This is a genomic window from Enemella evansiae (assembly GCF_004362375.1).
In the GTDB taxonomy this organism is placed as follows: Bacteria; Actinomycetota; Actinomycetes; order Propionibacteriales; family Propionibacteriaceae; genus Enemella; species Enemella evansiae.
Window position 1 is genome coordinate 167,288 of record NZ_SNXA01000010.1, and the last position, 57,671, is coordinate 224,958.

General features: G+C 69.9%; 37 protein-coding genes, 1 pseudogene and 1 other annotated feature (2 of these 39 running past the window's edge). Of the genes and pseudogenes, 16 read left to right on the forward strand and 22 right to left on the reverse strand.

The annotated features are described in order from the left end of the window. Together C8D81_RS12265 and C8D81_RS12270 are read left to right on the forward strand one after the other, a co-directional pair. On the forward strand, window positions 1-132 hold the 3' portion of the coding sequence (locus C8D81_RS12265; RefSeq protein ID WP_133626302.1) for a Dabb family protein. It extends 177 nt beyond the left edge of the window; only the last 132 of its 309 coding nucleotides appear in the window; its start codon lies beyond the left edge, outside the window; the stop codon is at window positions 130-132. A gap of 2 nt (window positions 133-134) precedes the next feature. Further along, complete coding sequence (locus C8D81_RS12270; RefSeq protein WP_133626146.1) at window positions 135-1,505, forward strand: MFS transporter; 1,371 nt, start codon at window positions 135-137, stop codon at window positions 1,503-1,505. Between the two features lie 75 nt (window positions 1,506-1,580). On the opposite strand, the gene C8D81_RS12275 is transcribed toward C8D81_RS12270, so the two are convergent. After that, window positions 1,581-2,222 carry a LysE family translocator gene (locus tag C8D81_RS12275; RefSeq protein WP_094404386.1) on the reverse strand — a complete coding sequence of 214 codons (642 nt, stop codon included), beginning with the start codon at window positions 2,220-2,222 and terminating at the stop codon, window positions 1,581-1,583. A gap of 41 nt (window positions 2,223-2,263) precedes the next feature. Then, the gene (locus C8D81_RS21865; protein ID WP_133626147.1) at window positions 2,264-2,899 is read right to left on the reverse strand and encodes a TetR/AcrR family transcriptional regulator; all 636 of its coding nucleotides are present in this window, start codon (window positions 2,897-2,899) and stop codon (window positions 2,264-2,266) included. Window positions 2,900-3,041: 142 nt separating this feature from the next. On the opposite strand from C8D81_RS21865, the gene C8D81_RS12285 reads away from it, so the two are divergent. After that, window positions 3,042-5,810, forward strand: coding sequence for an MMPL family transporter (locus C8D81_RS12285; RefSeq protein ID WP_094404388.1), 2,769 nt, complete (start codon window positions 3,042-3,044; stop codon window positions 5,808-5,810). Continuing rightward, a complete protein-coding gene (locus C8D81_RS12290; RefSeq protein ID WP_133626148.1) occupies window positions 5,810-8,770 on the forward strand; it encodes a YhgE/Pip domain-containing protein in 2,961 nt (986 codons plus the stop codon). Before C8D81_RS12285 ends, C8D81_RS12290 begins: the two co-directional genes overlap by 1 nt. Before the next feature lie 341 nt (window positions 8,771-9,111). Here C8D81_RS12290 and C8D81_RS12295 read toward each other — a convergent pair whose 3' ends face one another. Beyond that, window positions 9,112-10,503 (reverse strand): DUF2079 domain-containing protein, encoded by a 1,392-nt coding sequence (locus C8D81_RS12295; RefSeq protein ID WP_133626149.1) that lies wholly within the window; start codon window positions 10,501-10,503, stop codon window positions 9,112-9,114. Between the two features lie 165 nt (window positions 10,504-10,668). On the opposite strand from C8D81_RS12295, the gene C8D81_RS12300 reads away from it, so the two are divergent. Both C8D81_RS12300 and C8D81_RS12305 read left to right on the forward strand, forming a co-directional pair. Beyond that, the gene (locus tag C8D81_RS12300; RefSeq protein WP_133626150.1) at window positions 10,669-12,543 is read left to right on the forward strand and encodes an alpha/beta fold hydrolase; all 1,875 of its coding nucleotides are present in this window, start codon (window positions 10,669-10,671) and stop codon (window positions 12,541-12,543) included. Window positions 12,544-12,560: 17 nt separating this feature from the next. Continuing rightward, the gene (locus C8D81_RS12305; protein ID WP_133626151.1) at window positions 12,561-12,935 is read left to right on the forward strand and encodes a hypothetical protein; all 375 of its coding nucleotides are present in this window, start codon (window positions 12,561-12,563) and stop codon (window positions 12,933-12,935) included. On the opposite strand, the gene C8D81_RS12310 is transcribed toward C8D81_RS12305, so the two are convergent. From C8D81_RS12310 to C8D81_RS20960, 5 genes and pseudogenes are all read right to left on the reverse strand, one after another. Next, complete coding sequence (locus tag C8D81_RS12310) at window positions 12,929-13,702, reverse strand: ABC transporter ATP-binding protein (protein WP_133626152.1); 774 nt, start codon at window positions 13,700-13,702, stop codon at window positions 12,929-12,931. The genes C8D81_RS12305 and C8D81_RS12310 overlap by 7 nt on opposite strands. Next, window positions 13,699-14,028 carry an iron chelate uptake ABC transporter family permease subunit gene (locus C8D81_RS22005; RefSeq protein ID WP_456151929.1) on the reverse strand — a complete coding sequence of 110 codons (330 nt, stop codon included), beginning with the start codon at window positions 14,026-14,028 and terminating at the stop codon, window positions 13,699-13,701. The genes C8D81_RS12310 and C8D81_RS22005 overlap by 4 nt, the downstream gene beginning before the upstream one ends. After that, window positions 13,920-14,663 (reverse strand): annotated as a pseudogene (locus C8D81_RS12315) (FecCD family ABC transporter permease); the annotation flags it as partial. The pseudogene C8D81_RS12315 and the gene C8D81_RS22005, both read right to left, overlap by 109 nt. A 92-nt stretch (window positions 14,664-14,755) precedes the next feature. Then, the gene (locus tag C8D81_RS12320; RefSeq protein WP_208109256.1) at window positions 14,756-15,799 is read right to left on the reverse strand and encodes an ABC transporter substrate-binding protein; all 1,044 of its coding nucleotides are present in this window, start codon (window positions 15,797-15,799) and stop codon (window positions 14,756-14,758) included. A 454-nt stretch (window positions 15,800-16,253) separates the two neighbouring features. After that, complete coding sequence (locus C8D81_RS20960; protein ID WP_166646779.1) at window positions 16,254-16,661, reverse strand: hypothetical protein; 408 nt, start codon at window positions 16,659-16,661, stop codon at window positions 16,254-16,256. Here C8D81_RS20960 and C8D81_RS12330 point away from each other — a divergent pair. From C8D81_RS12330 to C8D81_RS12360, 7 genes are all read left to right on the forward strand, one after another. Then, window positions 16,590-17,827 (forward strand): IS3 family transposase gene (locus C8D81_RS12330; RefSeq protein ID WP_407644073.1). Its coding sequence is split into 2 segments (ribosomal slippage): window positions 16,590-16,869 and window positions 16,869-17,827, totalling 1,239 coding nucleotides; the frame shifts between segments, so codons are not numbered across the junction. The two genes, C8D81_RS20960 and C8D81_RS12330, sit on opposite strands and share 72 nt — an antisense overlap. Beyond that, window positions 16,862-16,986 (forward strand) — a sequence feature (AL1L pseudoknot). Its footprint overlaps the gene before it by 125 nt. 150 nt (window positions 17,828-17,977) lie before the next feature. Continuing rightward, on the forward strand, window positions 17,978-19,144 hold the full coding sequence (locus tag C8D81_RS12335; RefSeq protein WP_094404396.1) for a glutathione-independent formaldehyde dehydrogenase: 1,167 nt from the start codon (window positions 17,978-17,980) through the stop codon (window positions 19,142-19,144). A 1-nt stretch (window position 19,145) separates the two neighbouring features. Next, on the forward strand, window positions 19,146-19,715 hold the full coding sequence (locus C8D81_RS12340) for a type 1 glutamine amidotransferase domain-containing protein (RefSeq protein WP_094404397.1): 570 nt from the start codon (window positions 19,146-19,148) through the stop codon (window positions 19,713-19,715). Continuing rightward, entirely contained in the window at window positions 19,712-20,014 is a 303-nt protein-coding gene (locus C8D81_RS12345) for a putative quinol monooxygenase (RefSeq protein WP_094404398.1), read from the forward strand. Before C8D81_RS12340 ends, C8D81_RS12345 begins: the two co-directional genes overlap by 4 nt. Window positions 20,015-20,156: 142 nt before the next feature. Next, entirely contained in the window at window positions 20,157-21,287 is a 1,131-nt protein-coding gene (locus tag C8D81_RS12350) for an NAD(P)/FAD-dependent oxidoreductase (RefSeq protein WP_179257975.1), read from the forward strand. Window positions 21,288-21,861: 574 nt separating this feature from the next. Beyond that, entirely contained in the window at window positions 21,862-22,815 is a 954-nt protein-coding gene (locus tag C8D81_RS12355) for an IS481 family transposase (RefSeq protein WP_133626304.1), read from the forward strand. A gap of 36 nt (window positions 22,816-22,851) precedes the next feature. Next, window positions 22,852-23,670: a tyrosine-protein phosphatase gene (locus tag C8D81_RS12360; RefSeq protein WP_094404401.1), complete on the forward strand. Its 819-nt coding sequence runs from the start codon at window positions 22,852-22,854 to the stop codon at window positions 23,668-23,670. 177 nt (window positions 23,671-23,847) lie between these two features. Here C8D81_RS12360 and C8D81_RS12365 read toward each other — a convergent pair whose 3' ends face one another. After that, window positions 23,848-24,915 carry an alanine racemase gene (locus C8D81_RS12365; protein ID WP_229237958.1) on the reverse strand — a complete coding sequence of 356 codons (1,068 nt, stop codon included), beginning with the start codon at window positions 24,913-24,915 and terminating at the stop codon, window positions 23,848-23,850. A 247-nt stretch (window positions 24,916-25,162) separates the two neighbouring features. On the opposite strand from C8D81_RS12365, the gene C8D81_RS12370 reads away from it, so the two are divergent. Continuing rightward, the gene (locus C8D81_RS12370; RefSeq protein ID WP_133626155.1) at window positions 25,163-41,002 is read left to right on the forward strand and encodes a DUF7507 domain-containing protein; all 15,840 of its coding nucleotides are present in this window, start codon (window positions 25,163-25,165) and stop codon (window positions 41,000-41,002) included. A 123-nt stretch (window positions 41,003-41,125) separates the two neighbouring features. On the opposite strand, the gene C8D81_RS12375 is transcribed toward C8D81_RS12370, so the two are convergent. The 13 genes from C8D81_RS12375 to C8D81_RS12435 form a co-directional block, all read right to left on the reverse strand. Beyond that, window positions 41,126-41,686 (reverse strand): dienelactone hydrolase family protein, encoded by a 561-nt coding sequence (locus tag C8D81_RS12375; protein WP_133626156.1) that lies wholly within the window; start codon window positions 41,684-41,686, stop codon window positions 41,126-41,128. Then, window positions 41,683-42,933, reverse strand: coding sequence for a lipid II:glycine glycyltransferase FemX (locus tag C8D81_RS12380; RefSeq protein ID WP_133626157.1), 1,251 nt, complete (start codon window positions 42,931-42,933; stop codon window positions 41,683-41,685). Before C8D81_RS12380 ends, C8D81_RS12375 begins: the two co-directional genes overlap by 4 nt. Window positions 42,934-43,059: 126 nt before the next feature. Further along, on the reverse strand, window positions 43,060-44,286 hold the full coding sequence (locus C8D81_RS12385; RefSeq protein WP_166646796.1) for a PrsW family intramembrane metalloprotease: 1,227 nt from the start codon (window positions 44,284-44,286) through the stop codon (window positions 43,060-43,062). A gap of 143 nt (window positions 44,287-44,429) precedes the next feature. Further along, entirely contained in the window at window positions 44,430-45,176 is a 747-nt protein-coding gene (locus C8D81_RS12390) for a PIN domain-containing protein (RefSeq protein WP_094404406.1), read from the reverse strand. Between the two features lie 149 nt (window positions 45,177-45,325). Continuing rightward, window positions 45,326-46,021 (reverse strand): response regulator, encoded by a 696-nt coding sequence (locus tag C8D81_RS12395; protein WP_094404407.1) that lies wholly within the window; start codon window positions 46,019-46,021, stop codon window positions 45,326-45,328. After that, on the reverse strand, window positions 46,018-48,591 hold the full coding sequence (locus C8D81_RS12400) for a DUF4118 domain-containing protein (RefSeq protein WP_229119574.1): 2,574 nt from the start codon (window positions 48,589-48,591) through the stop codon (window positions 46,018-46,020). The genes C8D81_RS12395 and C8D81_RS12400 overlap by 4 nt, the downstream gene beginning before the upstream one ends. 16 nt (window positions 48,592-48,607) lie before the next feature. Further along, window positions 48,608-49,201, reverse strand: a complete 594-nt coding sequence (gene kdpC / locus C8D81_RS12405) for a potassium-transporting ATPase subunit KdpC (protein WP_094431262.1) — start codon at window positions 49,199-49,201, stop codon at window positions 48,608-48,610. A gap of 27 nt (window positions 49,202-49,228) precedes the next feature. Beyond that, window positions 49,229-51,334 (reverse strand): potassium-transporting ATPase subunit KdpB, encoded by a 2,106-nt coding sequence (gene kdpB / locus C8D81_RS12410; protein ID WP_179251281.1) that lies wholly within the window; start codon window positions 51,332-51,334, stop codon window positions 49,229-49,231. A 5-nt stretch (window positions 51,335-51,339) separates the two neighbouring features. Then, window positions 51,340-53,001 carry a potassium-transporting ATPase subunit KdpA gene (gene kdpA / locus C8D81_RS12415; protein WP_094431260.1) on the reverse strand — a complete coding sequence of 554 codons (1,662 nt, stop codon included), beginning with the start codon at window positions 52,999-53,001 and terminating at the stop codon, window positions 51,340-51,342. After that, window positions 53,001-53,093, reverse strand: a complete 93-nt coding sequence (gene kdpF / locus C8D81_RS12420) for a K(+)-transporting ATPase subunit F (protein WP_208109258.1) — start codon at window positions 53,091-53,093, stop codon at window positions 53,001-53,003. The genes kdpA and kdpF overlap by 1 nt, the downstream gene beginning before the upstream one ends. A 363-nt stretch (window positions 53,094-53,456) precedes the next feature. After that, entirely contained in the window at window positions 53,457-53,933 is a 477-nt protein-coding gene (locus C8D81_RS12425) for a hypothetical protein (protein WP_133626158.1), read from the reverse strand. After that, window positions 53,930-54,862: a DUF5996 family protein gene (locus tag C8D81_RS12430; protein WP_094404413.1), complete on the reverse strand. Its 933-nt coding sequence runs from the start codon at window positions 54,860-54,862 to the stop codon at window positions 53,930-53,932. Before C8D81_RS12430 ends, C8D81_RS12425 begins: the two co-directional genes overlap by 4 nt. Before the next feature lie 59 nt (window positions 54,863-54,921). After that, window positions 54,922-55,902, reverse strand: coding sequence for a LacI family DNA-binding transcriptional regulator (locus tag C8D81_RS12435; protein ID WP_208109259.1), 981 nt, complete (start codon window positions 55,900-55,902; stop codon window positions 54,922-54,924). Window positions 55,903-56,101: 199 nt separating this feature from the next. Here C8D81_RS12435 and C8D81_RS12440 point away from each other — a divergent pair, with 199 nt between their 5' ends. Further along, entirely contained in the window at window positions 56,102-57,037 is a 936-nt protein-coding gene (locus C8D81_RS12440; RefSeq protein ID WP_208109260.1) for a dihydrodipicolinate synthase family protein, read from the forward strand. Between the two features lie 49 nt (window positions 57,038-57,086). Further along, a protein-coding gene (locus C8D81_RS12445) for an Nramp family divalent metal transporter (protein ID WP_179257960.1) crosses the window boundary here: on the forward strand, window positions 57,087-57,671 show its beginning. 714 nt of this gene lie beyond the right edge of the window; 585 of the gene's 1,299 nt are visible here — the first part of the coding sequence; the start codon lies at window positions 57,087-57,089; its stop codon lies beyond the right edge, outside the window.

The following is a 57,671-nucleotide window of genomic DNA, read 5'->3' on the forward strand; positions in this document are numbered from 1 at the left end:
GGTCGGTTCACCGGCGCCGAGGCCTTCAAGCGTTACTGGGAGCATCCGGCCCATGCGCGGTTCATGGGCGTGTTGGACGAACTGTGCGAGGACCGGTTCGCGATCGACTACGAGTCCGAACCGGGCGACTGACGATGGTTGCGCAGCCGTCGGCCGGAAACGCCCTGCAGGAACGGATCGAGCGGTCCCCGATGAACGGGTACCAGTGGATGATCGTCGGGCTGTGCCTGCTGCTGAATGCCCAGGACGGTTACGACGTCTCCGCTGTGGCGTACGCCTCCAGCGGGATCGCCGCCGAGTTCGGCCTGACCGGCACCCAGCTCGGGGTGGTGATCAGCACCGGGTTGATCGGCATCGTGGTCGGCTCGTTCCTGCTCTCCCCGTTGGCCGATCGGATCGGCCGCAAGCCCACCGTGCTCGTCGGGCTGGCGCTGACGGCGGTCGGGATGGCCGGCGGTGCGCTCGCGCAATCGGTGACCCAGTTGACATTCTGGCGCCTGGTGACCGGTATCGGGGTGGGTGGGGTGACCGCCTGCATCAACGTGATCGCCAGCGAGTATTCGAATCCGCGGATGCGTGGGCTGGGCATCGGTCTCTACACCGCCGGTTTCGGGGTGGGGGCCACGCTCGGTGGGGTCGGTGCCGCGGCGCTGCTGAACGGTGTCGGTTGGCGCGGGATCTTCGTCGTCGGGGCGATCAACTCGATCGTGGTGATGGTGGTGATCGCGGCCCTGCTGCCCGAATCGGCCGCTCATCTGATCTCGGCCCGGCCGCGGAATGCGCTGGCCCGGTTGAACCGGATCGCGGCCCGGCTCGGGCAACCCGCACTGGTGGAACTCCCGGTCCGTGCTGCCGAGCGGCAGGCCGGGCTCGGCCGGCAGATCGCCGAGATCTTCGGGCCGGTGCTGCGGGCGCGCTCGCTGCTGTTGTGGGCGGGGTTCTTCACCGCCATGTTCGCGTTCTATCTGCTCACCGGTTGGACACCGCGGCTGGTGGTGCTGGCCGGCGGCACCCCGTCGCACAGCGCGGTGGTCGGTCTGGTGCTGTCCATCGGTGGTGCGATCGGGGCCGTCGCCTTCGGCGCGATCGCGGTACGGACGGGGGTGGAGCGGTTGGTGGTCGGTTACGCGCTGGGCGGGGTGCTGGCGTTCGTCGGGCTCGGTGCCAGCGTGGGTCTGCTGCCGGCCGGCCTGGTCGTGGCATTCCTGGCCGGGTTGCTCTGCAACGGTGCGATCGTCGGGCTGTTCACGCTGGCACCGGGGCTCTATCCCGCCGAGATCCGGGCCACCGGGGTCGGCTGGGCGAACGGGGTCGGCCGCACCGGCTCGATCCTCGCGCCGCTGACCGTCGGCGTGCTCGTGGATGCGGGCTGGACGGTGTTCGCGGTGTACGCCTTCGCCGCGGTCTTCCTGCTGGGGTTGGCGATCGTCGCGGCGGCGTACCGGAGGGTGGATCGCCTGGCGGGCCGCACTCCGGCACCCCAGCTGCGATCCATCGAATCCTGAGTGCACTCCGCGCTCCCTGGAGGGGGAGGCGGTTGCACCCAGGGTTCGATGGATCGCGGTTCGCCGCGGGTCGGCTCAGCGCTGTACCGCGAGCTTGCCGGCCAGGCCGATCATCGCCACGCCGCCACCGGCCTGCAGGGCCTGCAGCCGGCGTGGGCGGCGCTGGAACCAGTTGCGCAGGGTGCCGGCGGCGCACACCCAGACGGTCTCGATCAGCATCTGCGCCAGGGCGCCGGCCAAGCCGATGATCAGCATCTGCAGCGCCGGATTGCCCAGCACCGGGTCGACGAACTGGGGCAGGATCGCCATCAGCGAGGCGATGCTCTTCGGGTTCGCGACGCCCACCAGGAAGCCCTGGCGGACCGCGGTCGCCCGCCGTGCCGGCGTCTCACCCGGTGTCGTCTCCAGCAGCTGAGCGCCTGCGGCGTGGGCCGAGCGGATCGACTGGATTCCCAACCACAGCAGGTAACCCGCGCCGGCGTACTTCACGATCAGGAACAGCTTCGCCGAGGTGGCCACGATCGCCCCGAGCCCGGTGAGCACCAAGGTCAGCAGCACCAGCCCACCGAGCGCGTTGCCGAGCACGATCCACATCGCCGACCGCCGACCCCGGGTGATCGCCCGGCTGGTCTCCAACAGCACCGACGGGCCGGGGATGGCCGACAACAGGGCGGAGAGCAGCAGGAAGCCACCGACCAGGGCAGGGTTCACGAGCATGCGGTCACGCTACGCCGCAGAGCGGCCGTTCGACCGGTGGTTCAGTCAGTGGCGACCGGGCGGACCAGGTTGCGCATCAGCGCCTTGAGGTCATCGGTGCCGGCGGTGGGGGTGGTTCGGCCGAGCAGTTTGTCGAAGTTGGCGGCATCGTGCACGGCATGCAGCAGGCCGATCGCCTGCCTGGCCGGAACGCTGAGGCGTACCCCACGACGCTGGAGGCCCTCCTCGATCAGGTTCGCGAAGAGTCCGCCCATCTCCTCCTCGAGCTGGTTGAACATCGCGGCGAACTCCGGGTTGCGGGCGGCGTGCAGGCGCAGCTCGAGCTGCAGCAGTTGGGCATTGCGATCGCTCGGCTGGATCGCGACGAAGGTGTCCATCGGGTCGTCGATCAGCTCGTCCATCGGCCGCTCGTCGGTGTCGAGTACGCGGGCGATCGCCTCCTCGGCGGCGAGCAGGTGCTGTTGCCCGAGATCACGCATCAGTGCCGCGCAGAGATCTTCCTTGGACTCGAAGTTGCTGTAGAAGGCGCCCCGGGTGAAGCCCGCGAGCTCGGAGATCTCCTCGACGCTGGCCGCGTTCACCCCGCGGTCGGCGAACACCTCGACGGCCGCGTCCATCAGCCTGCGGCGGGTCTGGGCGCGGCGGGCGCTGACCCTGGGTTCGTCGGTGGTGGTCATCTCTCCTGCAATCTCTTGGGGCCGATCCGACCGTATCTCGCGAGGGGACCGGCCATAACTCCTGACGAAGTCGGATTTGCGTACACTACTGTATCGGATACAGTCCTGTATCGCATACACATCTGTATCGAAAGGTGTCGGGGTGTCCTCCTTCCTCTACGGTCTGGGCCACGCGTGCTTCCGGTTGCGGCGGCGCGTGCTGGTCGGCTGGCTGGCGGCGCTGGTGGTGCTGGTCGGGCTCGGCGGCGCCACGATGGGCAAGTTCTCCGACCAGTTCGACATCCCGGGCGCCCCGGCGGCCGAGGCGCTGACCCAGCTCCGGCAGACCTTCCCCGAGGTGGCCGGTGTCCGCGCCACGGTGCTGGTGATCGCCCCACCCGGCGACACCGTCGACAATCCGCAGGTGCGCCAGGGCATCGAGCGCGGAATCGACGTGCTCACACAGAATTCAAACCTGGTGGACAACGCCACCTCACCCTTCGACGAGTTCATCAAGGGGATGGTGAACCCCGACCGCAGCGCCGCGATGATCAACGTCTCGCTGAAGCGCACCGACGCCAGCGAGATCACCGACGCCGAACGCGAACACCTGCAGGAGCAGGCGGCCGAGATCCAGCAGCTGATGCCACCGGGCAGCACCGTCGCGATGGGCGGCGAGGCGTTCTCGATCGAGGTGCCGAAGCTCTCCGCGGTGGAGGCCGTCGGCGTCGGCCTGGCGCTGATCGTGCTGATCCTCACCTTCGGCAGCGTGGTCGCCGGGTTCGTACCGATCGCGACCGCGCTGATCGGCGTACTCGTCTCGATGGCGCCGATGCTGTTCGCGACCCGCTTCACCTCACTCAGCAGCACCACCCCGATGCTCGCGCTGATGCTCGGCCTGGCCGTCGGCATCGACTATGCGCTGTTCATCATCTCCCGGCACCGCGACCAGCTCGGCCGCGGCATGCCGGTCGAGGAGTCCGCGGCCCGCTCGGTCGCCACCGCCGGCTCGGCGGTCGTCTTCGCCGGACTGACCGTGGTGATCGCGCTCGTCGGGCTGACCCTGTCCGGGATCCCGTTCCTCGGCGCGATGGGCATCTTCGCCGCGATCACCGTCGCCTTCCAGGTGCTGGTCGCGCTCACCCTGGTACCGGCCTTCCTCGGCTTCCTCGGTGAACGGCTGCGGCCCCGGCACGCCCGCGGCGAGATCGACCACGAGGCGTTGGCCGCCCGGCAGCAGCGCGGCATCTGGGCCCGCTGGGTACGCCTGGTCACCCGCGCCCCGATCGTCACCATCGTGCTCGTGCTGGTCGCGCTCGGCGCACTGTCCGTTCCGGCCAAGGACATGCGGCTGTCCCTGCCGAACTCCGGTCAGCACGCGGCGACCGCCCCGGACCGGATCACCTACGATCTGATCGAGCAGAAGTTCGGACCCGGCTACAACGGCCCGCTGATCGTCACCGCCGACATCATCCAGTCCACCGACCCGCTCGGCCTGGTCGACGACCTGAAGCGCGAGATCGAGCAGCTGCCCGGCGTCGCCTCGGTACCGGTGGCCACCCCGAATCCGAACGCCGACACCGCATTCATCCAGGTGATCCCGACCGGCGGGCCGACCGATGAGTCCACCAAACAGCTCGTGCAGACCCTGCGCGACAACCAGGACCAGTGGCAGCAGCGCTACGGCACCGAGACCGCGGTCACCGGTATCACCGCCATCCAGATCGACATCACCGACCGGTTGGCCGCCGCGCTGCTCCCCTTCGGCATCTTCGTCGTCGGCTTCTCGCTGATCCTGCTGACCATGGTGTTCCGCTCGATCGCGGTCCCGATCAAGGCCACCATCGGCTATCTGCTCTCGGTCGGCGTCGCCTTCGGTGCCACCGCGATGGTGTTCAGCTACGGTTGGGGCAAGGACCTGATCAATCTCGAGAAGCCGATGCCGGTGATCTCGTTCTATCCGATCCTGCTGATGGGCATCCTGTTCGGGCTCGCGATGGACTACGAGGTCTTCCTGGTCTCCCGGATGCGCGAGGACTACGTCCACGGCGATCCCCGCAATCCCAACCGGGCAAGGCATGCCATCGAAACCGGCTTCATCGGCTCGGCCAAGGTGGTGACCGCCGCCGCGGTCATCATGTTCGCGGTCTTCGCCTTCTTCGTACCCAACGGCGAGGGACCGATCAAACCGATCGCCTTCGGCCTCGCGGTCGGCGTCGCGGTGGACGCCTTCATCGTCCGGATGACCCTGGTACCGGCGGTGCTCGCGCTGCTCGGCGATCGCGCGTGGTGGCTGCCGCGCTGGCTGGATCGGCGGCTGCCGTCCTTCGACGTCGAGGGCGAGGCGCTGGAGCACATGCTGGCGCTGCGCGACTGGCCCCATCCCGGCAGCACCGATGTGGTGCGCACCGAGGGTTACGGGGTACGCGACCACCACGGTCCGATCGCCGCACCGGCCGATCTGCATCTGGCGCCCGGGCAGGTGCTGGTGCTGGAGGGCGAACCGGAGGTGCGCACCCCGACGCTGTTCGGCCTGGCCGGCCGGGTCCGGGCGGTCGACGGCCGGATCAAGGTGGCCGGTCTGGTGCTGCCCGAGCAGGCCGGTGGCGTACGCCGCAAGGTCGCCTTCGTCGAGGGCCGGCATGGCACCGTACGAAACGACCTGACCGCCGCCCTGCGGGACCGGCAGGTCGAGCTGATCATCGTCGACGGCGCCGACGCGGTCGGTGACCACGACGAGCGCGCCGCCATCGCCAGCCTGATCGAAGAGGTCGGTGATGGGCAGCGCCGCCCCGGGGTGATCCTCGGGGTCGCCGACATCGACGTCGTCGCCGACCTGGCCCCGCGCGGCTTCGACGCCTTCACCCTGGCCCCACCCGCTGCGGCCGAACCCGCAGAACTCGTTCCCAGCAACGGAAAGCAGGAGCTTTGATGCGTACGCGCACCTTCGATCTGGAACGTGCCGGCACCGATCGTCCGGTTCGCCTGTGGTCCATCATCGGGGTGCTGCTGGTGCCGATCCTGGTGGCGCTCGGTTTCCTCGGCGCCACCTGGAACTCGCAGAGCCGGCTGCACCGCGTCGAGGCCGCGGTCGTGAACAACGACGAGATGGTCGAGGTGAACGGGCAGCCGGTCCCGCTCGGCCGTCAGCTCGCCGCCGGGCTGACCGAGCGCCGCGACGACAACTTCCGCTGGGTGCTGGCCGACCAGGCCGGGGCGAAGGCCGGGCTGGAATCCGGCCGGTATGCCGCGGTGGTGACCATCCCGAAGGAGTTCTCGGCCAACGCCACCTCCTATGCCCGTGACGCCGATCGGGCGCAGCAGGCCCGGATCACGGTGCAGACCTCCACCTCGGCCGGGGTCGCCGATGCCGGGGTCGCCCAGGTGATCGCCGAGACCGCCCGCGGCCAGTTGAACACCACCCTCACCGAGACCTACCTGGACAACGTCTACATCGGTTTCAACCAGTCCGGGGAACAGTTCAAGACCCTCGCCGACGGCACCGCCCGGCTCGCCGATGGTGGCGCCGGGTTGGCCGACGGCCTCGACCAGTCCCGGGACGGCAGCAAGCAGCTCGCCGACGGGCAGCGCTCGCTCGCCGAGGGGGTCGGCCAGACCGGTACCGGGGCCGGGCAGCTCGCCGACGGCCTGGCCGCCGCCCACGCCGGCGGCCAGCAGCTGAAGACCGGCGCCGCCCGTGCGGCCGACGGGGCGGGCCAACTCGCCGCCAACGGCCCGCAGCTCGCCAACGGGGCCAGCCAGCTCGCGACGGGTCTGGAGCAGGCCGGGACCGCCGGCCAGCAGCTGAAGACCGGCGCCAACCAGGCGGCCGACGGGGCCGCCCAGCTCGCCCCGGCCGGGCCGCAGATCGCCGCCGGGGTCGATCAGGTCGCCACCGGCATCGAGCAGCAGGCGGCCGGCGCGCCCGAGGCGAAGGCCGGTCTGGAACAGCTGCGGGCCGGTGGCCAGCCACTCACCGACGGCTTCGGCAGGATCAACGATGGGTTGCAGCAGCTCAAGCAGAACACCCCCGCCGTGCAGGACGGCGCGGTCGGATTGGCCGACGGTGCCGCGGGCCTCGGCACCGGGGCCGCCGAGCTCGCCGACGGCACCTCGAAGTCGGTGGACGGCACCGCCAGACTCGTCGACGGCGTCGACGACTTCACCGGCGGACTCGACGAACTGGCCGGTGGCGCCCGCAGCTACAGCACCGGGGTGAACCAGTACGTGGACGGCACCAAGCAGTTCGCCGGTGGCGTCGACCAGTACGCCTCCGCGGTGCAGACCTACGACCAGGGTCTGCAGCAGTTCCTGACCGCGATCTCCAGCGGCGCCTACGACCAGATGAGCGATACCGAGAAGGCGGCCCTGCGCAAGCAGGCCGGCACCCTGTCGGCCGGCTCCACCCAGCTCGTCCAGGGCGGCCGGACGCTCACCGCCGGCGGTGACCGACTCGTGGAGAGCGGTGCGCAGCTCCCGGCCGGCGGCAGGCAACTCGCCGACGGCGCCGACCGGTTGAGCGGCGCCGCGGCCCCGCTGCGGGCCGGGGTGCAGGAGCTGCGGCCCGGTGTGAGCGAACTGCAGCAGGGCGCTGCGGCGTACCAGCAGGGCGTCGCGAAGTATCGCACCGGTGCGACCGCCTACCGGGACGGCAGCGCGGCCTACTTCGCCGGGGTGACCGGCGCCGCCGACGGTGCCGCGCAGTTCGCGCCCGGGCTGACCGGCTACGTCGCCGGGGTGAACCAGGTCGTCGACCGGACCCTGCCGCAGCTCGAGGGCCTGCCCACCCAGGCCGCCCAGCTCCGCGAGCTGGCCGACGGGACGAAGCGGTACACCGACGGGGTCTCCCAGCTGGCGCCGGGTCTGCGGCAGCTCTCCGACGGGGTCGGCCAGTACGTGGACGGCATCGGGTCCGCGGCCGCCGGCGCCCGCCAGCTCGCCGACGGCACCACGCAGTACACCGATGGGGTGGCGCAGCTGGCGCCGGGTCTGCGGCAGCTCTCCGACGGGGTCGGGCAGTACGTGGACGGCATCGGGACCGCGGCGACCGGCGCCCGCCAGCTCGCCGACGGGGTGAACACCGGCCTGAAGCCCGGTGCCGACCAGCTCGCCACCGGCGGGGCCCAGCTCAGCGACGGGCTCGCCCAGGCGGCCGATGGCGGCCGCCAGCTCGCCAACGGGCAGCGGGAGCTGGCCAACGGGGTCGCCGAGGGTGCGGACAAGGTGCCCAGCTATTCCCCGGCCGAGCGGGACAACCTCAAGCAGGTCGTCGCCCAGCCGGTCGCCGGCAACGGCACCCCGGAGCTGGTCGCGCAGGCCACCGCCACCTCGCTGCTGATGGTGCTGGCGCTCTGGCTCGGCGGTCTGGCCACCTATCTGGTGGTCCGCGCGGTCTCCGCGCGGGTGCTCACCTCGCGCCGGCCGACCTGGCAGCTCGTCGGGCTGGCACTGGCGCCGGGGGTGGCGATCGCCGCCGTGCAGGCGCTCGCGCTCACCGCGGTCGGGCAGCTCGTGCTCGGCCTCTCCGCGGGCCAGACCTTCGGCGTACTGCTGCTGATGCTGCTCGGTGGGGCGACGTTCGCGGTGCTGAACCATGCACTGGCGGCCTGGTGGGGCGGCTTCGGCCGGCTCGTCTCGGTGGTCATGGTGACGCTGGTCGCCGCCGCCGGGATGACCTCCGCGGTCCCCGCGTTCTTCGACGCGGTCACCCCATTCCTGCCGCTTACGCCGGTGCTGCACGGCATCCGCTCGATCATGACCAACGGCACGGGGTTGGCGGACGCGGTCGGGGTGACCGTGCTCTGGCTGGTGATCGGCCTGGCCGCCTCCGCGCTCGCGGTGGCCCGGCACCGGGTCGCGCCCGTGCTGGTACCGCGGGCCAAGACCGCCTGACCGCCCGTCGCCCGAGCGCTCGCTCACCCGTCGGCTGAGCGAGCGTCACCCTTCACCCGTCGGCTGAGCGAGCGCCAGCGAGTCGAAGCCACGGGTGGCACGTAGGTCGAGAAGTTGCCACGCGTGCCTCCGAGCCGACGAGCGCGCGCGGCCCAGCGCGCCGCTCCGGCGCACGCGTGGTAACTCCTCAACCTGCGGGCTCTTCATCTCGACACGCTGACCCGGCTCCGCTTCGCTACGCCGGGCCAGCTACTCGATGAGCGTGGACGTGGCTTCGACTCCTCGTTCCTCGTCGCTCAGCCGACGTGGGGAGATGCTCGTCCCTCAGCCGACGTACCGGGTCAGAGGCGGCGGGCGACCTGGTAGCCGTTCTCGTCCAGGACCTTCTCCCAGCGGCTGCCGGGGTGGATCTGGCCGCCGTAGGTGACCACGTCGATCGGGCCGCTCCAGCCACCGCCGATGGTGTCGACGACCAGGTAGTCCTCGACCGGGTTCCCCTGCTGGCCGATGTAGTAGACGTCGCGCTTCGACACCAGATAGGCCATCAGCGAGACGTCGCTGGCCACGGTGACCTCCTCCGGTACCACCGCCAGCACCCGCTTCGCCGACTCCTGCCGACCGTCGGTCTTCCACTGCTCGGGGTTGCGCAGCTCGAACAGCGGCAACTGGTTGAAGATCGCCAGCGCGAAGGTGAGCACCACCACTGCGCCGTGCCGGGCGTACGCCCTGAGGAACGGCACCCCCGACTCCCGCAGCTTCGCGATCCCGTCGACCGCGCCGGCGTACGCGATCGGCATCAGCATCAGTGAGTAGTGCCAGGTCTGGCCCCAGTGGCCCTCGTTGTTGGACAGGAACCGCCAGGCCAGCGTCGGCAGCACCAGCCAGGCCAGCGAGGAGCGGAGCAGGAAGAACCCGGTGCAGGCGAGCAGCAGCAGCACCGTCGCCATCTTCTTGTCGTTGGTGAGGATCTCGGCGAGGTTGCCGAACGGGTCGGCGAGCACCTGGCTCATATCGAGGTACTTGTCGTAGTCGTACTGGCTGTTCGGGTTCAGCGCGGGCAGGAAGACCTTGGTGGTGAGGACGAACATCACCAGGCCCCAGGCGGCGACCGCGCCACCGAGGATCCAGCGCTTCGAGCGCCAGGCCAGCACCAGGCCGAAGACGAGGACGGTCAGCCCCAGGTCCTCTTTGACGAAGACCAGCAGGCTGCCCCAGATCGCCGCGGTCAGCCAGGACTTCCGCAGCAGCGCCCACAGTGCGATCGCCAGGATCGGCGCACCCATCGCGACCTCGTGGAACTGCACCACCACCGCCTGCTGGACGCCCCAGCAGATGGCGTACGCCAGCCCGATCAGCCAGCCGGCCGCGGCGCCGAGCTGCTCGTGGGCGGTCTTGGCGATGAAGAACACCGAGATCGCGACCAGCAGCGCCTGCAGCAGCAACAGCGTGTACGCCGAGGGGAAGACCGCATAGATCGGCGCCAGCAGCGCCAGGATCGGGTGGAAGTGATCGCCGAGGATGTTGTAGTCCGCGCCCTTGATGTGCACGATCGGCGGCTGCAGCCGGGCGTACTGCTGCACCACCTGGGTGAAGATGCCCAGGTCCCACGACGGCGATTCGTAGCGGCGCCACTGCAGCGTGGAGAGCAGGGTGTAGACGGCGAAGGCGCCGACGGCCAGCCAGCCCGCGCTGAGCGGCTGGGCGCCCACTCGCTGCCGTATCCGGTCGATCATCCCCGCGTCCTCCCACACCCCGACCGGTCCTCCGGTCCCGCTGAGTAAAGCAAAGTCGGCGGTCACCGCCCAAACCAGTACTTTCGTCTGGCGCCGTTCGATCTCTGTTCCCGCCGGCCACCGCTTTCACTACGTTGGCCGGACCCCAGCCCCACAGGAGAACAGATGCGCCCATCACCCCAGCCACCGGCACACCGCCGTGCCACCCGGATCGCCGCCGGCCTGACCGGCTCGGCCCTGCTGCTCGTCACCGGCGCCGTGGCCACCGCGCCCGCGGCGCCGGCCGCCCCGCCCAGCCGGAGCGAACCCCAGGTCGCCGATCTGGTCGACGCCAAGCTGCGCAACCAGCAGCTCGCCTGGAAGACCTGCAAGTTCCCCGACCTGCCCAAGGCGACCGCCGACCGGCTGCTGGCGACCCCGGGCCTGCAGTGCGCCACCGTCACCGTGCCGCGGGACTGGTACCGCGCCAAGGACGGGAACACCATCACCGTCGAGATCTCCCGGGTCAGGGCCAAGGATCCGGCCAAACGCCGCGGCATCATGCTGATCAATCCCGGCGGGCCCGGCGGCTCGGGGCTCGGCTGGTCGGCCGCCATGCAGCAGCGCTCGCCCGATGTCGGCGCGGTCTACGACACCATCGGTTTCGACCCGCGCGGCGTCGGCCAGTCCACCCGACTGGTCTGCACCTACGACGCGAACGCCAGCACCCAGGCCGAGGCGGCGAAGAAGTACGCCGACGGCTGCCTGAACAACCCGCTGACGCCGTTCATCACCACCCGCCAGACGAATCTGGACATGGACTTCATCCGGCACCTGCTCGGGGAGCCGAAGATGAACTACATCGGCTACTCCTACGGGACCTGGCTCGGGGGTTCGTACGCCGCCACCTTCCCCTCGAAGACCGACCGGTTCATCCTCGACTCCTCGGTGGACATGTCCACCGGCACCCTGGAGCGCACCTGGGATCTGCAGCCCGGCACCCGGGACCGGCAGTTCCAGGACATGATGCTGCCCTACCTGGCCCGTCACAACGACAAGTACAAGATGGGCACCACCTCGATGGAGGCCCGGACCAAGTTCGAGGCCGCCGGTGGTTTCGACAACTACTTCAACCTGCTGTTCGGTGCGAACACCGTCATCCAGGCGATGTACTCCACCGATCAGTACGAGGCGGCCGGCGCGATCCTGTCCGCGCTGTCGAACCGGACCACCGGGACCGAGCGGGAGGACTTCCGGCTGCCCTACGGCACCAAGGCGCAGCAGCGGGTGCCGGTGGCACTCGCCGAGGTGCGGGAAAACCTTGCCAGGATGGACATCTCGGCCGATGCCCGGCAGATCGCGAACGCCAACCTCGACCAGGCGCTCGGTGAATACCGCACCGCCAGCAAGGCGGTCGCCGAGGGTACGCCGAACCTCAAGCAGGAGGACGGCGCGTTCGAGGCGATCCGTTGCCAGGACGGCCAGTGGACCACCGACCTGAACGTGTGGGAGCAGAAGCTCACCGACGGTTTCAAGCGGGCGCCGCTGACCGGGATGCTGCAGTCGATCCCGGCGTGCGCGTTCTGGCCGGCGCAGGAGAAGGGCTTCCCCGAGCTGAAGGACAAGGACATCCCCGGGGTGCTGTTCCTGCAGTCGGAGTTCGATGCCGCCACCGCCTATGAGGGTGCGGAGGCGTCGATGAAGAAGTTCAAGAAGTCCAAGTCGGTGCTGATCGACAACGAGGGATCGCACGGTGTCTTCCCCTACGGCACCGAATGCGTGGACAAGCCGGCGCTGACCTGGCTGGTCGACGGGCAGCTGCCGGCCAGGCGCAGCACCGGCTGTGTCGGCGTTCCGCTGCCCGGTGAGATCTACACCTACAACGTGGGTGGCACGATCAACCCGGCCGGCAAGATGAAGGGCTTCAAGATGGAGTCCGAGGAACTGAAGCAGGCCAACGAACTGGTGGCCCAGCTGCGCCGCGAGGCGGGCATCCCCGATGTGCCGGGCGATGACGCCACCACGGCACAGGCCAGTGCCGCGGCCCTGCCGAAGCGCTGAATCTGAAACGGCGGCTCGTGATTCCGGAGCTGAGCGACCACGAGCTGACGCAGGCTCTGGGGCGTACGCCGGGTCGCCGCGAGCGGCAGGCAGCAGGTGAGGTCATCTGGTTCGATGACGACCGGGTGCTGCTGGCCGATCTCGCGGTGCCCGGCGCCGACGCCGGGGCGGTGTTCGACGGGTTGCTCGATGCCGCGGCGCGGGTCGGGCACCTGACGATGGTGCTCGACGAGCCGCCGGTCCGCGCGATCGTGGTGGACGGTGCGCTGCCCGGCTCCCGGCAGGCCGTCGCCGCCGACGGCCGGGCGGTGCTGACCCTGGTGCTGCCCCGCGGATTCCCTGCCGGGGCAGAGATCGCGGCCGCTCGATTGCTGGCCGATCGGCTTCAGTGAGCGACCCGGCGCACCAGGATCCGCGTCCGGTCGGTGTCCGGGTCGGGGACGTGGGAGGCGTGTACGCCGAAGACCTCGCGCACGCTGTCCGGGGTGAGCGCCGCCGCCGGGGGCCCGACCCGGACGGCCCGCCCGGCGTCGAGCACCAGCACCGTGTCGGCGTACGCCGCCGCCAGATCCAGTGAATGCAGCGCCGCGAGCACCGTGCACCCGGAGGCGCGGGCCAGGTCGAGTACCAGCAACTGGTGCCGCGGGTCGAGGTGGTTGGTGGGTTCGTCGAGCACCAGCACCTCCGGCTCGGCGGCCAGGGCGCGGGCGAGCAGCACCCGCTGACGCTCGCCGCCGGACAGGGTGACCAGCGGCCGATCCAACAGAGCAAGACATTCCGCACGCTCGGCCGCCCGATGCACGGCGGTCCGGTCGGGTTCGGTGAGTCGGCCGAAGGTGCCCAGATGGGCGGCGCGGCCGAGGGTGATCCGCTCGGCTGCGGTGAGACCGGCGCCGGCGGCGTCGTTCTGGGTGAGTACGCCGACCCGGCGGGCCCGGGCGCGCGGGGAGAGCGCGGTGATCGGGGTATCGCCGAGCAGGGCGCGCCCGGCGGTCGGGCTGATCACGCCGTAGAGGGTGCCGAGCAGGGTCGACTTGCCGCTGCCGTTCGGGCCGACGACCGCGCCGAAGCCGCCACTGTCGACCTGCCAGGAGACCTCCCGCAGCACCGGGCGGCGGCCCCGGGCGGCATCGATCCGGTCGAAGCTGACGGTGGTCATCGCGGGTCAACCACCTGGCGGCGGATCGCCAGCACGAAGGCGGGGACGCCGACGACGGCGGTGAGGATGCCGATCGGGACCTCGGTGGGGGCGAGCACGGTGCGCGCGGCGGTGTCGGCCCAGACCACCAGCAGGGCCCCGAGCAGTGCGGCGCAGGGGTCACCAGCCGGCGATGATCGGCGCCGACGAGCAGCCGGCCGACATTGGGCACCACCAGCCCGACGAACCCGATCGCGCCGCTCACCGAGACCGCGGCCCCGGTCAGCAGGGCCGCCAGCGCGAAGAACCAGGCCCGCGCCCGTCCCGGCCGGCTGCCCAGGGCGGATGCGCTCTCATCGCCGAGGGCGAGCACGTTCAGCCGGTGCGCGGAGGCCGCCAGGGCAAGCACCCCGAGCAGGATCAGCGGTGCGCTGACCCAGACCAGCCGCCACTGTGCGCCGGACAGTGAACCGAGCAGCCAGAACATCACGTCGCGGCTGGTCTCGGCGGCGGAGGCGCGCAGGATCAGGAAGGAGGTGACGCCGCCCAGCAGACTGCCGATCGCGATCCCGACCAGGACCAGCGGGGCGGCCTGCAGGCCGGCGGCGCCGCGGGCCAGCAGGAAGACCAGTACGCCGGTGAGCGCGGCCCCGGCGAACGCCGCCGCCGGCAGGGTGAGCGTACCGGCGAAGGTCGCGCCCAGGGTGGTGATCGCGATCACCGCGCCCAGGCCCGCACCCGAGGAAAGCCCGACCACATAGGGATCGGCGATCGGGTTGGCGACGATCGCCTGCACGATCACGCCGGCACAGGCCAGCCCGGCACCGACGAATGCGGCCTGCAGCACGCGTGGTACGCGGAGCTGCTGGACGATGAAGTCGGTCGGGCCGACGGCCGGATTCCCTTGCAGGCCGCGGACAATCGCCCCCAGCACGTCACCGGGGGCGATGCTCACCGCGCCGACGCCGATCGCCAGCACCATGGACCCGGCGAGGGCGATGGTGGCGACGCCGAGCAGCAGCGCGAGCGGTGGGTGGCGTACGCCGGATCGCCCGGGGGCGATCGCCGGCGCGCTCACGTCGTCGGCAGGGCCGCCGAAATCTTCTGCACGGCTTGCGGATTCAGCAGGCTGGGGGAGAGCATGATCGACTGCGGGACGGTCACGATCTTTCCGGTGCGCACGGCGGTGGTGCCGGCGAGCAGCGGGCTGGTGCGGACCGCCTCGGTGAGCTGCTCCGGGGTCTGCTTGTTCAGCCCGGACATCACCACGATCAGTTCGGGGTCCTCCGCGGCCACGGTTTCCGCGGACAGGGTGGCATAGCGGGCGGCGGTACCGGCGGCGAGGTTGCGGCCGCCGGCCAGGGTGACGATGCCGTTGGCCAGACTGGCGCCGCCGCTGGTGTTGATCGCCTGGCCGCCGGTCGGGGCAGCGGAGAGCAACAGCACCTTCGGCGCGGTCTGCGGCTTGGTCACCTGTGCCTGCTGCTGCAGTTCGGCGGCGAGTTGCTCGCCGCGCTCGGCGACCCCCATCAAGGTGGCGAGCTCGCGGACGTAGTCGTAGGTCTGCTCGATGCCGGTCACGGCCTGGTTCGCGGGATCGCAGGAGACGTAGGAGTCGATTCCTTTCTGCTGCAGGATTTCCGGGGTCGGCGTACCGTCGAAGCCGCCGAGCTCGAAGGGGGAGATCCCGGTGACCAGCTCGGGCCGCGCGGCCAGCACGGCCTCCTGGTTGCCGCGACCGGGATCGATCACCGGAACGGCATTGAGTTGCTGCTCGATGGGGTTGCCGGCGAAGGCCTTCTTGAAGTCGGGCGCCGCGGTACCGACGATCTTGTCGCCCACGCCGAGCTTGATCAGGATCGCGGCCGCCCCGGCGTCCATGGTCACCACGCGCTGCGGCGGGGCGGTGCGCTTGGGCGCGGGTCGGCACTCGGCCGGTGCCCCCATCGACATCCCGCTGCCGCCCTTGGCGCCGGCCTTCGGGGGATGACTCATCGATCCCATCGAGGGCTGTGGGGTCGGGGCTGTTGCCGGTTTGCTGGTATCGGCGCAGCCAGCGCCGAGCAGGGCCAGGGAGGAGAGCAGGACGATCGGGGGGAGCATGCGAAGCGTTGACACGGCCGGAACTCTACATCGTGTAGAACTGGGGTCTGGTCGTCGACGGCGTGAGCTTGGCTACACGGGGTACGCCGGCTGAGCGAGGAGCGCAGCGACGAGTCGAAGCCAACTCTCTTTCGTGGAAACCCGGTTGGGTTGCGTCCGGTCGTCCCCGGCGGGAACGACCTCGTCTCGTCTTTGCGGGTCTCGCTCGGGTTGAGTCTGGCTCGCCCACCCCCCTTTGATGGTCTGTGCACACAAGCGCGGGGTTAGCCCCGTTCGTCGAGTAGGTCGCGCAGCGACCGTGTCGAGATGAACTGGTGGAACGGCGGCTGAGCGCGGAGCACAGAGACGAGTCGAAGCCTGACCCGTTTGCGTGGTGATCTGCTTGGGTCGGGTCGGTCGGGGCATCGGACTTTGGCCGGGGCATGGCACACCATGCTCGAACCGCAGTGCGATGCCCGAACCGCCCAGGTCAGAACGGTGCCGGTTCGCCGGGTTTGCTGTCCTGGTTGGGAATCAGGGCAGGCTGCTGTTCCGGAGGGGAGGTGCGTGGCTTCGACTCGCGGGCTCGCTCAGTCGACGCTGCCAGTTTCGTGGTGCGGCGGCGTCGTTCGCGGCGTTCCTTGTTGCGGCGGGCGCGGCGGAGTTTCTCGCGTTCGCGGGCTTGGTCCGCGGCGTGTTCGGCTTCGGCCTGGTCGCGGGCAAGCTGCTGCTGTCCCGAGGCGAGCGCGTCGCGGATCAGTTGCTCGATTCGACCCGTGGTTGAATCGTCCTGGGTTTTGTTCCGCCTTGTTTGGGAAGATGGATCATGCCCCGTCAATTTCCGCCGGAGTTCCGGCAGCGAGCGTTGCGGATGCTCGAGGGCGCGTTGCCTGAGCACGAGACCGAGTATGCGGCGATCCGGCACGTGGGCGCGAAGCTCGGCGTGGGCCCGGAAACGCTACGCAAGTGGCGTCGCCGCGCTGAGGTCGACGCCGGCACGCGCCCCGGCGTGACCAGCGACGAGCTCGCGGAGATCAAACGCTTGAAGCGGGAGAACGCTGAGCTGCGCCGCGCGAACGAGATCCTGAAGGCAGCGTCCGCGTTTTTCGCAGCGGAACTCGACCGCCCCACGACGAGATGATCCGGTTCGTTGACATGTTCCGGGATCGTTTCGGGGTCGAGGCCATCTGTCGCACGATCAGTGCGACAGACAGTGGGTTCCTCACCGCCTGCGGGTACCGGGCCAGCAAGACCCGCACCCCGTCCGCCAGGACGCTGCACGACCAGCTGTTGGTGCCCGAGATTGTCCGCTTGCACGGTGAGAACTACGCCGTCTACGGGGTGCGGAAGATGCACGCTCTGATGCGCCGGCAAGGGTGGGAGATCGGCCGCGACCAGACGGGACGGTTGATGCGGCTGGCCGGAGTGCGCGGGGTGAAGCGATCCAAGAAGGTGTTCACCACCACGCCCGACCCTGCCCTGGAACGGCCCACGGACCTCGTAAACCGCCGGTTCACTGCGGATGCCCCGCGCCGACTCTGGGTCGCCGACATCACGTACGTCGCGACGTGGTCCGGGTTCGCGTACGTCGCGTTCGTCACTGACGTGTTCTCTCGTCGCATCGTGGGCTGGAACGTCGCGGCGACGTTGCGAGCCGACATCCTGCCGCTCCAGGCGCTCGAGATGGCCGCCTGGAGTGCTGGAGGGAACCTCGACGGGCTGGTCCATCACGCCGATCACGGGTCGAACTACATGTCGCTGGTCTACACAGATCGCATCGTCGAGCTTGGTGCGAAACCGTCGACCGGGACCGTCGGTGACAGCTACGACAACGCCCTCGCGGAGGCCGTGAACGGGCTCTACAAGACCGAACTGATCCGCCGCCAAGGCCCCTGGCGCACGGTCGAGCAAGTCGAGATCGCGACCCTCGAATACGTGTGGTGGTGGAACAACCAGCGGCTGCACGGCGAGCTCGACCTCCGCACCCCAGCCGAAGTCGAGGCGGCGTACTACGCTGACCACGAATCATCCGGGCTGGCAATCGCCAGCCACGGAAAACCCTAGGAACAAAACCCAGGGCGATTCAAACCAAGGAAATCCTGCCAACCCGCTTGATGGGGCTCACTCGATGGGACTCTCACTTGACTCACCGACGTCCCACTGTGAGTGTGAAGAGGTTGGAAGTTCACCACGCACGACGATTGGAGACTCACCATGAAGGCTGTGGTCTATCAGGGACCTCGCGATGTCGCGGTCACGGATGTTCCGGACGCGAAGATCGAGCGACCCACCGACGTACTGGTCAAGGTTACGACCACCAACATCTGTGGCTCGGACCTGCACATGTATGAGGGGCGGACCTCTTTCGAAAAGGGCCGGACGTTCGGTCACGAGAACATGGGCGAGGTGGTTGAGGTCGGTCAGGGCGTGGAGAAGGTCAAGGTGGGCGACCGGGTCGTCCTGCCGTTCAATATCTCGTGCGGGTTCTGCAAGAACTGCGAGCGCGGGCTCACGAATTACTGCCTGACGACGCAGCCGGAGCCGTCGTTCGCCGGTGCGGCCTACGGGTTCGCAGACATGGGCCCGTACGGCGGCGGGCAGGCGGAGCTGCTCCGGGTGCCCTTCGGCGACCACAACGCGCTGCGTCTGGGTGAGGACGCGCAGGAGAAGGAGAACGACTACGTCATGCTCTCCGACATCTTCCCAACCGGTTACCACGCCACCGAGATGGCTGGCGTGATCCCGGGCGACAGCGTCGTGATCGCCGGGGCCGGACCGGTGGGGCTGATGGCTGCCCTGTCCGCGACGATCAAGGGCGCCTCGAAGGTGATGGTGGTCGATCGCCACCCCGACCGGCTCGCGCTGGCCGAGCAGATCGGGGCGATCGCCATCGACGACTCCAAGACCGATCCTGTGCAGGCTGTGTTGGACGAGACGATGGGGCTCGGTGCCGACCGTGGCTGCGAGTGCGTGGGCTATCAGGCACACGATCCTCAGGGCAACGAAGACACTGCTGCCACGCTGAACATGCTCATCAACGCGGTTCGTTTCACCGGCGGGATCGGCACCGTCGGCGTGTTCATTCCTCAGGATCCGGGGGCCAAGAGCGACTTGGCCAAGCAGGGCAAGGCAGCAATCGACTTCGGCATGCATTGGTTCAAGGGGCAGACCATGGGAACCGGTCAAGCCCCGGTCAAGCGATACAACCGCCGGCTGCGGGATCTGATTGCGGCTGACAAGGCGAAGCCGTCCTGGATCGTCTCCCACGAGATCTCGCTGGAGCAGGCTGCCGACGCCTACAGGAACTTCGACGCCAGGTCTGAGGGTTGGACCAAGGTCGTCATCAAGCCCGGGATGTCGAGCGGAAAGAAGGCGAACTAATATGGCAGCGGATCTCCAGGGCAGGAGGGTCGCGATTCTCGCCGCGGACGGGGTCGAGCGCGTCGAACTTGAGCAGCCCCGAGAGGCACTGGACCGGGCCGGCGCTCGGACCGAGGTCCTCTCGATCCACGACGGCGAGATCAAGGCCCGTGAGAATGACCTGGATGAAGCGGGCGCGTTCACTGTCGACGGGCTGGTCGCCGACGCCTCGGTGGGCGACTACGACGCCCTGCTGCTGCCCGGCGGCACGGTGAACCCCGACCAGCTCCGGGTCGACAAGGACGCCGTTTCCTTCGTCCGCGACTTCGTCGAGAGCGGCAAGCCAGTGGCGGCGATCTGTCACGGGCCGTGGACGTTGATCGAGGCCGGCGTGGTTACCGGTCGTACCCTGACGTCGTTCCCGAGCATTCGCACGGACCTGCGCAACGCCGGCGCCGACGTCGTCGACCAAGACGTGGTGGTCGACAAAAATCTCATCACCAGCCGTTCGCCGGAGGACCTGTCTGCGTTCTCCGACGCAATAGTGACCCAACTCGCGGGCACCCCGAAACAGGAAGAGGAGAAGTCATGAGTGTGACCAAGGGACTGCTGGTCAGGTTTGACGCGTTGCCCGGGAAGGAGGACGACGTGAGGGAGTTCCTTGACAGCGGTCGTGCGCTTGTCGAGGAAGAGCAGGCGACCACCGCGTGGTTCGCGATCCGCCTCGGGCCGTCCTCGTTCGGGATCTTCGACGTATTCCCCGATGACGCCGGACGTGACGCCCACCTGTCCGGCCCCGTAGCGGTAGCTCTTGGCGAGCAGACCGGCACGTTGTTCTCCGAACCCACGATCGAGAAGCTCGACGTACTGGCCTCCAAGCTCCCCGCCTGACACCACAGACCGGGAGTACTGGCCAGAGAGGAGGGGTCGCTGCACACGCCAACTTCGGGCTTGCCCAGCCCGCTGACGGCGTCGCAGCGGCCCCCTCTCTTGTGCCTATCGCATGTCCCAACAGATAGACAAGGGAACCTCGTTGACGAAACCTGACAACGGCGCCGCCACGACGCGATCACCCGAGGTAGCAGTGATCGGGGGAGGGATCGTCGGCCTGTCCACGGCGTACGCGCTGCGAGAGCAGGGCGTACCGGTGCGCCTGTATGAGGCCGGTCTGCCCGGCACGGGTCAATCCGCAGGCGAGTCGCGGATCTTCCGGCATGCTCACGACGACCCGCGGCTCGTGGCGTTCGCGCGGGAGAGCCGCGGCGTATGGGATGAGTGGGCTGACCACTTCGGCGTCGAGCTGATCTCATCAGACGGTGTCGTGGCGATCGGCGACAGCGCACTGGCACGGCTCCGTGTGCTCGACCAGGTCGGCGGCGTGCAAGCGCACGAGCTCGATCCAGCCGGGGTCGCCCAGCGAATGCCGCTGCTTGCGGAGTACTCGGGGCCAGCGGTGCTCGACGAGTCCGGCGGCGCGATCCGCACCCGCGCCGCGATCAGGGCACTCGTCGGTGCCCTCGGAGACGCCGTCACCACCGGAGAAGTGATCTCCATCGAGCCCCGCACCGATGGGACGGTCGAGGTGCGCAGCGTCACCGACCGGGCTGCCTACTCCAAGGTGGTCGTGTGCGCCGGCCGCGAAACCGCCCGCCTGGCACGCAGCATCGGCCTGTCGCTGCCGGTTCGCCTCGCCGCACACGTACGCCTGACCTTCGACGTGAAAGCCACCGCCCCGGCACGAGTCGCGTGCCTGCAGGACAGCAGCGGCGTCTTCGGCGAAGTCGGCGTCTACGCGACGCCACTACCGGGCAACAGCAGTTACTCCGTCGGACTCAGCGAGACCGTCGGCGTCCGCAACGACGGAACCTTCATCGACCCTGCGGCCATTCGATCACTGGACGAACGCGCACGCGACTACGTGGCACGGGCGCTGCCCGGCCTCCACCCAGAGCCGCGCGACTTCCTCCACTGCTGGGTGACCGACCTCCCGTGGAGTGAGGACGGCGTGGCCGTGTGGGAGGCAGGCTCTGTCTTCTTCGTGGCCGGGCACAATTTGTTCAAGCAGGCACCATCGCTGGGCCGCGCCCTCGCCCGGGCTGCGACCGGCGGCGGTCTCTCCGCCGAGCTCACGCCCGAAGCGCGCCTCGGCGAGGCCCAGGACTAGCTGATGTGACCCACGGGTGCCGCCCTCAGCCAGCTGGGGTGAATCATGCGGCCCCCCGGAGTGAGCGGATCTACCCGACACGCTTCGAATGGCTGCTCGTGCCGCCCAAAAGCGGGCTTTGCCGCGATCCGGCTGCACGGCACGGTGTACGGCGGTGCGGGTCAGCTCGGCCACCCGCGAGGGTCTGGCCGTCGTCCGGCATTCGCCCCTGCGGAGCGGGCGGCGCGGTGCCGTAGAGGAGATCGCCCCGATCGCCGCCCCACTGGACCGAGCCGCACGGAACATCCGGGTTCTGGTGCGCCGCATGGCGACGGCGATCCGGTGGCAGGACCCGGTGGGGACCGTCCTCTGAATCCCACTGTGAGTGGTGTACGCAAGCATCAAGGTCGGCGAGTGGGTGAGTGGCAGGACCCCTAGGAGTGATCCACGACTTGTGAGAGTCGGTGTTCATCGGTGGGTGCAGCTAGCTGTACTCGGCCGGGAGGTTGGTGACACTGCTGGTCGGTTGTTGACGTGAGGAAGACCTCCGGGTGCGGTGGTGAGTGTCTACGTCATCGACCGGCCGGAGGTCTTCATGTCCCACCGTAACGCCCGCCTCAACGAACGAGGCCGTCAACTGCTCATCGAGCGGGTCTGTGAACAGGGCTGGGCCGTCGCCCACGCCGCCAAGGCCCAAGGGGTGTCGCGGCAGTGCGCACACCGCTGGATCAACCGCTACCGGGCCCAGGGCGTGGCCGGTCTTCGGGATCGGTCCTCACGCCTGCACCACTGCCCGAACCAGACCCCGGCCGAGGTCGAGGACGCCATCGTGGCTGCCCGCCGCACCGAACGCCGAGGCCAGGACTGGCTCGGCCCCGAGCTCGGCGTCCCAGCCCGGACCGTGTCCCGGGTGTTGCGCCGCCACCAGATGCCCTACCTGCGCGAGTGTGACCCGCTCACCGGGGAGGTCATCCGCGCCTCGAAGAGCACCGCGGTCCGCTACGAACGCGAGCGGCCCGGGGAGCTGGTCCATGTGGATGTGAAGAAGATCGGCAAGATCCCCGACGGTGGGGGCTGGAAGGCCCACGGCCGCGGAGCCCGGCCCCGCACGACCAAGATCGGCTACGACTACGTCCACTCGATGGTCGATGACCACTCCCGGCTCGCGTACTCCGAGATCCTGCCCGACGAGAAAGGCCCCACCTGCGCAGGATTCCTGCAACGAGCCGCCGCGTTCTTCACCACCCAAGGGATTCCCCGAATCGAACGGGTCCTCACCGACAACCACCTCTCCTACCGCCGATCCCACGCGGTGGCCGAGGTCATCGCAGCGCTGAGGGCCCGACACCTGTTCATCACACCCCACTGCCCCTGGCAAAACGGCAAGGTCGAACGGTTCAACCGGACCCTGGCCACCGAGTGGGCCTACCGCCAGGTCTTCACCTCCAACACCGAACGCACCAACGCCCTTGCGCCCTGGCTCGAGTTCTACAACACTCGACGACGCCACACAGCACTCAACGGCCTCCCACCAATCAGCCGTCTGTAACCAACCTCCCGGCCGAGTACACCTAGGATCACGGTCGTGACGTGGCTCGAGTTCGATTCCCTGGTCAATGCCCGCGATGTCGGTGGTACGCCGACCACCGACGGCGGTCAGATCCGCCCGAATCGCCTGCTCCGCAGCGATAATCTGCAGGACCTCACCCCGGCCGACGTCGACCGGTTGATCGAGCTCGGGCTGACCGATGTGATCGATCTGCGCTCGGCGTACGAGGTGCACCACACCGGTGACGGGCCGTTGGTCGGTGACCCGCGGGTCCGGATCCACCACTACTCGTTCATCCCCGAGCGCTACGACGCCCGCGATCAGAACGACCCCGAGGATGTGCTGCCGGACAACACCGACGGGGCCGGTCAGGAGCTCCCCGGGGACGCGCTGCCGTTCGCCGGCAAGAAGCCGACAGTCACCGTCGATGACGCGTTCGCCTCCACCTATCTGTCCTTCCTCGCCGAACGACCCGAGTCGGTGCTCGCCGCGCTCCGCGCGATCGCCAACGCCGAGGGCGCCGCGCTGGTGCACTGCGCCGCCGGCAAGGACCGCACCGGTACCACGGTGGCGCTGGCGCTGCTGTTGGCCGGCGCCGAGGAGGACGCGGTGATCGCCGACTACGCCGCCTCCTCCGAGCGGATGCCGCAGATCATCGAACGACTGCTCGGCTCCGACACCTATCGGGAAAACCTCGACGGCCGCGACATCGACTCCCACCTCACCAAGCCCGAGACGATGCGCGCCTTCCTGGCGTATGCCGACCGCGAGCACGGCGGGATCGAGCCGATGCTGGAAAGCCTGGGCTGGACGGCCGCGGACACCGCGAAGCTACGGGGCAAGCTGCGCGACTGACCCGCGTACGGTCCTCGAGTAGGCCGCTTGCGGCCGTGTCGAGAGGACGTGGTCCCGGCAGAGCCCGGCGTGGCGGTGGCCTCATCTCGACACGCAACCCCGGCGCCGCTTCGCTCTGCCGGGGTTGCTACTCGATGAGCGTCTCGGGTGGCTTCGACTCGCTCGTTCCTCGCTCGCTCAGCCAGCGTCGGGGGTCACCACGTGATCGAAAGTGGCGATGGTGTTGCGTACTTCGACCGGGATCTCTTCGCCGACCTGAGGCGGCTCGACCTTGGCGGGGACGAAGACGAGCGAGGACTGCATGTGCGGGGGTTCGACGAACCAGCGCTTGGCGCCGCCGATGGTGTAGGGGGAGAGCGCCAGGCCGGCCGCCTCCAGGCCGCCGGTGGCGAAGGAGATCGCCCGCTGCCGGACGTTCTTCGCCACGCTCGGCGCCTCCAGGCCGATCCCGTTCGCGGTACCGCCGGAGACCACCACGACATAGCCGTCGGTGACCGTGGGCCGCTGCCAGTAGCCGATCCGCTGGCCCCGCTTCACCGGGTGCACGTCCAGCACGGTCGCGGTCACCCGCAGCGCCGCCGGATCACCCAGCCACAACCGGGTACCGATCCGCAGCCGGGTCTGCCCCTCACCGAGCTCGGCCGCCAGCGCCAGATAGTCGGCGTCGTCGAGATGGGAGAACCAGATCGGGGCCGGGGCCACATCGCGCGCCATCCGGGCCAGGGTCTCCGCCTCGGTGCGGTTGCCACGGTAGCCGGAGCCGTTCGCGGCCAGCGGCAGATGCACCGTCCAGCCCTCGAGCTGGAGGAAGTCCTGCCAGGCCTGGACGGCCTGCAGGTGTTCGCTGGGCAGGCCGTGGCGGTGCATGCTGGTCAGCACCTCGACGAGTACCCGCGGGCGCTCGCCGCCGAGGTTGGCCAGCACCTCGAGATCGGTGAGCCGGGAGACGGTCACGATCACCCTCGGATCGCGGGCCTGCTCGACCGCATGCGGATCGTTCGGCTCCCAGGGCAGCAGGATCACGATGTCGCCGGCGAAATGCTCCTTGATCGCCGCGGCCTCGGTCGGGGTACCGACGGCCAGGGTGTCCAGGCCGAGCGCGGTCGCCTCGGCCGCGAGGCGCTGCAGGCCGAAGCCGTAGCCATTGCCCTTCGCGACCGGGACCAGTCCCGGAATCCGTTCGGTGAGGCCACGGGCGTACGCCCGCCAGCGGTCGGCGTCGATGGTCAGCGTCAGTCCGGTCACGGACCTCACGTTACCGGGGCGCCCTCGCCGGTGGCGGTGCCCAACCTTCCACCGCGGGTTGACATCAGGGGGTGCAGAAATGTCGACCAGTGGCTAAGCTCGCCGGCAAGTGTGCCTTTGGGGGTGGGCACCTTACGGACCGCCCCCGGGCCGGTCGAAAGGCTCCACCATGCGTCACCCCCAGCGCAGACGGACCACCAAGCTCCACCCGGTGGTTGCGTGGTTGGTGCTTGCGTCATCCCTCGTGATGCCCGGCCTGCTGCCGATCCCGAGCACCCCCGCCTACGCCGCGCCCGGTCCGGACGGGCAGGACCCGGTTGCCTGTCTGAACACCGTCGCCCTCGTCAACGGCGGCTTCGAGCAACCGGTGCTCACGAGCAGCAACGCGCAGCTTCCGCAGACCTCGGTGCCCGGTTGGTCCACCACCGCCAGCGACAAGCTGATCGAGCTCTGGCGGCGCGGCTTCAACGGCGTACCCTCCTCTTCGGGCAGCCAGTTCGCCGAGCTGAACGCGACCCAGCCCTCCACGCTCTACCAGGACATCGCGACCACGCCCGGCCAGACCCTCTACTACAGCCTCGACCACCGCGGCCGGCAGGGCACCGACACGATGGCGCTCGATCTCGGCGCCCCCGGCGCCACGCCGAACTTCACCCGCCAGATGACGGACGGGAACACCGCCTGGGGCAAGTACACCGGCACCTATGTCGTGCCCGCCGGGCAGACCACCACCCGCTTCGCCTTCCGGGCCGTCTCTTCCGCAGGTGGGGTGCTGTCGGTCGGCAACTTCCTCGACAACATCAGCTTCGGTACCGGCGCCTGCCTGGTCACCACCAAGACGCAGACCAACATCAGCCGGACCTCCGGCCCCGCACAGGTCGGGGACATCATGGAGTACACGGTGACCACCACCAACCAGGGTGGGTCCCCGGCGACCGGCAGCGTGATCACCGATCAGATCCCGACCAACACCGCCTACGTCCCGGGGACGCTGTCGGTCACCGCGAGCCCCACCGCCGGCCAGACCGGTACCAAGACCGACGCCGTCGACGGCGACGTCGGCAGTTACGCGAACAATGCCGTCCGGTTCAACGTCGGCGAGGGTGCCACCGGCACGAGCGGCGGGATCATCGAGCCCGGAGCGGCGGTCACGACCAAGTTCCGCGCCAGGATTCTGCCCACCGGGGCCGAGCAGACGATCACCAACCAGGCCTCGGTGGCGTACACCGACCGGGATGGCAGCGCCAAGACCTCGTTGTCCGGCCGCGTCAGTACCCCCGTCGCACCGGCCGCCGACCTGGCGATCAGCAAGACCTCAACGCCCACCACCCAGACCGCGGGCAGCAACGTCACCTACAACGTGACCGTCACCAACAACGGCCCGAGCACGGCCACCGGCGCCCAGTTCGTCGACACGCTCCCCGCAGGGACCACCTATGTCTCCTCGGCGCCACCCGCGGGGACGAGTTGTTCGGTGTCCGGCAGATACGTGACCTGTGTGGTGGGCTCGCTCGCGAACGGGGCGAGCGTCACCGTGCCGATCACGACGACGATCTCGCCGGATGTGACGACGGCCCAGGTGAACACCGCGACAGTGAGTTCGACCACGTCCGACTACAACAGCACCAATGACACCGCGACCGTGCAGACCGGGGTGACCACCGCCGCCGATGTCAGCCTGACCAAGACCGCGAGCCCGACCACCGTCGCACCCGGCAACAACGTCACCTACACCCTGACCGCCGCCAATGCCGGGCCCTCGGTGGCCAGCGCGGTCAAGATCACTGACGTGCTGCCGACCGGGATGAGCTACGTCTCGGCCACCGCGCCCGCGGGCACCACCTGCACCGAGTCCAGCGGCACCATCACCTGTCAGGCCAACTCGCTGGCGGTCGGGGCGAGCATCCCGATCACCATCGTCGCCAAGGTCGCGGCGAGTACGCCGAGCGGCCAGTTGGTCAACACCGGCCGGGTCTCCAGCACCACCACCGACCCGAACGCGGCCAACAACACCGCCAGCGCCACCGTCACGGTCGCCCCGCAGGCGGACCTGCAGGTCGTCAAGACCGCGCTCACCAATCCGGTGGTGGCCGGACAGCAGGTCCGGTTCAGCATCAAGATCACCAACAACGGCCCCTCCGACGCCGCCAACGTGACGCTGAACGACCCGTCGACCACCGGGTTGGCCTTCGTGTCCTCAACCACCAGCCAGGGCAGTTGCTCCGGTACCGGCACGGTGAACTGCCAGATCGGCACCATCGCCGCCGGCGCCTCGGTCACCGTGACCACCACCTATCTGGTCGCAGCCGACCGGCAGGCCGCGATGACCAACACCGCCACCGCGACCTCCGACACCGCGGACCCGAACCAGGGCAACAACACCGGTTCGGTCACCGTGACCCCGACCACCAGCGCGGACCTGCAGCTCAGCAAGACCCAGAGCCCGGCCCAGTTCAACTACGGCGATGCCATCACCTACAACCTCTCGGTGCTGAACAACGGGCCCTCGACGGCCCGGAATGCGGTGATCACCGACACCCTGCCGGACGGGGTGACCTTCGTCTCGGCGAACAGCGGCTGCACGATCAACGGGCGGACCGTCACCTGCCAGGTCGGCGACCTGGCGCCCCAGCAGATCGCCTCGGCCAGCATCCGGGTGCAGACCCCGGCCGGCGGCTCCGGGCCGCTCACCAACACCGCACAGGTGTCCTCCAGCACATCGGACCCGGTGCCGGGCAACAACACCTCCACCTACACCGCGAGCGGCGGTCAGCAGGCCGACCTGTCGATCGTCAAGACCACCAGCGGCAACGGCACCCTGGTCGCGGGGGAACAGGTCACCTACACCCTGCAGGTCACCAACAACGGGCCGTCCGCGGCCACCGGCGTACGGGTCACCGACACCCTGCCGAGCGGGGTCAGCTTCGTCTCCAGCAGTTCCCCCTGCAGCACCTCCGGGCAGACGGTAACCTGCACCATCAGCAATCTTGAGCCCGGCAGCACCACGATCACCATCGTCGGCCGGGTCGCCGCCGATGCCCGCGGTACCTCCAGCAACACCGCCACGGTCACCGCGGCCACCCCCGACGATCCGACCTCGAGCAACAACACCTCCACCTCGACCAGCACCGTCACCGGTCGGGCCGACGTCTTCGTCACCCTCACTCCCGACACCCAGACGGTGAATGCCGGCGCGGAGGCCACCTTCCAGCTGGTGATCGGCAACAACGGTCCCTCGACCGCGCAGAACGTGGTCGTCACCGGGCAGGTACCGCCGGGGATGACCCCGGTCGCCGGCTCCTCCGGCGGCGCCTGCGTCGTCACCGGCACCACCGTCACCTGCAACGTCGGAACGCTGCAGCCGGGCCAGACGCTGCCGCCGATCACCCTGCGGGCGCTGGTCGACAACTCGGTACCGCCGGGCACGACCATCACCGCCACCGCCCAGGTGCAGACCTCGACCACCGATACCAACGCAGCCAACAACACCAGCTCGGCGCGGGTGGTCGTCGCCGCCCAGGCGGACATCGCGCTGGCCAAGACGGTCAGCCCCTCGCCGCTGGTCGCCGGCGGCACGGCCAGCTACGTGATCACCGCGACCAACAACGGTCCCTCCGATGCCCGCAACCTGGTGGTCACCGATCAGCTCCCGAGCTCCTTCCGGATCGCCTCGGCCACCATCGCCGGCCAGCCCTGCACCGTCACCGGCCAGACGGTGAGTTGTAGCCGCCCGGTGATCGCCGCCAAGGACGTGGTGCGGATCACCGTGACCGGCACCGTCGATTCCAACGCCACCGGCAGCCTGCGCAATGTGGCCACCGCCACCACCGATACCCCCGATCCGAACACCGCGAACAACACCGCCGAGGTGACCGCCGACATCACCCAGTCCGCCGACCTGCGGATCCGCAAGGAAGCGCCGCAGCGGGTGGTGGCCGGCAGCACCATCGAGTACAGGGTCATCGTCGCCAACGCCGGTCCGTCCGATGCCACCGCGGTGGTGCTCACCGACCCCTTCCCGACGCAGGTGCGCCCCGTCGGTGTCAGCGATCCGGCCTGCCAGCTCACCGGCCAGGATCTGCGCTGCGACTTCGGCACGGTGGCGGCCGGCACCTCGCGTACCGTCGTCGTCGAGGCCGTGGTCGATCCGGCGGTCGAAGCCGGTTCGACAATCACGAACACCGCCTCGGTCAGCTCGACCACCCCGGGTGCGGGAACCCGGCAGTCGACGGTGAACAGCACCGTCGACAGCGTCGCCGACGTGTCGATGGTCAAGCGTTCGGCCAGTACGCCGATCGCCGGCGGTCTGATGCGCTATGAGCTGACCGTCACCAACAACGGCCCCTCGCTGGCGCGTGGTGTCATCGCCACCGACCCCGCTCCGGCTGGCACCGTCTTCGTCGACGCGGTGCCCAGCTCCGGCTCCTGCTCCGACCCGACCCAGGGCCCGGACATGACCTGTGTCCTCGGTGACATGGCCCCCGGTCAGTCGATCACCATCCTGGTCCGCTACCAGCTCGATGCCCGCAGCACCGGCCAGACACTGACCAACACCGCCCGGGTCGCGACCACCACGACCGACCCGAACCCCGACAACAACAGCTCGACGACCACCGACCAGATCGGTGAGGCCGCGAAGCTGACCATCAACAAGGAACTCACCAGCGGGCCGGTGGTCGCCGGCGGCACCGTCACCTATCGGATCACCGTCGGCAACGACGGTCCGTCGGTGGCCCGCGGGGTGCGGGTGACCGACACCATCCAGGCCCCCGCCGAATACGTGTCCGCGACCGCGGACGGCGGCGGGGCCTGTACGCCCAGCGGTACGCCGACGACGCTCACCTGCGACTTCGCCAGCGTCGGGGTCGGGGCCGGCGAGGTGCGCACGATCACCCTGACCGTGCGGATCCCGGCCGACACCCCCGACGGCACCCAGATCGCGAACTCAGCGACCGCGACCTCGCAGACCCCGTCCGACCCGGCCACCGACGAGGTCACCAGCACCGTCGGCAGCAGCGCCGATGTCTCGGTGACCAAGACCCTGCTCACCGCCAACCCGGTCGCCGGCGCGCCGATCTCCTGGCAGGTCACGGTCCGTAACGCCGGACCCTCCACCGCCCGCGCGATCACGTTGAGCGACCCGGCCCCGGCCGGCGTCCGGATCACCGGCGGTACGCCCGATGCGGGCACCTGCGCGGTCAACCCGCAGGGCGGTCTCGACTGCCGGCTCGGCGATCTCGCCCCCGGCGACGGCAACCAGATCACCGTCCGGGTGGACGGCGTGGTCAACCCCGACTTCAGCGGCGACCTGACCAACCGGGCCACCGCGACCAGCACCACCCCGGATCCCAACACCGAGAACGACTCCGGCGCCGTCACCAAACCCGTCGGCGGCAGCGCGGACCTGGCGCTGACCAAGACCCCGACCAGCCCGCGGGCCACCGCCGGCGGCGCGATCGGCTGGACCGTGACCGTGACGAACAACGGCCCCTCCGATGCCACCGGCGTACAGATCAAGGACGCCGTCCCGGCCGGTGTCCAGAACCCGACCGCCAGCATCAACGGCACCGCCTGCACGCTGACCGACGGCACCTTCACCTGCCCGGTGGACCGGATCGCCGCCGGCGGCACGGCCACGATGACGATCACAGGCACCGTCGATCCGAACGCGACCGGCCAGATCGCCAACACCGCGTCGGTGACCGCGACCACCCCCGACCCGGACCCGAGCAACAACGAGGCCACCTCGAGCGTGCCGCTGGATGCCGCCGCCGACCTGTCGGTGACCAAGACCGGCCCGGCCACCGCGACCGCCGGTACCTCGATCAGCTGGACCGTGACCGCCCGCAACGCCGGCCCGTCGGTGGCCCGCGCGGTCGTCATCTCCGACCCGCTCCCGGCCGGCGTCAACGGCGCGACCGCGAGCTTCAACGGCAACGCCTGCGCGGTCGAGAACGGTGCGCTGACCTGCCGGGTGGGTGACCTGGCGCCCGGCGCGACCGCCGAGATCACCGTCACCGGCACCATCGACCAGGGCCGCACCGAACCGGTCACCAACACCGCCACGGTCGCCTCGCAGACCGGTGACCCCAACGGCGCCGACAACACCGCCACGACGACCACCGAGGTGACCAGCAGTGCGAACCTGTCGATCACCAAGGTCGCCGACACCGACTCCTTCACCGCGGGCCGGCCGGTCGGCTGGACGCTGACCGTCCGCAACGACGGCCCGTCGGCCGCGGTCGGCGTACAGGTCACCGACCAGTTGCCGGCCGGTCTGGTCAACCCGACCGCGACCCTGCCCGACGGCACCTCGTGCGAGTTCACCGGCGGTACGGTGACCTGCCCGATCGGCGTCCTCGGTACCGGTGAGGTACGCCAGCTCCGGATCACCGGCACCCTGGCCGCCGACTACGCCGGTGCCGACCTCACCAACGCCGCCCAGGTCTCCTCGCAGACCCCCGAGGGCGACGGCGCCGACAACTCGACCAGCACCACCACCCCGGTCGCCGCCGCCGCCGATCTCGAGGTGGACAAGAAGATCGTCGGCCCGGTGGTCGCCGGGGCGCCGATCACCTTCGAGGTGACCCTCACCAACAACGGGCCCTCGGTGGCGCGGAACGCACGCCTGACCGACCCGGTCCCCACCCAGATCAGCGGGATCACCGTCGACGACCCCGCCTGCACCGTCACCGGCCAGGACGTGGCCTGCGGCTTCGGCGACCTGGCCGTCGGCGCCAGCCGGACGATCCGGATCACCGGCACCGTCAGCCAGAGCTTCGACGACCGATTCCGTAACACCGCCACCGCGACCAGCGACACCCGCGACCCGATCGAGCAGAACAACACCGGCTCCGCCGACGGCGTCGTCGGCGAGTCCGCCGACCTGCAGGTCGCCAAGACCGGCCCCGCGCAGGTGACCGCCGGTTCGCCGATCATCTGGACCATCGAGGTCCGCAACGCCGGGCCCTCGACCGCGCGTGCGGTCAGCGTCAACGACCAGCTGCCCGCCGGGTTGACCAACGGCCAGCTGCTGCTGCCGAACGGGCAACCCTGCCCGGACCCGACCAACTGTGCGATCGGTGACCTGGGCCCGGGCCAGGCGGTCACCCTGACCGTCACCGGCACGGTGGCGCCCGACTACAGCGCGACGACGATCAGCAACTCCGTCGGTGTCGCCACCCCGACCGCCGATCCCGACGGCGGCAACAACAACGACACCTCCACCGTCGCGGTGAACCGGGACGCGAACCTGTCCATCGCCAAGACCCTGACCAGCGGGCCGCTCGTCCCGGGCACCCAGGAGACCTACTCGATCACCGTCCGCAACGCCGGCCCCTCGGCCGCCGACGCGGCGACGGTCGCCGACCGGCTGCCCGCCGGGCTGACGGTCGTCGGTCAGCCGACCACCACCGCCGGTACCTGCACCGTCGAGGGCCAGCAAGTCGACTGCGCGCTCGGCAACCTGGCGCCGAACGCCACCGCGACGATCGGGGTCACCGTCCAGGTCGATCCGAACCTGACCGGTCAGGTGGTGAACGTCGCCTCGGTGACCAGCACCACGCCCGACGGCGACACCGCCGACAACTCCGCCACGAGCACCGAGCCGACCGCGCCGTCGGCGGACGTGTCGGTGACCAAGACGCTGCTCACCCAGAATCCGGTGGCCGGTGCCCCGATCGCCTGGGAGGTCGTCGTTCGTAACGCCGGTCCGTCGACCGCCCGCGCGATCACCCTCGAGGATCCGGCCCCGGCGGGTGCCCGGATCACCGGTGGTACGCCGGATGCGGGCAGCTGCGCGGTCGACGCCGCCGGCGCGCTGTCATGCCAGCTCGGCGACATCGCCCCCGGCGCGCAGGTGCGGGTCCGCGTCGCCGGTGTGGTCAACTCCGACTTCACGGGGGACCTGACCAACCGCGCGACCGCGACCGGCACCACCTCGGATCCGAACGGTGACAACAACTCCGACGATGCCACCGCACCCGTCGCGAACAGCGCCGACCTGGCGCTGACCAAGACCGCGACCACCGAGCGGGTCACCGCGGGCGGTCCGATCGGCTGGACGGTGACCGTCACCAACAACGGGCCCTCGGATGCCACCGGTGTCCGGATCACCGACCGGCTGCCCGCCGGGGTGCGCAACCCGACGGTGACGATCAACGGCAGCCCGTGCGCACTGGCCGATGGGGCGTACACCTGCCCCGTGGATCGGATCGCGCCCGGCGGCACCGCGACCGTGACGATCGCCGGCACCGTCGACCCGGCCGCGACCGGTGAGATCGCCAATACCGCTTCGGTGACCGCGACCACCCCGGACCCGAACCAGGGCAACAACTCCGGCACCGCCACGGTGCCGGTGGACACCACCGCCGATGTGTCGGTGACCAAGACCGGCCCGGCGACCGCCACCGCCGGTACGACGATCAGCTGGACCGTGACCGCCCGCAACGCCGGCCCCTCGGTCGCCCGCGCGGTCGTCGTGACCGATCAGATCCCGGCCGGTGTCAACGGCGCCGCCGCATCGGTGAACGGGAACCAGTGCGCCGTCCAGAACGGTGCGCTGACCTGCCCGCTCGGTGACCTGGCGCCCGGTGCGACGGTCGAGGTGACCGTCACCGGCACCGTCGACCAGGCGCGTACCGAACCGGTGGTGAACACCGCCACCGTCGCCTCGCAGACCACCGACCCGAACGGTACCGACAACACCGCGACGACGACGACCGAGGTCACCGCCAGCGCGGATGTGTCGATCACCAAGGCGGCGGACTCGCCGACCTTCACCGCCGGCCAGCCGGTCGGCTGGACGATCACCGTCCGCAACGACGGGCCGTCGACGGCGACCGCGGTCCAGGTCACCGACCAGCTGCCGGCCGGACTGAACAACCCGACCGCCCGGATCGGCGATGTCGACTGCCAGATCGCCGAGGGTACGGTGACCTGCCCGATCGGCACCCTCGGCACCGGTGAGGTACGCCAGATCCGGATCACCGGCACGCTGGCCGCCGACTACGCCGGTACCGGCGTGACCAACGGCGCGCAGATCACCTCCCAGACCCCCGATCCGGACGCCGGCGACAACACGACCAGCATCACCACCCCGGTCGCCACCTCCGCGGATCTCGAAGTGGACAAGAAGATCGTCGGGACCGTGGTCGCCGGTGCACCGATCACCTTCGAGGTGACCGTCACCAACAACGGGCCCTCGGTGGCCCGCGCGGTCACGCTGACCGATCCGGTGCCGAGCCAGATCACCGGCGTCGCGGCCGACGTCCCGGCCTGCACCGTCGCCGGGCAGGACGTCTCCTGCGGTCTCGGTGACCTCGCGGTCGGCGCCAGCCGGACGATCCGGATCACCGGCACGGTCAGCCAGAGCTTCAGCGATCGGTTCACCAACACCGCCACCGCGACCAGCACCACGCCCGATCCGAACGAGCAGAACAACTCCGGCTCCGCCGACGGCACGGTCGGTGAATCGGCCGATGTCCAGATCACCAAGACCGGTCCGGCCCAGGTGACCGCCGGGTCGCCGGTGTCCTGGACGATCGAGGTACGCAACGCCGGACCCTCGACCGCGCGTACCGTCACCGTCGCCGATCAGTTGCCGGCCGGCCTGGTCGGTGGCCGGGTGCTGCTGCCGAACGGCCAGCCCTGCGCCGATCCGAGCAACTGCGCGATCGGGGACCTGACGCCCGGACAGACGGTCACGCTGACCGTCACCGGCACCATCGCCCCGGACTACGCCGACACCACGATCCGCAACTCCGCGTCGGCCTCCACGCCGACCGCCGATCCCGACGGCGGCAACAACGACGCCACCTCGGTCGTCACCGTGAACCGGGACGCGAACCTGTCGATCAGCAAGGCCCTGACCACCGGGCCGCTGGTGCCCGGCACCCAGGAGAGCTACACGATCACGGTCCGGAACGCCGGCCCGTCCACCGCGACCGGCGCGCTGGTCACCGACCACCTGCCCGATGGCCTGACCGTCGTCGGCCAGCCCACCGCCTCCGCCGGCACCTGCACCGTGACCGGGCAGCAGGTGAGCTGTGACCTGGGCACCGTCGCCCCGAACGCCACGGTCACCATCCAGGTCGCGGTCCAGGTCGATCCGAACCTGACCGGTGACGTGGTCAACGTCGCCTCGGTCACCGGGACGACCCCGGACGGCAACACCGGCGACAATTCCGCCACCAGCACCGAGCCGACCGCCTCGGCGGCCGATCTGTCGGTGACCAAGACCCTGCTCACCGAGAATCCGGTCGCGGGCGCGCCGGTCAGCTGGCAGATCACGATCCGCAATGCCGGCCCGTCGACCGCCCGCGGGATCACCCTCGACGATCCGGCCCCGACAGGGGTCACGATCACCGGCGGTACGCCGGATGCGGGCAGCTGCGCGGTCAACGCCGCCGGTGCGCTGGAGTGTCAGCTCGGGGATCTGGCGCCCGACAACGCGATCACCGTCCGGGTGGACGGTACCGTCGGCGCCGGCTTCACCGGTCAGCTGACCAACCGGGCCACCACCACCAGCACCACCGCCGATCCGAACCCAGGCAACAACTCCGACGACGCCACCTCCCCGGTCGGCGGCAGCGCCGATCTGGCGCTGACCAAGACCGCGACCGCCGAGCGGGCCACCGCCGGCGGCCCGATCGGCTGGACGGTGACCGTCACCAACAACGGCCCCTCCGATGCCACCGGTGTCTGGATCATCGATACCGTGCCGGCCGGGGTGACCGGTGCTTCGGTCACCTTGAACGGGGTCCCCTGCCAGGTCATCAACGGCGCTGTGACCTGCGCGGTCGACCGGATTCCGGCTCGCGGCACGGTCACGGTGCAGGTCACCGGCACCGTCGATCCGGGTGTCACCGGTGAACTGGTGAACACCGCGGAGGTGTCCGCGGGGACCAATGACCCTGACTCGGGCAACAACACCGGCACCTCCACCGTGCCGATCGATACCACCGCGAACGTGTCGGTGACCAAGACCGGCCCGGCCACCGCCACCGCTGGTACCTCGGTCAGCTGGACCGTGACGGCCCGCAACGCCGGGCCCTCGGTCGCCCGCGCGGTCCTGGTCTCCGATCAGATCCCGGCCGGTATCAGCGGCGCGACCGCCACCGTGAACGGCGCCCAGTGCGCGATCGCGGACGGGGCGCTGACCTGCCCGCTCGGCGACCTGGCGCCGGGGGCGAGTGTCGAGATCACCGTCACCGGCACCATCGATCAGGGCCGCACCGAGCCGGTCGTGAACACCGCCACCGTCGGTTCGCAGACCACCGATCCGAACGGTGACGACAACACCGCGACGACGACCACCGAGGTGACCAGCAGCGCGAACCTGTCGGTCAGCAAGGTCGCCGACGCCGGCACCTTCACCGCCGGCCAGGCGGCCGGTTGGACGATCACGGCCCGCAACAACGGGCCGTCGACCGCGGTCGGCGTACAACTCACCGACCAGCTCCCCGCCGGTCTGGTGAACCCGACCGCGACCCTGTCCGACGGCACCGCCTGCCAGATCACCGGCGGTACGGTGACCTGCCCGATCGGCACCCTGGCCGCCGGCGACTCCCGCCAGCTCCGGATCACCGGCACGCTGGCCGCCGACTACTCCGGTGCCGAGGTGGCCAACACCGCCCGGATCGAATCGCAGACCCCGGATCCGACCCCCGGCGACAACACCTCGACCGCCACCACCCCGGCCGCCGCCTCCGCCGATCTCGAGGTGGACAAGAAGATCGTCGGGTCCGTGGTCGCGGGTGCGCCGATCACCTTCGAGGTGACCGTCACCAACAACGGGCCCTCGCTGGCCCGCGCGGTCACGCTCACCGACCCGGTGCCCAGCCAGGTCGGCGGGATCACCGCCGACGACCCGGCCTGCGCCGTCACCGGTCAGGACGTCAGCTGTGGCTTCGGTGACCTGGCCGTCGGGGCCAGCCGGACGATCCGGATCACCGGCACCGTCGGGCAGATCTTCGACACCGGGTTCACCAACACCGCCACCGCCACCAGCGCCACCCCGGATCCGATCCAGCAGAACAACTCCGGGTCCGCCGACGGCACGGTCGGCGAATCGGCCGATGTCCAGGTGACCAAGACCGGACCCGCCGAGGTGGTCGCCGGGTCGCCGGTGTCCTGGACGATCGAGGTACGCAACGCCGGGCCCTCGACCGCGCGTACCGTCAGCGTCGCCGATCAGTTGCCGGCCGGCCTGGTCGGTGGCCGGGTGCTGCTGCCGAACGGGCAGCCCTGCGCCGATCCGGCCAACTGCGCGATCGGGGACCTGACCCCGGGCCAGACGGTCACCCTGACCGTCACCGGCACGGTGGCCCCGGACTACGCCGGTACCGCGATCCGCAACTCGGTGGGCATCTCCAGCCCGACCGCGGATCCCGACGGCGGCAACAACAACGACACCTCGACGGTCGCGGTCACCCGCAACGCCGATCTGTCGATCGGCAAGCAGCTGACCACCGGACCGCTGGTGCCGGGCACCGAGGAGCGCTACACGATCACAGTCCGCAACGGTGGGCCGTCGACCGCCGAGGGTGTCACGGTCGCCGACCGGCTGCCGGCCGGGCTGAGCGTCGTCGGCGAGCCGACCGCCTCCGCCGGCCAGTGCACGATGACCGGGCAGCAGCTCGACTGCGCGCTCGGCACCCTGGCGCCGAACGCCACGGTCACCATCGAGGTCACCGTCCGGGTCGATGCGAACCTGACCGGTGACGTGGTCAACGTCGCCTCGGTCACCGGCACCACGCCGGACGGCAATACCGGCGACAACTCGGCCACCAGCACCGAGCCGACCACCCCGCAGGCCGATCTGACGATCACCAAGACCGGCCCCGCAACCATCGTGGCGGGCCAGCCGATCAGCTGGACGCTGCGGGTGCAGAACGCCGGCCCGTCGTTCGCGACCGGCGTGACGGTCCGCGACGAGCTGCCCGCGGGCCTGACCGGCGCCACCGTGCGCACCGATCAGGGCCAGTGCCGCATCGATGCCGGCGGCCCGAGCGGGACCGTCAACTGCGATCTCGGCACGGTCGGGGTCGGCGACGACGTCACCATCACCGTGATGGTCAACGCCGGCGTCTCGGCGGCGTACACCGGCCAGCAGCTGGTGAACACCGCCACCGTCACCTCGCCGACCCCCGAGCCCAACCCGGGCGGCGACGACGGCCGCAGCGACGACGCGACCACCACCGTCACCCGCGACGCGGACCTGTCGATCACCAAGACCCACGACCCCGGCGCCGCGGTCATCCCCGGTGCGCCCGGGCCCGAGGGGCTGGCGACCTGGACGCTGATCGTCACCAACGACGGCCCGTCCACCGCCCGCAATACGACGGTCACCGACAGCCTGCCCGCCGGGCTGAGCGATGTGACGTTCCAGACCCCGGACGGGGTGGCGTGTACGCCGACCGGCGCGTGTGCGCTCGGTGAGCTGCAGCCCGGACAGACCGTCCGGATCACCGTCAGCGGCCGGCTGCCCGCCGACTATGCGGACCAGCAGGTGATCAACCGCGCGAGTGTCGGCTCCGAGGACCCCGACGGTGAGGGCAGCGACAACACCTCCACCGACGCGATCCCGGTCAGCCCGAGCAGCGATGTCCAGGTGACCAAGACCGGGCCCGCGCAGGTCGTCGCCGGCACCCAGATCGCCTGGGAACTCCGGGTGGCCAACAACGGTCCCTCGACCGCCACCGGGGTCGTGCTCACCGACCGGATCCCGGCCGGGCTCGGCAACCCGCAGGTCACCGCACCCGCCGGGATGACCTGCGCGATCACCGACGGGCTGCTCACCTGCCGGGCGAACGGCCCGCTGGCCCCGGGTGATGCGAACGCGCTGACCGTGCGGCTGACCGCCGACGTGCCGGCCGACCGGCTGGAGCCGATCACCAACACCGCCGAGGTGACCAGCGGCAGCTTCGACGGCACCGGTGACAACAACACCGCCACCACGACCACCGAGGTGACCGGCAGCGCCGATCTGTCGGTGGCCAAGGCGATCAACACCGAGGTGGTCAAGAACGGCACGGTGACCGCCGGCCAGCCGGTCGCCTGGACGATCACCGTCCGCAACGACGGACCCTCGGTCGCCCGCACGGTGACCCTCACCGATCTGGCACCGGCCGCGGTCCGGGACCTGACCCTGACCAGCTCGCAGGGCACCTGCACCGCCAACCGGTGCGACCTCGGCGACCTGGCCCCGGGCCGCACGGTGACCATCCAGGTGCGCGGCACCGTCGACCCGGACGCCACCGGCACCCTGGTCAACACCGCCGAGGTGGGCTCGCCGACCAGCGATCCCGATCCGGGTGACAACCGCGACGACGCCGACCCGATCACGATCGGGCGGAGCGCCGATCTGTCGATCACCAAGACGGCCGATCCCTCACCGGCGGTGCCGGGTGCGCAGTTGCGGTACACGCTGACGGTCCGCAATGCCGGCCCGTCCACCGCCCAGCAGGCGACCGTCACCGACGTCCTGCCGACCGGCCTGCAGAACCCGCAGGTCGACGACCAGCGCTGCACGATCACCGGCGGCGTACTCGACTGCGACCTGGGTACGGTGCCGGCCGGCGCCAGCCAGGTGATCACCGTGACCGGGACGGTCGCGGTCGATCAACAGGGCGATCTCAGCAACACCGCCTCGGTGAGCTCGCCCGATCCGGATCCGAACCCGGGCAACAACAGCAGCAACGTCGGCACGCCGACCGCGCCGGCGAATCTGTCGATCACCAAGACCGCCAGCGCCGCCCAGGTCAACCCCGGCGGGGACCTGACCTGGACGCTGACGGTGCGCAACGCCGGCCCGGGCCCGGCGCGCCGGGTGGCGGTCACCGACACCCTGCCGGCCGGGGTCGAGGTCACCTCGGTCACGCCCAGCACGGGGACCTGCACCCCGGTCCAGGGCCAGGTGCTGACCTGTGATCCGGGCGTCATCGCCGCCGACAGCACGATGACGATCACGATCGCCGCGAAGGTGTCCGAGCGGGCCCTCGGTGCGCTGACCAACTCGGCCACCGTGACCTCGCCGGATGATCCGAACCCGGGCGACAACACCGCCCAGGTGACCACGCCGGTGGTCGCCACCGCCGATCTGAGCGTCACCAAGAAGGTCGTCTCCGGCGGTACGGTCGCCGGCGAGCCGGTCGGCTGGGAGCTCACCGTCCGCAACGATGGCCCGGCCGCCGCGGTCGGCGTACGCCTGCACGACACGCTGCCGGCCGGGGTGACCAACCCGACCCTCGGCCCGGTACCGGACGGGATGACCTGTGCGATCACCGGGAACGCGGTCGACTGCACCGCTGCCCAGCTGGCCGCCGGGACGGACTTCACCGTGACGGTGAACGCGACCGTCGCCCCGGCCACGCGCGGTGAGCTGAGCAATGCCGCCTCGGTGACCAGCGACACCCGCGACCCGGATCCGGCCGACAACACCGGTACCACCACCAGCACCGTGACCGGGAAGAGCAACGTCGCGGTCACCAAGACCGCCTCGAGTGGAGCGGTCACGGTCGGTGACCAGGTGCGCTACACGATCACCGCGACCGGGTCCGGTCCGTCGACCGCGACCGGGGTGACGGTGACCGAGCAGCTGCCGGGTGGGGCCACGGTGCTGGAGGCACGGACCGGCACCGGGCGGTACCAGCAGGGCACCTGGACGATCGGTGACCTGGCGCCGGGCCAGACCGCGACCCTGGAACTGGTGGTACGCCTGGACCGGGCCGGGCAGGCCGCCAACTCGGTCCGGATCGCCGCGGTGGAGGATCCCGCCGGGGACGACAACTCCGCGACCGCGACGGTGACGGTCAACGACAAGCCGGTACCGCCGACCAACCCGCCGACGACCCAGCCGCCGACGAATCCGGGTCAGCCGCCGACGACCCAGCCGCCGGGGCCGGGGCAGCCGCCCACGGGTCCGGGCCAGCCGCCGTACCCGCTGCCCCCGGGTCAGCCCGGTCAGCCGCCGATGCCGAACACCGGTAACGACTGGGAGCTGTGGCAGCTGCTGCTGGCCTTCGGGATGCTGCCCGCGGGCGTGGCGCTGATCGCGATCGGTCGCCGGCGCCGCCGGCGCGGGTAGGCCCTCCGGTGATCCAGCGAACCCAAACTGCATCCCCCTTGCCCTCCAGGGATAGGGAGATGCACCCAGGATTCGCTGGATCGCGGCTGGGTCAGCGCGGTCAGGGGTCAGCGCGGTCAGCGGTCAGCGCAGGCTGGCGACGATCCGGTCCAGGGTGAGCCGGGTGAGCTCGGCGTCGTACTCGGGCTGGTCCACCTCGGTGAACAGGTGGCCCTCCCCGGGCGCGACGAACCGCTCGTACCGCGCGCCGGAGGCTTCGACCATTTCCCCGTACGCCACCGCGTCGGCGTCGGCGACCCACGGGTCGCCCGCGAGCTGATGGACCTGGACGGCCACCCCGGGCCACACCTTGTCCGGGCGGTTCGGGTTCACCCGGCCGATCTGCGCCGCCAGGCGTACCCCCGGATTGCGGGCGGCGATGTGCTGGGTGAAGCTCGCGCCGAGCGAGCAGCCCATCACCAGGGCACCGTCGAAGTCGAACTCCGGCAGCCGCGCGAACAGCTCCCAGTAACCGATCTCGTCGCGGTAGACGAGCCCGTCCGCGGCGTCGTGGAAGGTCCGGCCGTCATAGAAATCGGGGAGGGTGACCTCGAGGCCGCGCTCCCGCAGCCCGGCGGCGAGCCCCCGCATGCCCTCGGTCAGCCCGTACGCCGAGTGCAGCAGCAGCGCGCGCCCGGTGCTCATCGGCGGGCGTCCTTGGCGAGTCGGCGCAGCGCGTTCACCTGCCGGCCGCCGAGGCGGCCGACGGCGCCGACGATCCGGCCGGGGTTGCGGACCAGGCTCTTGCCCAGCCCCAGCAGCGCGCCGCGGTTCACATAGGCGTCGAAAGCCCGGTAGAGCGGCTTGTTGATCGGCAGATCCCATTCGCCGAGGTACTCCACGGCGCGGCCCCCGGTACCGACCTTGAACTGGATCAGCCCCAGGTGCGGGTCGTCGGTCTCCAGACCCTCGGTGATGCCGCGCAGGTCGTAGATCGTCGCGCCGGCATCGAGCGCGTCGGTGATCATCCGCCACTGGATCGCGTTCGATCCGCGGACCTCCCGCTTGTGCGAGGTGGAGGCGCCGTAGGAGTACCAGGCGTGCCGACCGACGCGGACCCAGGTGGTCGCGGCGACCAGATCACCCTCGTGCTCGGCCAGGTAGAGCCGGATCCGGTCACCCTCGGCGCCGAGCGCGTCCCACATCGTCTCGAAGTAGCTCAGCGGCCGCGGAGTGAAGTGATCGCGTTCGGCGGTCTCGGTGTAGATCCGATGGAACCGGGCCAGATCCTCGCGACCGCCGCGGCGTACCTGCACCCCCGCCTTCTCGGCCTTCTTGATGTTGCGCCGCCAGAGCTGGTTCATCCCCTTCAACAGCTCGTCGGCGGTCTTCGGCGTACCGTCGGCCTGCGCCAGCGGCAGCCAGAAGTTGAACCGGGGCTGACCGGCGGCGAATCCGGCGCCCTCGGGTCGGGGCGCCAGCCAACCCAAGTGCCGCAGCTCGTTGTGCACCCGGGTCGCGGTCAGGTTGGTCTCGTCGGGGGTGGCCTGGCTGAGCTTGTCGATCTGCGGATCGGCGATCGCGGCCTTGATGGTGTCGGCGTACCAGGCGCGGGCCACGATGGTGGGTCCGATGCGTACGCCGAACGCGCCCTGGTTGCGGCAGTGCCGGACGAGCGCCGGCAGCAGCTCGGCCAGGTCGGCGGTCTCCCAGTCCAGCACCGGTCCCTCCGGCAGGTACGCCAGGTAGCGCTTCAGCTTCGGCACCTGCCGGTAGAGCACCAGCGCCACCCCGACCAGCCGGTTCTCGCCATCGAAGAAGCCCAGTGATTCCGAACCCCACTCCGACTTCACCTTCGCCCACGCCGGGGTCTGCAGGAAGCTGGCGGAGGGGCGGGAGTCGATGAACTCGAGATGCTTGCTCGCCGGGATGGTCCGTACCTGGATCGTCACGGCCCCGAATGTACAGCGTTCACCCGCGTCGGTTGAGCGAGCGCCAGCGAGTCGAAGCCACACACCGGTTGAGCGAGCGCCAGCGAGTCGAAACCAAGCGACCCCGCGCCGCGCGCGAGCCGACAATCAGCGCCGGTAGGCCATGCCCGGTTGCCCGGGGAGGGCCTGCCAGCCGCCGGCGTGCGGTTCGAGGCGCTGCTGCACCCACTGCTGGCTGTTCCGGATCAGGGTCACCAGGTCGTCGTGCTGGGCGAGCAGCTCCGGGCTGAGCGGTTGGCGGCGCCGCTGCTGTTCATCGAGCCGGTCGCGGACGAAGGCGAGCTCGGTGACGTTGTCCCGGAAGGCCCGCAGCCGCTGTTTCTCCTCCGGGCCCTGGGCGTTGGCGCTGCGCAGCTGCTCCTTGCGGCCGCGGAGGTTGCCGAGCCAGCCGGCCTCGGTGGGGGTGATCCAGCCGGCGTGCACCATCGCCGGCAGCTGCTGGCGGACCACCTTGCCCTCGCGGCGGCTGGAGCGTACGCCGATCACGATCAGGAAGACCAGCGCGGGGAAGGCGACGAACACCAGGGCCAGGAAGTAGGCGCCGGTGCCGAAGAAGGTGGAGCCGTTGTGGATGGCGTGCAGCGCGACCGCCCCGCACCAGCCGAGGAACGGCCAGATGACGCGCATCGCCCCGGAGGAGTTCATCCCCTTCCACAGCCCGATCGCGGTCATCGAGACGTAGATCGAGTGTGAGAACGCGCCCAGCCCGAGCCGGATCCCGGCCAGCGTCAGCGCCTCGCCGACACTGTTCTGCCCGGCGATGTACATCATGTCCTCGACGAAGGAGAAGCCGATGCCGATGAAGCCGGCGTACACCAGGGCATCGGTGAGGCTGTTGAACTCGGCCCGGCCGCGGCGGCTGGCGAGCAGGATCAGCACCAGGAAGAGGCCCTTGGAGGTCTCCTCGGTGAGCGGGGCGGCGATCACGGCGCTGAAGAAGTCGCCGCTGCCCAGGGGTTCGACGAAGGCGCTCAGGATGAGCACCAGCACCAGGGACACCCCACCGCCCCAGAAGAATGCCGCCACCAGCAGGTGCGGTGGTTCGGGTTCCCAGCGGTCCAGCCAGAGCAGCAGCAGGATGCCGATGCTGGACAGGGTCGCGCTCAGCACGATCGCGAGCACCGCGATGCCCTTGTTGCCCATCACCGTCGCCAGCACGAAGAATCCCATCACCAGCGAACCCAGGATGATGGTGATGATCGGCAGCGCCAGCGCCTGCTTCTTGCGCAGGACGGGCCTGGTCCGCGGCATCGGCGGCGGATACGGTCCGGGCCCGAACTGTCCGGGCTGCTGATACGGCATGGGCTGGGTCATGGGCAACATCGTAGGGCCGGATCGGGGTCAAGTATTCGCAATTGCGAACTGCATTGCTGTTGTGACTGTCGGCGCGGTGAGCAATAATGAATTCATACCGCCCGTCTCCTTCGTGGGACGGGTTTATTCATGTCGCCTGCTGGTTACCATGGTGCCGGCTTGTGCAGGCCGCCCACCGACGCGGGCAGTTGGGATCCGTAGAGGTCGGCTGGCGTCAGCTGGTACCACCAATGACCACCCACCCCATCGGTCGGCGCACCGGTGAGCGCCCCCGCCGGGTAACCCTTCGTGGGGTTGATCGTGCCGATCGGCACTCGCCGCCGGGACTCGCGGACCGGGAATTCGAGGTCACTGTCGTTGCTGATGACGATCGCCGCATCGACGTTCTGCTGGAGGACATCAAGCAGGAGGTGTGATGCGACGTTGACGTCGCTGCCCTTCTCTTCCCGGCGCGCGACGGAGACCATGAAGGTCGCATCCGGGACCTCGGCCGAGGTGGTCGCATCCTTGATCATCACCGGCCAGCCTGCGTGGGTGAGTATCGGTCGCCTGCGCTTGTTCGCCGTGGCCAGGGGCGCGGTCGCGACCCGGGACACGTAGCTGCCGAAGGCGATCTCATCCACAGAACCCGAGGCCACCAGGGCACGTAGGTAGACCTCTTGTTCGCGGGGTCCGGCGGCGCCGGGGTTACTCGCATCGGCGCGAATCCGAGCGGTGCAATAGACGACCCTCAATGAGCTTGCGGGTTGCCAGCCCGAGTTGGCGGCGATGATCCCGGCGGCCAGGCCGCGCAGGTCCAGCCAACGCCAGCCGGGGCGTCCGCCGCCGCCAACCAGATGTTTGCCGCCGTAGTAGAGATTGAACCCGTCGACATAGACCCCGACACGCATGGATGCTCGCTTTCAACCCCGGTCCCCAGGGTGGACCGTGTGGCGAACGTAGCGGGATGGGCTGACACTCGGCTCAGGTGGTCATCTCGATGAGTCGAAGGCCGGAGACGGGGCTTCGACTCGCTGACGCTCGCTCAGCCGACGTGGGGTCAGCCGGGTTGGCCGAGGAGGCGGTAGCCGTGACCGGGTTCGGTGATCAGGTACGCCGGGTGGCTGGGGTCGGGTTCGAGCTTGCGCCGCAGGGTGGCCAGATAGACGCGCAGGTACTGGGTCTCGTGCTCGTATCCCGGGCCCCAGACCTCGGCGAGGATCTGCGACTGGGCGACCAGTGCACCGGTGTTGCGGGCCAGCAGCTCCAGGATCCGCCACTCGGTCGGGGTGAGCTTCACCTCCGCACCGTCCACGGTGACCACGGTGCGGGCCAGGTCGATCCGGATCGGCCCGGCGGCCACCGCGCGGACCGCATCATCGCCGCCACCACCGCGGCGCAGCCCGGCCCGGATCCGGGCCAGCAGCTCGTTCATCGCGAACGGCTTGGTCACATAGTCGTCGGCGCCGGCGTCCAGCGCCTCCACCTTGTCGTCGCTGGTGTGCCGGGCCGAGAGCACCAGGATCGGTACCGCCGACCAGCCGCGGATCCCCGCGATCACCTCCAGCCCGTCGCCGTCGGGCAGCCCGAGATCGAGCAGCACCAGATCCACCTGGTGCTCGGTGACCGCCTCCAGCGCCGCTTTCGCGCCGCCGGCGGTGAGCACCGTGAACCCGCGGGCACGCAGGTTGATCTCCATCGCCTTGACCAGGCTCGGTTCGTCGTCGACGACCAGGATGGTGGGGCGTTCGCTCATGCGTCCGAGCCTGCCACCGAACCTGCGACCGAGCCGGCCACCGGGAAGCTGAGCACCATGGTCAACCCACCGCCAGGGGTGTCCTCGGCCTCCAGCCCGGCCCCGACCGCCCGCGCGAACCCGGTCACCACGGCCAGCCCCAGGCCGAGCCCCTGACCGGCCGGGGCGTCGCCGAGCCGCTGGAAGGGCTGGAACATCTGCTCCCGCCGTCCCGCCGGTACCCCGGGGCCGTTGTCGCTGACCCGCAGCTCCACCCGCTCCGGCTCGTCCGCCGCGCCACCACCGACCAGGCCGGCGCTGAGGCGTACCGGTCGATCCGCGGGCTGATGCCGCAGCGCGTTGTCGACCAGATTCGCCACCATCCGCTCGGCCAGCCCGGGATCGGTGTGCAGCAGCGGCAACCCGGGCTCCTGGGTCAGTTGCACCCGCTCCCGCGGGACCGGCAGCAGCACCGGCCGGACCACCTCATCGAGCAGCACCGCCCGCTGCTGGACCGCCATCGTGCCGGTCTGCAACCGGGTCATGTCGAGCAGGTTGCCGATCAGCCGGCCGAGCCGATCGGCGTTGTCGTCGACCATCTGCAGCAGGGTGGCGCGGTCCTCGGCGGCCAGCTCGACATCCCCGGCGAGCAGCGAGGACGAGGATGCCTTGATCGCCGCCAGCGGGGTCCGCAGATCGTGGGAGACCGCCGCCAGCAGGGCGGTCTGGAAGGCGTTCCGGTCGGCGAGCTCACCGGCCTCGGCGGCCTGTTCGGCGAGCCCGGCGCGTTCCAGTTCGTTCAGCACCTGTACGCCGAAGGCGGCCAGTACGCGCTGGTCGGCGACGCTGAGCGTCCGCCCGTGCACGGCGAGCTCCCGGTCCTCCCCGAGAGCCAGCACCGAATCCGGATCACCCGGGGCGGTCCCGGACTGCTCCACCACCCGCCAGGGCGCGTTGCCGTGCTCCCGGCTGCGCAGCTGCACCCCGGACAACCGGAAGGTGCTGGCCACCTGGTCCAGCACATCGCGGACGGTGAGCTGCTCGCCGAGGGTCTGCGAGGTCAGCCAGAGCAGCGTGTCGGCCTCGGCGCGGGCCTCGGCACCCCGCCGGGTACGAGCGGCGGCCCGGTCCACCACGGTGGCCACCGCGACCCCGACCAGCACGAAGATCACCAGGGCGGCGATGTTGTCGGGGTCGGCGATGGTGAAGGTGTGCACCGGTGGGGTGAAGAACCAGTTCGCCAGCAGCGAGGACAGGATCGCGGTGAGCACCGCCGCCAGCAGCCCGCCGACCAACGCCACCACCACCGTGCTGGCCAGGAATGCCAGCAGCGACAGCTGGCCGATCTGCTCGTGCGGGAACAGCGACAGCAGGACGGTGAGCAGCGCCGGCAGCAGCAGGGCCAGCACCATCCCGGTCGCCCGGCGTGCCCCGGACAGCGGACTGGGGCGTACCCACCGATTGCCACGGCCGACCCAGTCGTGGCTGACGATGTGCACGTCGATGTCGCCGGAGCCCTCGATGATCCGCTGGCTGACCGGAGTGCCGAAGAGCCGCTGCCAGGGCCGGCGGCGGGTCTGCCCGACGACGATCTGGGTGGCGTTGACCGAGCGGGCGTGTTCGAGCACCGCCTCGGCCGGGTCCTCACCGGTGACGGTCTGGAAACTGCCGGACAGGTCCTCGGCCAGCCGTTGCTGGGCGGCCAGCGCCGACTGGTCGCGGTCCACGAGCCCGTCGGAGCGGGCCACATAGACCGCGACCAGCTCGCCGCCGACGCCGCGGCTGGCGATCCGGGCGCCGCGGCGCAGCAGGACCGCACCCTCGGGGCCGCCGGAGAGCGCGACCAGCACCCGCTCCCGGGTCGCCCAGGGCGAGTCGATGGCGTGGTGCCGGCGATAGGCGGCCAACCCGGCGTCCACCCGGTCGGCGAGCCAGAGCAGCGCCAGCTCGCGCAGCGCGGCCAGGTTGCCGGGCCGGAAGTAGTTGCGCAGCGCCTGGTCGACCTTCTCCGGGGCGTAGACGTTGCCGTGCGCCATCCGCCGCCGCAGCGCCTCCGGGGCCATGTCCACCAGCTCGATCTGGCCGGCGGCGCGGACCACCGCATCGGGCACGGTCTCCCGCTGCCGGACCCCGGTGATCTGCGCGACCACGTCGTTCAACGATTCCAGGTGCTGCACGTTGACGGTGGTGATCACATCGATCCCGGCATCGAGCAGCTCGGCGATGTCGGCACAGCGCCGCTCGTTGCGGCTGCCGGGGACATTGGTGTGTGCGAGCTCGTCGACCAGCGCGACCTGCGGGCGCCGGGCCAGCACCGCGTCCAGATCCATCTCGGTGAACCCGGCGCCGCGATGGATGAGGGTGCGTGGCGGGATCACCTCCAACCCCTCGAGCTGGGCGGCGGTCTGCGGGCGGCCATGGGTCTGCACCACGCCGACGACCACATCGGTGCCGCGGCGGGCGCGGCGGCGGCCCTCGTTCAGCATCGCGTAGGTCTTGCCGACTCCGGGTGCGGCGCCGAGCAGCACCCGCAGCTCGCCGCGGCGGGGGACGGGGCGAGCGGGGGTGCTGCGATCCGGGGTGGTGCTCACGCGACCAGTGTGGCGCTCACCCGCGCGCCAGCGCGAGATTGACCTCGGAGACGTTCACCCGCGGCTGGCCGAGGAAGCCGAGCATCGGCGCGCGGCTGCCCTCGGCGATCGCGTTGCGCACGGTGGCGGCGGGTACGCCGCGGGCGGTCGCGATCCGGTTCACCTGCAGCTCGGCGTACGCAGGGGAGATGTCGGGGTCCAGTCCGGAGGAGGAGGCGGTGACCGCGTCGGCGGGCACGTGGTCGGGGGGTACGCCGTTGGCGCGGGCGATATCGGCGCGGCGTTGGTCGATGCCGGTGACCAACTCCTCGCTGTTCGGGCCGAGGTTGCTGCCGGCGGAGTACAGGCCGTTGTAACCCGGGTCGTTCTCGTTCTCGGCATCCTTGGCCTCGCTGGGCCGCGGCTGCAGCCATTCGGCACCGGTGAACTGCTGGCCGAGGACGGTGGAGACCGAGCGGCCGTCGACGGTCTGCAGCGACCCGTTGGCCTGGTGGGGGAAGGCCAGCTGGGCGATACCGGTCATCAGCAGCGGGTACGCCAGGCCGAGCAGCACGGTGAAGACGAGCACCGCGCGCAGCCCGGGGAGCAGTTGGCGAATCATCTGGGACATTTTTTTCCTTGTTTCTAAGGGAATCGGTCACATACCGGGCAGGAACTGGACCAGCAGATCGATCAGCTTGATGCCGACGAACGGTGCCACCAGCCCGCCCAGCCCGAAGACGAACAGGTTGCGCTGCAGCAGCTTCGCCGCCGACATCGGCCGGTGTGCGACCCCGCGCAGGGCGAGCGGGATCAGCGCCACGATCACCAGTGCGTTGAAGATCACCGCCGAGAGGATCGCCGAGTTCGGTGAGTGCAGCCGCATCAGGTTGATCGCCTGCAGGCCGGGGAAGGTGCCGACGAACAGCGCGGGGATGATCGCGAAATACTTCGCCACATCGTTGGCGATCGAGAAGGTGGTCAGCGCACCGCGGGTCATCAGCAACTGCTTGCCGATCTCGACGACCTCGATCAGCTTGGTCGGATCGGAATCCAGGTCGACCATGTTGCCGGCCTCCTTGGCCGCCGAGGTGCCGGTGTTCATCGCCACCCCGACATCGGCGCGGGCCAGGGCCGGGGCGTCGTTGGTGCCGTCCCCGGCCATCGCGACCAGCGCACCGCCGGCCTGCTCGCGGGTGATCAGCGCGACCTTGTCCTCCGGTTTCGCCTCGGCGAGGAAGTCGTCCACGCCGGCCTCTTCGGCGATCGCGCGGGCGGTGGTGGCATTGTCACCGGTGATCATCACCGTCCGGATTCCCATCGCACGCAGGGAATCGAAGCGTTCGGCGATGCCGTCCTTGACCACATCGGCGAGCTCGATCACCCCCAGCACCCGGGCGCCACGGTGGCTGTCGTGCTGGGCGACCACCAACGGGGTGGCGCCGCGGGCCGACACCTCCTCGACGATCTGTTCCACCTCGTCGGAGGAGTGGCCGCCCTGTTCGCGGGTCCAGGTCAGGCAGGCACCGGCGGCGCCCTTGCGGATCCGCTGACCCACCGAATCCGCAGCGGGGGCGAGATCGACACCGCTCATCCGCGTCTCGGCGGAGAACGGCAGCACCTCGGTGTCCGGGTCGTTGCCGGCCTCGACGTGGCGGGTCAGCGCCGAATACTGCTCGGTGGCCAGGGTGACGATCGAGCGGCCCTCGGGGGTCTCGTCGGCCAGCGAGGAGAGCAGCGCGGCCTTGGCGAGCACCTCGCGGCCCTGGCCGTCGACCGGGTGGAAGTCGACGGCGCGGCGGTTGCCGTGGGTGATGGTGCCGGTCTTGTCCAGCAGCAGCACCGAGACATCACCGGCGGCCTCCACGGCGCGCCCGGACATCGCCAGCACATTGCGCTGCACCAGCCGGTCCATGCCGGCGATCCCGATCGCGGACAGCAGCGCACCGATGGTGGTCGGGATCAGGCAGACCAGCAGCGCGACCAGCACGATCACCTGCACCTGCGCCTCGGAATAGATCGCCAACGGCTGCAGGGTGACCACGGCCAGCAGGAAGATGATCGTCAGCGCCGACAGCAGGATGTTCAGCGAGATCTCGTTCGGCGTCTTCTGCCGGGCCGCGCCCTCGACCAGCGAGATCATCCGGTCCAGGAAGGACTGGCCGGGTTGCTGGGTGATCCGGACCACGATCCGGTCCGACAGCACCGTGGTACCGCCGGTGACCGCGCTCCGGTCACCACCGGCCTCCCGGATCACCGGGGCCGATTCGCCGGTGATCGCGGACTCGTCGACGCTGGCCACGCCCTCGACGACGTCGCCGTCACCGGGGATGATCTGGCCGGCCTCGACCACGACGGTGTCCCCGCGGACCAGGTCGGTGCCGGGCACCTCGGTCTCGAAGCCGTCGGTGATCCGGCGGGCCATCGTCTCGGTACGCGCGGCGCGCAGGCTGGCGGCCTGGGCCTTGCCGCGGCCCTCGGCGACGGCCTCGGCCAGGTTGGCGAAGACGATCGTCGCCCACAGCCAGATCACCAGCGCGATCGCGAACACCGAGGGGTGCAGGATCGCCAGCACGGTGCTCAGCAGCGAGCCGACCCAGACCACGAACATCACCGGGGAGCGCCACTGGTGGGCCGGGGTGAGGCGGCGCAACGCGGTCGGGAACGCGGCCAGGATCTGCTGGCCGAGCCGGCCCTGCTGCTTGGCCGGGGCCGGGCGCTCGGGAGTGTGGGGTTGCAGGTCGGTGTCGGGTTCCTGGGTCAGGGTGTTCACGAGAGGGCCTCCGCGATCGGGCCCAGGGAGAGGGCCGGGAAGAAGGTGAGCCCGGCGACGATCAGCACGACGGCGGTCACCATGCCGACGAACAGCGGGCCGTGGGTGGGCAGGGTGCCGGCCGAGACGGGGATCTTCTGCTGGCGGGCCAGCGCCCCGGCCAGGCCGAGGGTGCAGGCGATCGGCAGGAATCGGCCGATCAGCATCGCCAGACCCAGTGCGATGTTCAGCAGCGGCGTACCCGCGGACAGGCCGGCGAAGGCGGAGCCGTTGTTGTTGGCCGCCGAAGCGAAGCCGTAGAGCATCTCCGAGAGGCCGTGCGAACCGGAGTTGGTCAGCGAGCCCAGTCCGGAGCTGGTGGAGATCGCGATCGAGGCACCGACCAGCAACGCGAACGGCATCGCCAGGATCGCCAGTGCCACCAGGGTGATCTCGCGCTGGCCGATCTTCTTGCCGAGATATTCCGGGGTACGCCCGACCATCAGTCCGCCGATGAACACGGTCAGCACCGCGAGCATCAGGATGCCGTAGAGGCCGGTGCCGACACCACCGGGGGAGACCTCGCCGAGCATCATGTTCAGCATCGCCATCCCGCCGCCGGCGGCGGTGAACGAGTCGTGCATCGAGTTCACCGCACCGGTCGAGGTGCCGGTGGTGGAGGCGGCGTAGAGGGCCGATGCCCACTCGCCGAAGCGCTGCTCCTTGCCCTCCATCGCGGCAGCGGCGGTGGCGGGGGCGGCGCCGCGGCCGGTGACCTCGCTGGCGGTGATCACGACCACCGAAGTCAGCCAGAGCGTGGCCTGCACCCCGACGATCGCCAACCCCTGGCGGCGATCGCCGACCATCCGGCCGAAGGCGTACGGCAGCGAGAACGGGATCACCAGCATCGCCCACATCGACAGCAGATTCGTTGCCGGGTTGGGATTCTCGAAGGGATGGGAGGCGTTGGCGTTGAAGAAACCGCCACCGTTGGTGCCGAGCTGCTTGATGGCCTCCTGGGAGGCGACCGGGCCACCGGGGATGGTCTGGGTGCCGCCACCGAGTGCGTCGACCAGGTGCGGGGCGGCCAGGTTCTGGATCGCGCCGCCGGCGACGAACAGCAGCGTCACCAGCACCGCCAGCGGCAGCAGCACCCGGAGCGTGATCCGGGTCAGGTCGACCCAGAAGTTGCCGATCTCATCGGCCCGGGTGCGGGCGAAGCCGCGGACCAGGGCGAATGCGACCGCGATACCGGTGGCGGCGGAGACGAAGTTCTGCACCGCCAGGCCGGCCATCTGGACCAGGTGCCCGGCCGCGGAATCGCCGGAATACCACTGCCAGTTGGTGTTCGTGACGAAGGAGATGGCGGTGTTGAACGCGCCGGTCGGGTCGAATCCCGCACGGCCCAGGCCGAGCGGCAGGAACTGCTGCAGCCGCAGCAGGGCGTAGAGGACGAGTACGCCGGCCAGCGAGAAGGCCAGCACCGCAAGGAGATAATGCCGCCAGGACTGTTCGCGCCTCGGGTCGACGCCGATGGCACGGTAGATGGCGCGCTCGGCGCGCAGGTCCCTCTCACCGGTCGCGGTGCCGTGCAGCAGGCGGCCGAGCGGGACGTGGCAGGCGGCGAGCAGGCCGATCAGCAGGCCGGCCTGCAACAGGCCGGCGGTCGTGGCGCCCATCAGAACTTCTCCGGCCGCAGCAGGGTGTAGCCGAGGTAGCCGAGCAGGCCGACGGCGAGCACCAGGGCGATCAGGTTCTCGATCAGCATCATCGCGTGGCCCCCCGCAGGGCGAGCAGGGACACGGCGGCGAAGAAGGCCACCAGGATCAGTACGCAGGCGATATCCAGCACGCCTCCATGGAACGCCCGCGGGGCGCGTGCGTCCGCCGCTTTGACGCAATCTTTGCGCCCCGCGGCCGGACCTTGACGCCCTCCTTACGTTCATCGAGTAGCGGACATGCGGAGCGAAGCGGAGCAATGGCCGCGTGTCGAGATGAACCCCCACGCCCGGTCGATCTCGTCAGGGAGAGTGCACGGTGTTTCGCTCCGGAACTGTGCCGTCGGACCAAAGAGTTCGGGCGGGCTTGGGTTCATCGCGACACGCTCGCTGCGCGAGCTATTCGATGAACGTGGGTCAGAGGTGTTCGAGCTGGGCGGTACCGGCGGAGAACTCGGCGATGGCTAGTTCGATGGTGGGCAGGTCGGTATCGAGCTGGGAGATCTTGTACGCCAGGCCGATGGGGGAGCAGAGCAGCCGCGGTTCGGCCTCGTCGGTGACCACGAAGCGGACCTCATCCCAGGCGTACTGCTTGCCGCGGGGGAAGACCGCGCCCTCGTCGTCGATCGCGAAAGCCAACGGTGGTTGGGAATGCGCGGCCTTGCTGCGGCGGCGGTGGTCCCATCCCGCGTACATGCCATAGAGACCGGAGAAGATCACCACCGCGGCGAAGAACAGCGACCAGCCCCGCGGATCGCGGACCAGCAGCACCACCCCGACGACAGCGATCGCCAACCCGGGAACGAGCAACAATGCCGAACCGACCGGACCGGTCCAGAACCGGCGGTACGCCTGCTGGCCATCGGGGTTGATCCCGACCACGAGTTGAGTCATCGGCGGCGGTAGATCTCCGCATCCAGCCGGTGCGGATCGACCTCCAGCAGCTTCCGGTCCCAATCCGCCAGATCGGCGGCCAGGGCGTACGTCTCGTTGAGGAAGGCGAGCAGGGTGCGTTCGGGATCCTCGCTCTGCCGCACCTCGGCATAGGGCAGGATCCATTCGCCCATCGACTCGTCGTAGCTGCCGACACTGACTTTGCCCTCGGCGTACCCCGTGGGCACCGGATAGGTGTAGGCGTAGAACGAGCCCTCCGCGGAGCCACCGGACCAGAAGCCGGCGCTGGCGTTCTCGCGGGACTCGGCCTCGGCCATCACCCACGGCGGGCAGGCCGGCGGCCCGGCGCCCTCGTGCCTGGGTGCGCCGCGGCCCGAGTAGCGCACGCAGGACAGGTCCATCGAGCCCCAGAAGAGCTGGACCGGGCTGTCCTTGCCGGCGAATCCGGCCCGCCATTCCTCGAAGACCCGGTTGGCCGAGAGCAGTTGCCGCCACCAGGTGTGCACCGCGTCCGGGTCGTAGGACTTGTGCTCGGTGTCCTCGGCGAAGGGGACCGCCGGCGCCACCTCGTTCGGGCTGGGCACGATGACGCATTCGAGCTGCAGCGCCTGCAGCGCGTCCATGGTGGCGGCATAGAAGTCGGCCACCGTGCGCGGCTTCAGCTCGACCGTCCCGCTGGTCCCCGCGGTGGAGCGCAACACCAGTTGATGATCGAGGAAGTCGAATTCGGCGTCGAAACCCTGGCTGCCCTGATGCATCAACCGGGTCCGCAGGCCGCGGGGGCTGACGGTGTAGGTGACGTTCCACCAGTGGTTGATCAACGGCGTGGAGACCATCTCGATCTTCCCGACGATCTGCAGCCACATGTGCAGCGTCTCCCGGGTGTCGGTCCAGCTGTCGACCTCGAGTGCCGGCCAATCGTTGCCCATGGTGAACCCCCTCGCGGATCGCACGCCGATCCGCTGTCCAACTTAGTGGTACGCGGTCGTCAGTGTCCGCCGGAACCGGACTGCCGGAACCGCGGCGCGGAGCTGGCGCGCGGTATCAGTGTCGGCAGTGCCTTGCGCGCTGTGCCATCCTTGGCGCCGCTCTCGAGCAGATCGAGCGCGGTGCTGGCGATCTGCTCGAAGTTCGTGCGTACCGAGGTGAGTGGCACTGGTAGTCGGGCGGCGATCGGAACGTCGTTGTAACCCACCAGGGCGTAATCGCGACCGACTTCGACGCCCGCGCGATGCGATGCGGCGAGTACGCCGATCGCGAGGTCGTCGTTCGCCGCGAACACCGCCGTGGGGCGTTCGCGGCCGTCGAGCCAGCTACGAGCCGCCTGTTCACCGGAGGGGATCCGGTAGTCGTCGGTCTCGGCCACCAGGGGTGCGACGCCCGCTTCCGCCAGCGCGCGTCGCGCACCCGTGAGCCGGTCCCGTGCGCTGGAGGTGTAGAGCGGGCCGGTCACCAGGGCGATGTCGCGGTGGCCGAGGTCGAGCAGGTGCCGAGCGGCCAGATAGCCACCGGTGTTGTCGTCCCCCAGGGAGGCCGGACTCATCCCGTCGGAGCGCAGCACGAGTGCGTGGCGCACCCGGCGGTCGCGCAGCGACGCCACCAGCGGGTCATCGATCCGGGCCGAGGCGAGCAGCAGGCCGTCCACTCCGCGCGCGAGCAGGGTCTCGGCCGCATCTCGTTCCCCGTCGGCCGAGTCACCCGAGGTGGCGACGATCGCGAATCTTCCGCTGCGCGCGCACGCTGCTGCGATCGACTCGTAGATGAGCGCCATCACCGCGTCCGACAGGCGTGGGACCAGTACGCCGATGGTTCCGGTCTCCCCGCGGCGCAGGGCGGATGCGGCACGGTTGCGTCGGTATCCCAGTTCGTCGGCAATGCTTCGAACGCGTTCTGCATGCGGGGATCGCACGCTCTTGCTATCGAGGACGCGGCTGGCCGTGGAGATGCTCACTCCCGCCGCCGCGGCCACGTCCTTGAGTGTCACGACTCCTCGCGACTCCGTTGCCATCGCACCTCCCGCGAATCAGCCTAGCGCCAAAGTCGCAAACGTTTTCACCTTAGGGGGTTGACACGAGGCCTCGCTGGAACGCATGCTTGCAATCGTTCCTGCAAACGTTTTCACATTCGCGGTTCACACCCATAGCGACACTCGATGGAGAGGAAACATCATGACCCTGGATCTTCGCGGACTCGTCCCGGCACCCGTCACCCCGTTCACGCGGGACGGGGAGGTCGACTTCGACGCCATTCATCGCCTGGGCGGCTGGCTCGGCGGCCACGACGGCATCAAGGGCCTGGTCGTCCTGGGGCATGCGGGTGAGGGGACCTTCCTCACCGCCGACGAGCAGGTCGCGGTCATCCGCGCGTTCGTCGAGGCCACCGACGGGCGTACTCCGGTGATCGCCGGTATCACGGGTGAGGGGTCAACGGTTGCCGCGCTGGAGGCCCGGCGAGCGGTCGATGCGGGTGCCGCGGCCGGGTTGGTGTACCCGTCGCACGGCTGGCTGCGCTTCGGATACCAGACCGGCGCACCCCAGGCCCGGTACGCGGAGATCTATGAGAAGAGCGGGCTCCCGCTGATCCTCTTCCAGTACCCGGACGCCACCAAGGCGACCTACGATCTGGAGACCCAGCTCGAGATCGCCGGGCAGCAGGGGGTCTTCGCGACCAAGAACGGCGTCCGCAACATGCGTCGGTGGGACACCGAGATCCCGGTGCTGCGCGCGGAGTATCCCGAGCTGCAGATTCTCACCTGCCATGACGAGTACCTGCTGCACACCATGTTCGACGTCGACGGGGCGCTGGTCGGTTACGGCGGACTGGCGCCCGAGCCGCTCATCGAACTGATCGCCGCCGGCAAGGCGAAGGACTATCCGAAGGCCCGCGAGATCCATGACCGCCTGCTCCCGGTGACCAAGGCCGTTTACCACCGTGGCTCGCACATGGAGGGCACCGTCGCCCTCAAGGAGGGGCTCGTGGCCCGGGGCATCCTGGAGCACGCCACCGTGCGCTCACCGCTGCTGCCGCTGCCGGCAGGCGCGGATCGGGAGATCGCGGCCGCGCTCGATGCGGCTCGGCTCGGGAGCGCGCTCGTCGCGGCCTGAATCCGCGATGAGCACGCCGGACCGGTCAACGACGACCAGAGGAGCCTCGATGAGCACCGCACATGCCAACCATAAAAGCGATTCCAGCCGATCCGACGCGGTCGGGCAAGCGGTCGAAACGCCCGGGTCCAGCACCGGACCACGACCCGGGCGAAGTATCTGGCGCACCCTCGCGCTGGCCGGTCCCGCCTTCGTCGTTGGCGCCTGGCAGTTCGGCCCGGGGAACCTCGCCTCGGCCGTCCAGGCCGGTTCCAGCTACGGGTACGCGCTGATCTGGGTGATCGTCGTCTCGACGCTGCTGATGATCTTCTTCACCGACATGAGTGTGCGCCTGGGCATGGGGTCACCGGTGTCGCTGATCCAGTCGATCAAGAACGAGCTCGGTCGGCCGATCGGTGTGCTGGCAGGGATCGGCGTCTTCTTCATCACGTTGATGTTCTCGGTCGGCAATGCGGTGGGTTCGGGGCTGGGCCTGTCGATGTTGTTGGGCGGTGCGCCGATCCTGTGGACGATCGTCTGCACCATCGTGGTGTTCGCGATCCTGATGTTCCGCAATGTGTATCGGGTGGTCGAGCGGGTGCTCATCGCAATCGTCGCTCTGATGGCGATCGGTTTCGTGGTGAGCGCCATCATC

Excerpts from the sequence above, each read along its gene's own strand:
- C8D81_RS12270 (WP_133626146.1), top strand. The coding sequence starts at position 135 with ATGGTTGCGCAGCCGTCGGCCGGAAACGCCCTGCAGGAACGGATCGAG.
- C8D81_RS12275 (WP_094404386.1), bottom strand. The coding sequence starts at position 2,222 with ATGCTCGTGAACCCTGCCCTGGTCGGTGGCTTCCTGCTGCTCTCCGCC.
- C8D81_RS21865 (WP_133626147.1), bottom strand. The coding sequence starts at position 2,899 with ATGACCACCACCGACGAACCCAGGGTCAGCGCCCGCCGCGCCCAGACC.
- C8D81_RS12290 (WP_133626148.1), top strand. The coding sequence starts at position 5,810 with ATGCGTACGCGCACCTTCGATCTGGAACGTGCCGGCACCGATCGTCCG.
- C8D81_RS12295 (WP_133626149.1), bottom strand. The coding sequence starts at position 10,503 with ATGATCGACCGGATACGGCAGCGAGTGGGCGCCCAGCCGCTCAGCGCG.
- C8D81_RS12300 (WP_133626150.1), top strand. The coding sequence starts at position 10,669 with ATGCGCCCATCACCCCAGCCACCGGCACACCGCCGTGCCACCCGGATC.
- C8D81_RS12310 (WP_133626152.1), bottom strand. The coding sequence starts at position 13,702 with ATGACCACCGTCAGCTTCGACCGGATCGATGCCGCCCGGGGCCGCCGC.
- C8D81_RS12335 (WP_094404396.1), top strand. The coding sequence starts at position 17,978 with ATGAAGGCTGTGGTCTATCAGGGACCTCGCGATGTCGCGGTCACGGAT.
- C8D81_RS12340 (WP_094404397.1), top strand. The coding sequence starts at position 19,146 with ATGGCAGCGGATCTCCAGGGCAGGAGGGTCGCGATTCTCGCCGCGGAC.
- C8D81_RS12345 (WP_094404398.1), top strand. The coding sequence starts at position 19,712 with ATGAGTGTGACCAAGGGACTGCTGGTCAGGTTTGACGCGTTGCCCGGG.
- C8D81_RS12355 (WP_133626304.1), top strand. The coding sequence starts at position 21,862 with ATGTCCCACCGTAACGCCCGCCTCAACGAACGAGGCCGTCAACTGCTC.
- C8D81_RS12370 (WP_133626155.1), top strand. The coding sequence starts at position 25,163 with ATGCCCGGCCTGCTGCCGATCCCGAGCACCCCCGCCTACGCCGCGCCC.
- C8D81_RS12375 (WP_133626156.1), bottom strand. The coding sequence starts at position 41,686 with ATGAGCACCGGGCGCGCGCTGCTGCTGCACTCGGCGTACGGGCTGACC.
- C8D81_RS12385 (WP_166646796.1), bottom strand. The coding sequence starts at position 44,286 with ATGACCCAGCCCATGCCGTATCAGCAGCCCGGACAGTTCGGGCCCGGA.
- C8D81_RS12390 (WP_094404406.1), bottom strand. The coding sequence starts at position 45,176 with ATGCGTGTCGGGGTCTATGTCGACGGGTTCAATCTCTACTACGGCGGC.
- C8D81_RS12395 (WP_094404407.1), bottom strand. The coding sequence starts at position 46,021 with ATGAGCGAACGCCCCACCATCCTGGTCGTCGACGACGAACCGAGCCTG.
- kdpC (WP_094431262.1), bottom strand. The coding sequence starts at position 49,201 with ATGTCCCAGATGATTCGCCAACTGCTCCCCGGGCTGCGCGCGGTGCTC.
- kdpA (WP_094431260.1), bottom strand. The coding sequence starts at position 53,001 with ATGGGCGCCACGACCGCCGGCCTGTTGCAGGCCGGCCTGCTGATCGGC.
- kdpF (WP_208109258.1), bottom strand. The coding sequence starts at position 53,093 with ATGATGCTGATCGAGAACCTGATCGCCCTGGTGCTCGCCGTCGGCCTG.
- C8D81_RS12425 (WP_133626158.1), bottom strand. The coding sequence starts at position 53,933 with ATGACTCAACTCGTGGTCGGGATCAACCCCGATGGCCAGCAGGCGTAC.
- C8D81_RS12430 (WP_094404413.1), bottom strand. The coding sequence starts at position 54,862 with ATGGGCAACGATTGGCCGGCACTCGAGGTCGACAGCTGGACCGACACC.
- C8D81_RS12440 (WP_208109260.1), top strand. The coding sequence starts at position 56,102 with ATGACCCTGGATCTTCGCGGACTCGTCCCGGCACCCGTCACCCCGTTC.